Annotated in this window: 50 protein-coding genes (1 of these 50 running past the window's edge); 6 read left to right on the forward strand and 44 right to left on the reverse strand. The window is 46.0% G+C overall.

Going from position 1 to position 57,671, the window contains the following annotated elements; genetic code table 11:
* From ACWP87_RS08505 to ACWP87_RS08560, 12 genes are all read right to left on the reverse strand, one after another.
* Window positions 1–228: sugar phosphate nucleotidyltransferase (locus tag ACWP87_RS08505; RefSeq protein ID WP_014569855.1), on the reverse strand; the 228-nt coding region annotated here is incomplete at its 3' end.
* A gap of 597 nt (window positions 229–825) precedes the next feature.
* Window positions 826–1,506: a sugar transferase gene (locus ACWP87_RS08510; protein ID WP_014569856.1), complete on the reverse strand. Its 681-nt coding sequence runs from the start codon at window positions 1,504–1,506 to the stop codon at window positions 826–828.
* Window positions 1,507–2,042: 536 nt separating this feature from the next.
* Window positions 2,043–3,185 carry a glycosyltransferase family 4 protein gene (locus tag ACWP87_RS08515; protein ID WP_014569857.1) on the reverse strand — a complete coding sequence of 381 codons (1,143 nt, stop codon included), beginning with the start codon at window positions 3,183–3,185 and terminating at the stop codon, window positions 2,043–2,045.
* 182 nt (window positions 3,186–3,367) lie between these two features.
* Entirely contained in the window at window positions 3,368–4,384 is a 1,017-nt protein-coding gene (locus ACWP87_RS08520) for a glycosyl transferase (protein WP_014569858.1), read from the reverse strand.
* 60 nt (window positions 4,385–4,444) lie between these two features.
* Window positions 4,445–5,380 carry a glycosyltransferase family 2 protein gene (locus tag ACWP87_RS08525; protein ID WP_014569859.1) on the reverse strand — a complete coding sequence of 312 codons (936 nt, stop codon included), beginning with the start codon at window positions 5,378–5,380 and terminating at the stop codon, window positions 4,445–4,447.
* Complete coding sequence (locus ACWP87_RS08530; protein WP_014569860.1) at window positions 5,377–6,513, reverse strand: glycosyltransferase; 1,137 nt, start codon at window positions 6,511–6,513, stop codon at window positions 5,377–5,379. Before ACWP87_RS08530 ends, ACWP87_RS08525 begins: the two co-directional genes overlap by 4 nt.
* Window positions 6,514–6,533: 20 nt before the next feature.
* Window positions 6,534–7,331, reverse strand: a complete 798-nt coding sequence (locus tag ACWP87_RS08535; protein WP_014569861.1) for a DUF4422 domain-containing protein — start codon at window positions 7,329–7,331, stop codon at window positions 6,534–6,536.
* Between the two features lie 30 nt (window positions 7,332–7,361).
* The gene (locus ACWP87_RS08540) at window positions 7,362–8,783 is read right to left on the reverse strand and encodes a flippase (protein ID WP_014569862.1); all 1,422 of its coding nucleotides are present in this window, start codon (window positions 8,781–8,783) and stop codon (window positions 7,362–7,364) included.
* A 71-nt stretch (window positions 8,784–8,854) separates the two neighbouring features.
* Complete coding sequence (glf, locus tag ACWP87_RS08545; RefSeq protein WP_014569863.1) at window positions 8,855–9,973, reverse strand: UDP-galactopyranose mutase; 1,119 nt, start codon at window positions 9,971–9,973, stop codon at window positions 8,855–8,857.
* A gap of 48 nt (window positions 9,974–10,021) precedes the next feature.
* A complete protein-coding gene (locus ACWP87_RS08550) occupies window positions 10,022–11,245 on the reverse strand; it encodes an O-antigen ligase family protein (protein WP_014569864.1) in 1,224 nt (407 codons plus the stop codon).
* Window positions 11,246–11,294: 49 nt separating this feature from the next.
* Window positions 11,295–12,050 (reverse strand): CpsD/CapB family tyrosine-protein kinase, encoded by a 756-nt coding sequence (locus ACWP87_RS08555; RefSeq protein WP_015765007.1) that lies wholly within the window; start codon window positions 12,048–12,050, stop codon window positions 11,295–11,297.
* Between the two features lie 13 nt (window positions 12,051–12,063).
* A complete protein-coding gene (locus tag ACWP87_RS08560; RefSeq protein ID WP_014569866.1) occupies window positions 12,064–12,984 on the reverse strand; it encodes a YveK family protein in 921 nt (306 codons plus the stop codon).
* A 352-nt stretch (window positions 12,985–13,336) separates the two neighbouring features.
* Between ACWP87_RS08560 and ACWP87_RS08565 the strand changes: the two genes are divergently transcribed.
* On the forward strand, window positions 13,337–14,062 hold the full coding sequence (locus ACWP87_RS08565; protein WP_014569867.1) for an SGNH/GDSL hydrolase family protein: 726 nt from the start codon (window positions 13,337–13,339) through the stop codon (window positions 14,060–14,062).
* 151 nt (window positions 14,063–14,213) lie between these two features.
* On the opposite strand, the gene ACWP87_RS08570 is transcribed toward ACWP87_RS08565, so the two are convergent.
* The 17 genes from ACWP87_RS08570 to ACWP87_RS08650 form a co-directional block, all read right to left on the reverse strand.
* A complete protein-coding gene (locus tag ACWP87_RS08570) occupies window positions 14,214–15,143 on the reverse strand; it encodes a type II toxin-antitoxin system antitoxin SocA domain-containing protein (protein ID WP_014569868.1) in 930 nt (309 codons plus the stop codon).
* An 11-nt stretch (window positions 15,144–15,154) separates the two neighbouring features.
* Window positions 15,155–15,454 (reverse strand): type II toxin-antitoxin system MqsR family toxin, encoded by a 300-nt coding sequence (locus ACWP87_RS08575; RefSeq protein ID WP_014569869.1) that lies wholly within the window; start codon window positions 15,452–15,454, stop codon window positions 15,155–15,157.
* 320 nt (window positions 15,455–15,774) lie between these two features.
* Complete coding sequence (locus ACWP87_RS08580; RefSeq protein ID WP_005715269.1) at window positions 15,775–16,275, reverse strand: QueT transporter family protein; 501 nt, start codon at window positions 16,273–16,275, stop codon at window positions 15,775–15,777.
* 116 nt (window positions 16,276–16,391) lie between these two features.
* Complete coding sequence (locus ACWP87_RS08585) at window positions 16,392–17,105, reverse strand: 3-oxoacyl-ACP reductase (RefSeq protein WP_014569870.1); 714 nt, start codon at window positions 17,103–17,105, stop codon at window positions 16,392–16,394.
* The gene (locus ACWP87_RS08590; protein WP_005712952.1) at window positions 17,102–17,326 is read right to left on the reverse strand and encodes a DUF2829 domain-containing protein; all 225 of its coding nucleotides are present in this window, start codon (window positions 17,324–17,326) and stop codon (window positions 17,102–17,104) included. The genes ACWP87_RS08585 and ACWP87_RS08590 overlap by 4 nt, the downstream gene beginning before the upstream one ends.
* Before the next feature lie 280 nt (window positions 17,327–17,606).
* On the reverse strand, window positions 17,607–17,918 hold the full coding sequence (locus tag ACWP87_RS08595) for a helix-turn-helix domain-containing protein (protein WP_005686244.1): 312 nt from the start codon (window positions 17,916–17,918) through the stop codon (window positions 17,607–17,609).
* A gap of 247 nt (window positions 17,919–18,165) precedes the next feature.
* Window positions 18,166–18,804: a histidine phosphatase family protein gene (locus tag ACWP87_RS08600; protein WP_014569871.1), complete on the reverse strand. Its 639-nt coding sequence runs from the start codon at window positions 18,802–18,804 to the stop codon at window positions 18,166–18,168.
* Window positions 18,805–19,048: 244 nt separating this feature from the next.
* Window positions 19,049–20,032 carry an ABC transporter ATP-binding protein gene (locus ACWP87_RS08605; RefSeq protein WP_005692769.1) on the reverse strand — a complete coding sequence of 328 codons (984 nt, stop codon included), beginning with the start codon at window positions 20,030–20,032 and terminating at the stop codon, window positions 19,049–19,051.
* 1 nt (window position 20,033) lies between these two features.
* Window positions 20,034–21,086, reverse strand: a complete 1,053-nt coding sequence (locus ACWP87_RS08610; protein ID WP_005692768.1) for an ABC transporter ATP-binding protein — start codon at window positions 21,084–21,086, stop codon at window positions 20,034–20,036.
* Window positions 21,087–21,097: 11 nt separating this feature from the next.
* The gene (locus tag ACWP87_RS08615) at window positions 21,098–22,096 is read right to left on the reverse strand and encodes an ABC transporter permease (protein WP_014569872.1); all 999 of its coding nucleotides are present in this window, start codon (window positions 22,094–22,096) and stop codon (window positions 21,098–21,100) included.
* Complete coding sequence (opp3b, locus tag ACWP87_RS08620; RefSeq protein WP_014569873.1) at window positions 22,096–23,019, reverse strand: oligopeptide ABC transporter permease; 924 nt, start codon at window positions 23,017–23,019, stop codon at window positions 22,096–22,098. Before opp3b ends, ACWP87_RS08615 begins: the two co-directional genes overlap by 1 nt.
* 181 nt (window positions 23,020–23,200) lie before the next feature.
* Entirely contained in the window at window positions 23,201–24,820 is a 1,620-nt protein-coding gene (locus tag ACWP87_RS08625) for a peptide ABC transporter substrate-binding protein (protein WP_005692765.1), read from the reverse strand.
* 397 nt (window positions 24,821–25,217) lie between these two features.
* Entirely contained in the window at window positions 25,218–26,660 is a 1,443-nt protein-coding gene (locus tag ACWP87_RS08630; protein WP_029943730.1) for an MFS transporter, read from the reverse strand.
* A gap of 186 nt (window positions 26,661–26,846) precedes the next feature.
* Complete coding sequence (efp, locus tag ACWP87_RS08635; RefSeq protein ID WP_014569875.1) at window positions 26,847–27,410, reverse strand: elongation factor P; 564 nt, start codon at window positions 27,408–27,410, stop codon at window positions 26,847–26,849.
* A gap of 493 nt (window positions 27,411–27,903) precedes the next feature.
* On the reverse strand, window positions 27,904–28,611 hold the full coding sequence (locus ACWP87_RS08640) for a LutC/YkgG family protein (protein WP_014569876.1): 708 nt from the start codon (window positions 28,609–28,611) through the stop codon (window positions 27,904–27,906).
* Window positions 28,604–30,088 carry a LutB/LldF family L-lactate oxidation iron-sulfur protein gene (locus ACWP87_RS08645; protein WP_014569877.1) on the reverse strand — a complete coding sequence of 495 codons (1,485 nt, stop codon included), beginning with the start codon at window positions 30,086–30,088 and terminating at the stop codon, window positions 28,604–28,606. Before ACWP87_RS08645 ends, ACWP87_RS08640 begins: the two co-directional genes overlap by 8 nt.
* Entirely contained in the window at window positions 30,085–30,867 is a 783-nt protein-coding gene (locus tag ACWP87_RS08650) for a (Fe-S)-binding protein (RefSeq protein WP_014569878.1), read from the reverse strand. The genes ACWP87_RS08645 and ACWP87_RS08650 overlap by 4 nt, the downstream gene beginning before the upstream one ends.
* A gap of 426 nt (window positions 30,868–31,293) precedes the next feature.
* On the opposite strand from ACWP87_RS08650, the gene ACWP87_RS08655 reads away from it, so the two are divergent.
* The gene (locus ACWP87_RS08655; protein ID WP_005686226.1) at window positions 31,294–31,860 is read left to right on the forward strand and encodes a hypothetical protein; all 567 of its coding nucleotides are present in this window, start codon (window positions 31,294–31,296) and stop codon (window positions 31,858–31,860) included.
* Window positions 31,861–32,027: 167 nt separating this feature from the next.
* Here the strand turns inward: ACWP87_RS08655 and ACWP87_RS08660 are convergent, their stop codons facing one another.
* The 5 genes from ACWP87_RS08660 to ACWP87_RS08680 form a co-directional block, all read right to left on the reverse strand.
* The gene (locus tag ACWP87_RS08660) at window positions 32,028–32,369 is read right to left on the reverse strand and encodes a PTS lactose/cellobiose transporter subunit IIA (protein ID WP_005686224.1); all 342 of its coding nucleotides are present in this window, start codon (window positions 32,367–32,369) and stop codon (window positions 32,028–32,030) included.
* A 23-nt stretch (window positions 32,370–32,392) separates the two neighbouring features.
* Complete coding sequence (locus tag ACWP87_RS08665; protein ID WP_014569879.1) at window positions 32,393–33,493, reverse strand: DUF871 domain-containing protein; 1,101 nt, start codon at window positions 33,491–33,493, stop codon at window positions 32,393–32,395.
* 81 nt (window positions 33,494–33,574) lie between these two features.
* A complete protein-coding gene (locus ACWP87_RS08670; RefSeq protein WP_005692749.1) occupies window positions 33,575–33,985 on the reverse strand; it encodes a DUF3284 domain-containing protein in 411 nt (136 codons plus the stop codon).
* 77 nt (window positions 33,986–34,062) lie between these two features.
* Complete coding sequence (locus tag ACWP87_RS08675; RefSeq protein ID WP_015765010.1) at window positions 34,063–34,227, reverse strand: hypothetical protein; 165 nt, start codon at window positions 34,225–34,227, stop codon at window positions 34,063–34,065.
* Entirely contained in the window at window positions 34,224–35,660 is a 1,437-nt protein-coding gene (locus tag ACWP87_RS08680) for a PTS sugar transporter subunit IIC (protein WP_014569880.1), read from the reverse strand. The genes ACWP87_RS08675 and ACWP87_RS08680 overlap by 4 nt, the downstream gene beginning before the upstream one ends.
* A 387-nt stretch (window positions 35,661–36,047) precedes the next feature.
* Between ACWP87_RS08680 and ACWP87_RS08685 the strand changes: the two genes are divergently transcribed.
* From ACWP87_RS08685 to ACWP87_RS08695, 3 genes are all read left to right on the forward strand, one after another.
* Entirely contained in the window at window positions 36,048–38,270 is a 2,223-nt protein-coding gene (locus ACWP87_RS08685) for an alpha-galactosidase (protein ID WP_014569881.1), read from the forward strand.
* Window positions 38,271–38,327: 57 nt separating this feature from the next.
* Window positions 38,328–39,071: a peroxide stress protein YaaA gene (gene yaaA, locus ACWP87_RS08690; protein ID WP_014569882.1), complete on the forward strand. Its 744-nt coding sequence runs from the start codon at window positions 38,328–38,330 to the stop codon at window positions 39,069–39,071.
* A gap of 157 nt (window positions 39,072–39,228) precedes the next feature.
* Window positions 39,229–39,972, forward strand: coding sequence for a DUF2087 domain-containing protein (locus ACWP87_RS08695; protein ID WP_014569883.1), 744 nt, complete (start codon window positions 39,229–39,231; stop codon window positions 39,970–39,972).
* Between the two features lie 76 nt (window positions 39,973–40,048).
* Here the strand turns inward: ACWP87_RS08695 and ACWP87_RS08700 are convergent, their stop codons facing one another.
* Together ACWP87_RS08700 and ACWP87_RS08705 are read right to left on the reverse strand one after the other, a co-directional pair.
* Window positions 40,049–42,628 (reverse strand): ATP-dependent DNA helicase, encoded by a 2,580-nt coding sequence (locus tag ACWP87_RS08700; RefSeq protein ID WP_014569884.1) that lies wholly within the window; start codon window positions 42,626–42,628, stop codon window positions 40,049–40,051.
* 40 nt (window positions 42,629–42,668) lie between these two features.
* On the reverse strand, window positions 42,669–43,271 hold the full coding sequence (locus tag ACWP87_RS08705) for a hypothetical protein (RefSeq protein WP_014569885.1): 603 nt from the start codon (window positions 43,269–43,271) through the stop codon (window positions 42,669–42,671).
* A gap of 726 nt (window positions 43,272–43,997) precedes the next feature.
* Between ACWP87_RS08705 and ACWP87_RS08710 the strand changes: the two genes are divergently transcribed.
* Window positions 43,998–44,615 (forward strand): WxL domain-containing protein, encoded by a 618-nt coding sequence (locus tag ACWP87_RS08710; protein WP_014569887.1) that lies wholly within the window; start codon window positions 43,998–44,000, stop codon window positions 44,613–44,615.
* A 477-nt stretch (window positions 44,616–45,092) separates the two neighbouring features.
* Here ACWP87_RS08710 and ACWP87_RS08715 read toward each other — a convergent pair whose 3' ends face one another.
* From ACWP87_RS08715 to ACWP87_RS08750, 8 genes are all read right to left on the reverse strand, one after another.
* Entirely contained in the window at window positions 45,093–45,905 is an 813-nt protein-coding gene (locus ACWP87_RS08715; protein ID WP_014569888.1) for a PfkB family carbohydrate kinase, read from the reverse strand.
* Between the two features lie 247 nt (window positions 45,906–46,152).
* The gene (locus ACWP87_RS08720; protein ID WP_014569889.1) at window positions 46,153–50,838 is read right to left on the reverse strand and encodes a phosphodiester glycosidase family protein; all 4,686 of its coding nucleotides are present in this window, start codon (window positions 50,836–50,838) and stop codon (window positions 46,153–46,155) included.
* Window positions 50,839–51,148: 310 nt separating this feature from the next.
* Window positions 51,149–51,436: a hypothetical protein gene (locus ACWP87_RS08725; RefSeq protein WP_127817609.1), complete on the reverse strand. Its 288-nt coding sequence runs from the start codon at window positions 51,434–51,436 to the stop codon at window positions 51,149–51,151.
* Between the two features lie 354 nt (window positions 51,437–51,790).
* Window positions 51,791–53,347, reverse strand: coding sequence for a hydantoinase/oxoprolinase family protein (locus ACWP87_RS08730; protein ID WP_014569890.1), 1,557 nt, complete (start codon window positions 53,345–53,347; stop codon window positions 51,791–51,793).
* Window positions 53,348–53,417: 70 nt separating this feature from the next.
* Window positions 53,418–54,506, reverse strand: a complete 1,089-nt coding sequence (locus ACWP87_RS08735) for a DUF917 domain-containing protein (RefSeq protein ID WP_005686202.1) — start codon at window positions 54,504–54,506, stop codon at window positions 53,418–53,420.
* A gap of 117 nt (window positions 54,507–54,623) precedes the next feature.
* Window positions 54,624–55,874 carry a cytosine permease gene (locus ACWP87_RS08740; protein WP_014569891.1) on the reverse strand — a complete coding sequence of 417 codons (1,251 nt, stop codon included), beginning with the start codon at window positions 55,872–55,874 and terminating at the stop codon, window positions 54,624–54,626.
* Between the two features lie 443 nt (window positions 55,875–56,317).
* Window positions 56,318–57,124 (reverse strand): hypothetical protein, encoded by an 807-nt coding sequence (locus ACWP87_RS08745; protein WP_014569892.1) that lies wholly within the window; start codon window positions 57,122–57,124, stop codon window positions 56,318–56,320.
* Between the two features lie 88 nt (window positions 57,125–57,212).
* On the reverse strand, window positions 57,213–57,671 hold the 3' end of the coding sequence (locus ACWP87_RS08750; RefSeq protein WP_014569893.1) for a DUF262 domain-containing protein. It continues 1,626 nt past the right edge of the window; 459 of the gene's 2,085 nt are visible here — the last part of the coding sequence; its start codon lies off the right edge, out of view — the gene reads right to left on this strand; it ends in the stop codon at window positions 57,213–57,215.

Below are 57,671 nucleotides of genomic sequence, written 5' to 3' on the forward strand. Positions count from 1 at the left end.
ACTAATATTGAGTCCCAGTTGTTTACCGTCTTTTAACAGATCCTGAAAACGATCAATATCCCTTGGTGTTGAAATCACCAAGATATCGCGAATCCCGGCCAACATCATGGTTGACAGGGGATAGTAGATCATTGGCTTGTCATAGACCGGTACCAGTTGCTTAGAAACAGCTTCTGTAATTGGATACAATCTTGTACCAGAGCCCCCAGCTAAGATAATTCCTTTCATTGCATTTTCTCCCCTCGCGTAGTTTAGTATGTAGTGTTTCTAAAGTTTAAGCAAACCCTAACACTAAGCATTTTACCAGTAGAACTTTAAATTGTGTTGCTTTTTATAGAATTGTATATTAGTTTGTTAATTTATTAGTTCACGAGATCCACTTTTAACAACTTTTCAAGTTAATACTTAGACGTTGTAAATTCAGGAATTTCAGGCAAGATCAATTAACTGTGAAAGTCTTTTTATTGGTTGAAAGAGCTCCTTCTTTTCCGAAATTCAAATTAGGCAATGCGATCAAGTGTGCATTCAAGCGTGATTATTTTAAGCTTCATGCCTTTACCCTAGATCAACGGACTTAATTTCCGCAAGTATATTCAATACTACTGATCTACTGAATCACCCGCTTTTTCCGCCCACAGCGATGACAAGGCATTACTGGTTTTTTTACTAGGTTCGATGAGGATTCAGGCAAACTAATTGCGAAAAAGCAGCCTCAAAAAACAACGGCTTCGATATTCCTACAGCATAAAGAATATCGAAACCGTTTTAGATGGACCTTACTATGTCAAAAAGGCAGATTAAAACTTCTATGCTACACGATGATAGTTAAAAAGCCCCCTCAGCCTTAAAGATAGAAGCAATATTTTTAAACAAAATAATGAGATCATAGTGGAAAGATCTGTGTCGAATATAATATAGCTCTAAGTCTGCACGTTCTGGATAACCAATGTTACTTCGACCACTAGCTTGCCATAATCCCATCGCACCAGGCTTTGCCTCAAGTAGTTCATTAACATGATCGCCATACTCAGCTAACTCGTCTTCAATGACCGGGCGCGGGCCAACCATACTCATATCACCTTTAAGGATGTTAATAAACTGGGGTAACTCGTCAAGTGAACTCTTTCGAATAAAAGCCCCCAACCTCGTAATACGTGGATCCTCACCAACCGGTAATTTGTAATTATTTGCTACATACTTCTTATAAAGCGCAGAATCCCGATGCAGTACCCCTTCAGCATCGACAACCATACTTCGAAACTTATAAATTTTGAATCTATCCCCGTGTCGTCCAACGCGCGTTTGTTTGAAAAAAAGGGGTCCCTTATTTCGCCCATACGAATAAAACGGAAGTAAGACTAAGCTAACTGCGGCAACTAAAACTAGACCAGCCAATCCACAAAAAATATCGAAGCTTCTTTTTTCAAATAAGTAAATCAGTGAAGCTTGTTTCCGAATATTAGATATTTCGTTTTCATTATGCGTCGTCAACATCTGTTTTTCCAAATTTAAATTCCTCCCCAAACGCTACCCCAAGCGCCAATTTATTTGATTTTATAACATTTTTTGGCATTGTACAAGAAAACGTCAAATCTAAAGTTAAACGTTCAATACCATTCGAGCTAGACCAATACAATGAAATTAGTTTGTCAATCCGGCCTATGCAAGCCACCCGTTAAGATGCCAGGACCCGCATCTAAGCCACCCTATTCATGCTAAAAAGAGACTCTCGGATTGAAGACGAGAATGACTATGTCGCTATTCGCATAGTTAATATTCTAAACTGGTCTAACCTTGGTGAGACCAAGAAACATCGATATTAGCATTAATTTTGCTCCCATGGTCGGCGATTCAGATCTCATCTTGAACTTCTTTGTGTACCAATTTTAATTAAAAGTCAAAGGTAGATGAAAATATATAACCTTTGTATATGATTTATTTTAAAATAATAGCAGCAGGTTAATTTTGTCTCCTTCAATCAAGACCGCCTTTGCAACTCCTACACAAAAGCATGAAAAGAATTAAAACTATTTTAATTGTCGTTACACGATTGTAGAGTAAGCTTTGTAGGTAGAGTTGGCAGCGTTCTTATAGCTAAAAAAAGAACGATAATCTTTGCCAACATGATCTTTTTTATTTTGCATAGCTGATAAAATTGCCTTTTTGACAGAGGAAAGTCTATACGGATTACACTGAAAACCAAATTCATTGAATCTATAAAAATTTATTGGGCAAAAATACTCTGTTGATGTAACAACAGGAATTTCGCAAAAAAGAGCTTCAATGGTCGCCAACCCAGCTGATTCTTGGAAGGAAGGCAGAATATGCACTGCAGCATTTGAATAAACAAATGCCATATCTTGCTGTGAAACTTCACCAATAAAGTATGTGTTTCCGCGTTTTTTTGCGTAAGATTTAACACTTTCGACATACCGGCTATCACCCTTGGTGGATCCAACCAAAACAATTGGAATTTCTGGATGATTGTTTAATGCCTTCAAAATCCGCAATTGATTCTTGAGTTGCTCAACTCTTGCAACACAAAGGACATACTTACCAGAAAGTCTTTCCAGAATTTTTAAATTGTCAGGAAGCTGTTTAGGTTGTTCATTGACTTTAAAAAACTTCTTTGCATCTACTGCATTAGGAATAACTCCCCATTTTTTGTTACTTGTGGTCGCATTTGGAAAGGTCTTCTTGAGAATGGATTCTTCTTCGGGTGAATTGGGCAAAACAATATCTGAATACTGTAACAACTTATCAGCCTTTAGAAATAACTCTCGCGAAAAGAAATTCTTCTTTTTTAAAATATCCCTAAACAATAGTTTTGACACAAACGTTGCCAACTTAACTACTACTTTTGGCGCATCAATTATACCTTTCCTTGCTAAAGCACCATTAATAAATGATTCATCCAGCCTCCAGTATATTGGTGATAATGCAATCTTCATGCCGAGAGCTTTGGCCATTTCAGCATATGCAAGACTTGAATCTATAGTCTGCGGTTGCATGTTAAATATATGCACAACATCTAAACGTTTCTCTTTCAGCTTCTCAGGAGATGTAACAATAGTACAACGCGCCCCAAAGTCTGACTCAAGATATTTCATAGTGTTCAACAGTTGAACACTATCACCGCCTTTTCGTGTGAGAAAATCCGATCGAACCGCAAATCCGATATCCATAAATTGCTGTCTCCTTAAAATTGATTTAGTTACTCGACAATTATATTTTTTCGAATTTAGATCATCATTTCAGGTGGGCCTTAGGCGCAAGCATTAATTCTGATGACATTCTTGATCTCTAAAGCACGTCTGGAATAGTTGTTGAATATTTCTTACAAGATGATCGAACCATTTTGAAATTTCTATGCGTCAAAACCAACCGGTAGACTTTCCAACGCATCCTTCAACATACCACCATTACGAATTTTTTGGGAGATGATTTGAACATTCGTTTGAATTTTTTCTATCTGTGTATGTGAAAGTGACTTAATGACAGGTTCAATTTCCATCAGATTATCAACTGCGATTCCTAACCCTAGTTGCAGAACAACATTGGCTAAAGCTGATTCTCGCCAAACAATCAAGGGTAATCCAGAAGCTAAGTACAGTGATGCCTTGTGCGGCGAGTTTAAGCGGAGATAATCTCCCGAAACCCCACTGATACGATCAGTCGAGATTCCATCCCAGACCAACCCCCAGCCATCAACAAGCTTGGATGGTAATACGCCAGAGTCAATAGCACCGTGAAAAACGACCGATTCTGGGAATTGCTCCGCCGTCATACCCGAACCATAAACATGCCACTTAAAAATTTCCAACTGGGGAAGCTTCTTTAAAAACTTTGACTTTACTAAATTGCCAGCAAAAACTATATTTGCGACTTCGCTTCTAATAGGCGGTTCAACATCAACTCGATAATCAAAAAAATTAATAGTAGCCATCTTCTGAGAAAGGCCTTGATCTTCAAGAAAATTTTGCATTGCTTGATTATGGACAATCAAAAAGTCAGCCCTTTTTAATTCTTCGATTTCCTGTTTAATTGATACATTTTTAGCCTGTCCTTGAACAGAAATGAGGTCATGAACAAGAAAAATACACTTTGCATTATGCTTTAAGAGTGTTTTATGTAACAGGCTATAATCAAAAGAATTAAAAGGTAACGGATATTGGATAAGAACTGATTGGTCTGCCGACAATTTCTTTGAAAGACTACGAACTGCTCGTAGTCGTTGAAGTTCCCTGTTTATCTTTAAATTTACTCTTGTTGCAGGTATCTCTGCAGTTTTAATTCCCATCCTATTGGAGAAGTATTTGACATCGGCTCGTGCTTTAAAGCCTGCATCGAAACTTTTGCTATTGTACCCGTCAAATTCAATCATGATTTTCCCACTTTCAAAAAACGTCGAAATACTCTCTGATAACAACATTTATAATATCAATTATTCAACATTTGTTGTTAAAAATAAATAATAAAACGATAGAGTTCCAACCAATGAGGTCTTTTTTGCCCGATGTCTTAATAACCAACTAAACTTTGACAAAAATCTCTTGGATCGTTGAATAGAAATCAAAGAATCCAATTCTACTTTACGGCTCACAGACAAATTTTTACCAAATCTTGTATCAAGTAATTTTATTTGTGCCATTTGCTTTGAAAAAAGCTTCCTCTGATTACTATAGTTTAAAGCTTTATTAATTCTTGACCTGAATGAATGATTTACCCCAACAGCGTTATCCCCATGCTGACGGTATCCAATCGTGGCTGTTGGAAGATACACTACATTACCTAAAAATGCTGCTATCATAGCCATCCACCAGTCATGCATCACAATTGAGCGAGTATCAGACAACCTTATTCTATCAGCTAAACTTTTGTTGATTAGAACTGTACAACCGGTCACAATATTTGTAACTAAGATGGTGTTGACAGAAACCCTTGCATTTTCAGGAACAATATTCGATTGAATCAAAGTACCAGATGCGTCAATTGTATCCATATTAGTAAATACGAGCGTTGGTACTGAAGCACTCGATGTTTGCTGCATATATGAGCCAACCGTTAGACCTACCTTATTGGGGTACCAAATATCGTCTTGATCAGCAAACATAAACAATGGGGCGCTGATGGAGGTCAACATCATTAAGAAAGAATTGGCAGGGCCACGATTACCTGCTGAATCGGGAAAAGAATGAATTCGGTTATCTTTTAGAACATAATCATCTATAATCTGCTGTGTGCTATCCGTAGAACCATCATCCCGAATTATAAGATCCCAGTTCTCATAATCCTGCTGAACAATTGAGTCCAGTTGTTGTTTTAGAAACCTCTCACCATTATATGTTGACATCAAAATCACAAGATGGTCAAAAGTCATTCTGTATTCCCTCCCTGTAAGGCTTCCAACAGGTGAAGAACATGTTCGCGCATATCTAATTGATCATATCCGATTTTTTTCATTCGCTTCGATTCATCAACTCGCACATGTTTTTCAGTTGCAGTAATCCTTTTGCTCCAGGAATCCGATGATTCGCTGAGTTTTACAACATGAACCAAATTCGGTAAATAGTTACCTAGCGGGACTCTATCCGAAACATAAACTGGTAAACTATTTGCCTGAGCTTCTATGAGCGTAAAGCTCAACCCTTCATTCAACGAAGGAAAGAGTAAAACATCAATTGCATTATACAGCTGTGCGAGGTCTTTTCTTCTCCCCAAAAATCGAACACTATCACCCAATTCAAGACGTCTAGCTTTTTGTTTCAACATTTCCCTCTGTGTTCCATCGCCAATCACTAACAATACTGAGTTTGGATTACGCCGAATTATCGCTGCAAATATGTCTAGAGCAAAGCTAATATTTTTTCTCATTTCCAGAACACCGATTGTAGCATAAACAATTTTATTTTGAACATCTAATGCTTCTCGAACTTTTACTCTAGTGGCGCGCTTAAAAGTATAGTCTGATAAGTCAATGCCATTCGGTATAACTTCGACTCGATTTTTTCTGAGAATTCGACTAGGAAACATCCACTTAGCTGCTTCATTAGAAACAGCTACAAAAGAGTCGATTAGAAATGTAGCGGCTATCTGTTTGCCAATAAGGTGAAATACTGTCAACGCAAACTTCTTCACCCCATGTATTTCTGTACCAAAATACGTATTATGACCATGGACAACAATTTTCGCATGCATTATAAATTTACAGAAAAAAATCGGCAGTATATTCCAACTTGCAGAATAATTAAAATAAACAATATCAAAAGCATGCTTATTTCTTCTTGCAAATTTTAACCAGTCTTTTATATGTCGAATATAGTTCTTGTTAGCCGGAGAAATATCGGTAAAAGTCCATCCTGCTTTTTCAAAATGTAATTTGTTACTTTCATCCCCAGCAATTGCAAGTGCTGAAAAACTGAACCCTTGGCGCTGTTTTAAAAAGGCATTTTCAACGAAAGTCGTAACCCCACTAGCCGGCAAGAAGTCTGCAACAACTAAAGTTCTTATCATAGTTTCCAGACCCTCCTTATTTATTTCCTATTATTGGAAATATGCGTAGTTACGAACTTACGTCTGTTAAACTTATTGAAAAGAAAACCATAGATTTTTCTGATCCAATGTTGGTTTTCTGTAAACTTGTAATCGCACTCTGTATAAGGAACTTCATTTGCCTTTAGCCAGACATCCAACAAAAATTCTGCAAGGAACCCATCAACTCTAGTTTCATTGCCTTCTAGACTATTGAAATCTAAAAGTTCATCAACTTGATCAAGAATTGAAAATAACCAATTCGTATAATCTTGGAAGACTTTTTTCTTCATAATAAACATGTTAAACATATGGGCTGATCTGGCATTTAAAACCTTTCTAAACGCGAATCTATAGGCCTCAGGTTGTTCTTCCATCACCTTCTTTAAACAGTCAAGTCCTTGACGATCGTGGGAGTGATAAAAGTGTGATTCTATAGTCTCAATGTAATAGTGCCGTTTTTTTGGAACCACAACATCTGTATGAGCCATTAATTTTTTTATGTCAGACTGCTTAATTAAGTCATAAGAGCGACTTCCGAACTTCTTTTTATTCACAAAAAATCTGCGATAATGCACAAGCCCAAGGATATCAAAATCAAGATTGTACTTAGCCCAATAAATCGCAGTTAATTCATTATAATGCGGGTTTTTCCATGAAATATTTTTCCCTGAATCATCTCTTAGAAAACCCTTGGGCGTCGATTCATGAAATTTGCTCCCAACATAAACAGGGAAATAAGTTTGGTCATTTGGTACCTGAACAGGTTTATGAGCAGCTATAATAATTTTAATCAGCAAGTTCCCCACCCCTCTCTGAGCCAAAAAAGATTATCTTTGTCTAATACTAGACACCATTTCAATCAAGTGACGCGGCTTTAAAAGTAATAAGATCAAAATATAAATGATCGTCCCTAGCAAAATGGTTGTTACTAGTTTAACCATATTTCCAAACGGCATAAAATGCATATACCAAAAAATATATGCACCCATCAAACTAGCAGAAAGTAAGTACTTCCAGGTTTCCGTAAAAAGTAGAGAAATATCCATCTGTTTTCTTACATAAACAAGTTGATATGCAGTAACAGCAGCTTCTGAAATAACGGTTGCCGTCATGGCACCGACCGTTCCCCAAAGTAAAATCATAGGAATATTCAAAAAAATGTTTACAATTGCACCTAATGCAACGGAAACCGTAAAAGGCCTAGTTTGATTTGTCGGCAGTAGATATTGTATACCGATGGCATTACTAATTCCAACCAAAATAATAACAAGTGACTCTATTGCTAGTAGTACAGCAACTGCACTGAACTTGATTCCGAAAAAAACATTTGTGAAAACAGGAGATATCGAAGCGAGTCCAGCTGACATAGGAAAAGCTAACAACAATATAAAATGCATGGACTTACTAAGGGAGGAAAAAACAGCCTTACGATCCCCCCTAGCAAAACTATGCGCCACATGTGGCAACAAAACCGTTCCTGTAGCTGTGACGATGGCTAACAATATTTTTATAATTTTATCTGAGTTGTCATAATAACCTGCAGCTTCGACCCCGATGTATGCTCCCAGCATAGTCTTATTCACTTGCAAATATATCTGTGAAGCAATTTGTGGAATAAACATCCCAATTGTAGGCTTCAAGTGTCGGCCAAGTCTCATTTTTCTCAAGACTGGCCACTTTACATATCTAGTAAGATAAGGAATCAGCGTTAAATTACCAATTAACTGTGATCCGCCCAAAATCAAAACATAAATCCATAAGTCATTCTTTGTTCTAACTAATGTAAAAATCAAAACAAGTGAAATAATTTTTACAAATGTATTTCGTACCACTGTAATTCTAAATTCTTCCAAACCCTGAAAAAACCACGAAACGTCAATCGCTGAAGCTAACAACAGTGAACCCTGAATCAGGTAGAAAACACGGTACTGTTTAGACAAAAATATAAAGGTAAGATACGCGATAACGGCGACGCCCGTTGTCAAAAATTTTAAAAAAGTTAACTCCCAAAAAACGTTCGATAATTTTTGAGGGTCATCTCTTTCATATGCAACTTCACGATTACCATAAACGGTGATACCCAAAGTGCCAAATAGAATGAAATACTGCACAACAGAATTAGTATACGCGTTGATACCAATTCCAGTTGGTCCAAGCACACGTGAAACATAGGGAATTGTAATGATCGGTAATAGCAAGACAAAAACCTGATACCCCATATTCCATAAAAAGTTCTTTACTACTGTCATATAACTCTCCGATCATTGGCCTGTTACCTAAGAGTTTGCTTTAATAGAAACATGAGAATCAAATTTCCGTCTTAATTCGTTGCAAAGAACTTTCCTTTTACAAATTGTAGAGCAGCAGTAATAACTTGATCCATATTATAATATCGATAAAGTCCTAAACGGCCACCAAACGCGACCTGTGGATATTTTTTAGTGGCAAGATCTCTGTATTCTGTAAATAAATGGTTGTTCTTTGTGTCATTTACAGGATAGTAGGGCTCATCACCCTTAGACCATTCAGCCGGAAATTCACGCGTTATGACCGTCTTACCTTGATTTCCTTTTCCAAATTCAAAATGTTTATGTTCAATGATTCGAGTAAAAGGTGTATCGGAATCAGTGTAATTAACTACAGCATTTCCTTGATAATTATCAACGTCTAGTACTTCAGTTTCAAAACGAAGACTTCGATATTCCAGCGCGCCTAACTGATAATCAAAGAATTGATCGATCATACCCGTGTATACTACCTGATCATAACGAGTTAAATACTCTTCCTTATGGGTAAGAAAATCCGTGTTTAGGTGAACCTTAATGTTTGCATGATCCAACATTTTTTCAACAATCTGAGTGTACCCACCTTCGGGAATTCCTTGGTAAAGGTCATTAAAATAATTATTGTCATACGTAAACCGAACAGGAAGTCGGCGGATAATAAATGAAGGTAGTTCTTTAGGTTCCCTACCCCACTGTTTAGCCGTGTAGTCTCTAATTAGCTTTTCATAAATATCCTTACCAACAAGAGATATTGCTTGTTCTTCAAGATTCTGTGGAACCTTTCCCGCCATGGAAGCCCGTTGTTTATCTATCTCTGCTTTGGCTTGAGCGGGAGTGATAACTCCCCACATCTTATTAAAGGTATTCATATTAAAAGGTAAATTATATATTTCACCTTTGTAGTTGGCAATAACTTCGTTTGTATATCTATTAAATGATGAAAACTGGTTAATATACTCCCAGATTTTTTTATTACTCGTGTGAAAAATATGTGCTCCGTATCGATGAACCTGAATACCTTCAACTTCTTCAGTAAAAATATTTCCGGCTAAATGACTACGTTTTTCAATGACATCGACTTGATCCCCTTTTAGTGCACGCTCATGAGCTACTGTCGCTCCAAATAAGCCAGCCCCAACAACTAATAATTTCATTTTAATACCCCCATATCAAATTATGCTCCAGATTAACAAAATGTATTACTAATTAGCTTTGGCCTGTAGGTGACCTTGTTCAGCAGACAAAACCTTTTTGTCTTTGGTGACACCTTCTGTCAAGCTTCCTAAGCACATAAAAGGAAGTGCCATATCAAGGGTGACTAACTTTGTTTCAACTAACCCAAAAAGAGCTATTGCAGTGAGCCAAAACAAAAGATAGGAATCGCCAAAAATCTTTGCGCGAATGCCACAGTAAGTCGAATAAAGAACTTCTAGAACTGCACCAAACCAGCCAAATATCATAACCGAATACATATACTGATTATCAACGTATAGATATCTAACATTAATAGACCATGAATAAAATGCGTTAGCCAACTCTGCAATATCGCCGCCGAAGAAACTTTTTTGCGCGTAATAATCATAAACAAGCTTAAGCAGTTCTGGACGCCCAGACATCCATTCATTTAAAGTTTGAAAGACCTTTGAACTAGATGGAAGAAATATGGAAATTGTTAATGAACCCAGAAAACAGATTAACGGGACAAGTATGCAAAAACTATATAACAGTTTTCGAAAACTTATGCTTTTAAAAGTATTAAAAACCGTAACCAATACCACAAAACTCATCACTGAAATTAGCGAACCACGCGAGCGAGTAAGGACAAAAATAAGAATTCCGCTCAGAATCAGCAAAACAATAGGCTTAACGCTTTTCCTTGCGTACAAATAAAACATTTCAAGAGAGATCATCATTAAGTACATCCCTAAAGCATTAGGGTGATGAAATCCAAAAGAGAATCTACTGTATACTCCGAGTTGAATAATCGGACTAACCGGGAGTAATTGTAGATTATTCACAACGAAGAGTGAAATTGTAACAATAATCCTAGCAAAAAGATCTATCCTCACCAGACTTCTAAAGGAAACTGTTTGAGAACTCCAAACCAGAAATATAAACGCAACAACTGCAACTTGTTGATTAACAAACAGATAACCATAAACGATAACCAGAAAGAGAGGCCCAGTTATAAGCCAATTTAAGAGAGAACGTCTTTTAAGAAAACCTAACACTAGGAGTAATGACGCAAGGAAATACGCTGTTTTGTTGCCAAAAGAAACAAAACTCGGATAAGCAGATGGTTGATCAACTGGACTGATCATCGACTCGGCTGTGAAGCCAAAGATGATGACGAGCCAAAAATAAATAAACAAATACGTTTTAACCAAGAACGGTTGAAACGAATCTTCTAAATTGTTTGTTTCCATGTGTATCCCCTAAGACAAGTATGTTATTGTCTAAACTTGATATGATGGGTTACTTCTTTCCAGTATTCGTACCATACCCATAACCGTAGCCGTAGCCATACCCTCGATCGCCGTGTTTAGCTTTAACTCGTTCAACTGAGCCAAGAATTTTAGCATTAGCAAGCTTTAAAACTTCAACCGTTCGTCGAAGATCACCTTTTAGAGTCTTGCCCATATTAGCCACAACAACTACACCGTCAGTTTTTGGAACCAAGACTTGTACATCAGATACGGCTAAAACAGGTGGGGTATCAAGAACGATAATGTCATAGTTTTCCCTGGCCCAATTCAGTAAATTTGCCATTCTTTTAGAATTTAACAATTCAGAGGGATTTGGCGGAATAGGTCCTGACGTAATGACACTCAAATTATCAACAAATGTTTCTTCTACAACAGCTCCAGCTTCATCTTTTCCAATTAGAATTGTTGTTACCCCGTCTATATTCAATGTCCTAAACGTGGCGTGAATAGTCGGTCTCCTGAGATCCGCATCAATCAGCAAAACTTTTTTCCCAGCTTGGGCCCAAGTAACCGCGACATTAGCCGAGACCGTTGATTTACCTTCAGACATGGCCGAAGACGTAAACATGACTACTTGGCAACGATCTAAAGCAGCCCCAGCAAATTCAATATTAGTGCGCACCGTTCGAAACTGTTCAGACACTACATGTTTGGGCTCAGCAAAAGCGACTAGCATAACGCCATTCTTTTGGGTTTCTTGATCCTCCTGATGACGATGAAAAAGTTTAGAAAATGATAACTGCATCATTTATTCCCCCTCAAATTCGACGACGACTACGTTGTGGAAAATCTATTCCATCAAGATCGTCTTGCACATCATTTCCTGAATCCGTTGCTCGACTTTGTTGTATTGCCTGATCCATATCTTTCATGCGCACAACATAATTAACAATTCCTAGGTTAACCAGCCCTAAGTCATCAGTAATAAAATCAATATCTTTAATGGTTTGGTCAGTCAATTCACGTACAAGCCCCCAGCTTAACGCGATTAAGATGCCTAAAGCCAGCCCAACAATACTCAACAATTTTAATTTAGGAGATACCGGAATTGTATTAGCCGTTGCTCTAGAAACAACAGAGACATTTGAGATACTCATGATTTTAGCAATTTTTTTCTCAAACACCTTAGCGATTTCGTTTGCAATATCTCTTGCGCGAACTGGACTGGTATCTTTAACATTTACAGTAAAAACCTGCGAATTCTGTTGTGTCGAGACCGAAACCATCTTCGTCAAATCCTCTTCCGAAATATTGGAATATTTGGCGGGTTTGAGTTTATATTTTGCAGGTTGTGCTTCCTCTGTGACGTACCTTTCGCGTGTTCCTGTAACGGCATTGTATCGTGTTCCATAAACAGCAGGTTTTGCTTTCTTGACCATCACTCGCTGCGGACTGGTAAGATCTTCCGCCACCGCTTGCAAAACAACGGGACGTGTGATGATATCCTTATATGTATTAATAATCTGAATATCAGCTTGTTGTGCATTCAACTGCATGTTCGGATCGTTGTCTTGCTTTCGATTAACCAACAATGATGTATCTGATTCATACTTAGGTGCAATAAAAGCCTTCGCACCAAAATAAGCAGCTGCCATTCCTATGATTCCAAAAACAATCATAGCTAAGAAGCTGCGTTTGAACACATTCCACAACTGTGAAAGGTCGATCTGTTTGTTCATGAACTCTTCCCCACCTAATTCAAAAATTAGTAACAATAAATTAAAAAACGAGCTGCAAGCTACACAGCCGCATAAAAATAGAGACTTTTAAAATCCCACTCCAAAGCATAATACCCTAGCATAAGGGTTTAAGTCTACCCATCTTTTACCGGAATTTCCTTTTTACTGTTTATCGTTAATCTTTTACGTTAGTCTAATCTCCGGTTTAGTGCTTATTGTTAACCAAAATGGACTGGTTTATTACAGTCTCTTTACAATTTTCAAAAATGCGACCACAATGTCCCGAATTTGTAACCAGTATACAAACAGTTTTAGTTTAAAATAAACACAAGTAACATTGGAGGGTTAAAACTTGAAGAAAAAAAGCGGCTTACGCTTGCGTGACATCATACTATGCATCGCCCTGGGCCTCGTCATTGCCGGTGTTGGAGGTTATTTCTACTTCCGCCATTTCCAGTCCGAGCAGGCGATCGCAGTTAATCAGCAAACGCGTCAGAAGATTAAGAAGGATTCGAAGGCTAAGGTTAAGAAAGAAAAGGTTTTGAATCAGTATCGCCTGTATGGCCTGACCGACAGCGAAATCAGTGCCGCCAAGACGTTACCGGTGACTGCCATTGGTGATTCGGTGATGTTGGGAAGTTCGGCTTATTTGAAGGTGCTTTTCCCGCAGATGTCGATTGACGCTGAGGTTGGCCGGCAAGTGCAGGCGGCTCCTGCTATTATTGATCAGTTGAAGTCAAGCGGTAAATTGAAGGATACTGTCGTCATCAGTCTGGGAACGAATGGACCGATGACGGAAGCAGACATTAATGGCATTTTGGAGCAGCTGGGGAGTAATCGTCAGGTTTTCTGGGTGACAGCTTATGCTCCTGGGAAGGCTTGGATTGATCCGGTTAACAAGTTGATTCACGCCGCTGCTAAGACGCATGCGAATCTGCATGTGGTGGATTGGTATTATCTGGCTGGCGGTAACGATGATTGGTTTGCCGATGATGGTGTGCACCCTAATGACGCAGGACGCGTGCATTATTACACGCTGATTGCTAAGGATGTCATGAAGACAGTGAATAAGAAGTAGCCGTTTATGCGCGTTAGTAATGCTCGAAATTAACAAATATATCAAAAGTTTCGCATCTTCTATACCACAAAAAAACACCGATTCACTGGCCATTTTGAAAGGGCACTGAATCGGTGTTTATTTATGCAAGTTAGCCAAGTTTCGATCGCAATCACATTTCTTGATGCTGGTCAAATGTTTTCTTGATCAGCTGAGGTGCAATGACGCCACTGCGAGTCACATCCCAAGGTGAGCCTTTTCGATGGGTTAAGTGGACTAGCCCAGCAGCCGTATAGCCGCGGAAATCATTATCAACTTTCCGCAAAAGGTCGGCAATCTTCCTATCAGATTGAACCAGATTGAAATCTTCGAAAGCCGATTTTTCTAGTGTTTGCGGAACAATTCCGCGTCTACCATTGTATTTCTTGTGAACATCTTCAACGACCGGTCCGTATGGCATGGCGATAATTTTCGATGTGAATAACTCACCGCCTGTCTTAGCAATCCATCTGCCGAATGCAAAGTAAAGCAACTTAACCACTTTCATTTGAGTTAGTTCTTCAGCATTCGGATCTGTTTTTAAGCTGAAGTAGTTTCTAACACGGAACCAATTCGTTAATTGTAATGCAGTAAATTCCGTGTTGTGTTTTAGTGAGGTATCCCCAGCTTTACGATCGCTTAGATAGGACGTCATTTTTTTAACGATCTTCTTAGATAAATTCTGTTGATTTGGAGAAATGAATGATGCGAGAAAATCGTCGTCATTAATGAGTGCCTTTAATATCCGATTATTGGATTCAGATGGAAAAGCACCGGTTTCATATAAAGCGATGGTTGTCGGACTCCATCCCATTAGATCTGCCAATTCTCGTTGAGACAAATTCATACGCGCCCGGTATTTTTTTATTTCTTCGGGAGAAACAATATCCATCTCTTGTCGATACTTTGCATTGGCCAATGCTACCGCAGCATCATCAAGGCGTTGATCAGGAATCAACTCGCCAGTTCTCCGATCAAATTTAGCTGGTGCGGTTACCTTGTATTCTTTTCCGCGAATTAGAAATGTATTCGTGTGGTCTTTGATGATATACGGTTGATTCATACTCGTCGCCCCTATTCATTATAACTTTCGTGGAAAGAAATAAACTTAACCCAATTTGTATCCTGGTTAATTTTAAATTTCAGATAATAGAAAACGCCATATTCCGTTTTAAAAACCCAAACGTACTCATGACTCCCATTACGATCCAGCTCATGTTTCTTATAATCGTTGAGGGACAGTTGTTGAACAATTACTTTGGCTAAGTCCGCTTCGACTGCCTGTGCGCGAGGATTTCTCCGGTTAACAAGGCTGAACCTATTTTCGCTGACAAGATATTTTAGCTTAGCGAGTGTTTCTTCCAGTAGATTCATAACCATACCGTCCTCGTATTTGTACATTGAGCATAACATCTAAGTTTAATAATTGCTACAATTTTGTAGCATCAATGGCTCTATTAAAATCGCAGTATAAATATCTGGATGCGTACAACTCAAGACCTTATTAGCAGCCACAACGCCTATAAACGAACTCAAGTCAAGTTGGTGTAACTATTCCACTCGCCTTTTTCTGCCAACACGTTGCCACAAAATGCCAGCAACCAAGCGTATTAAAAAAGCGCCCCCAAACCATCGAGGAGACGCTCACAGATCCGAAAGTCTAAAAACTAGACCTTCGCAACTTAACTTAAAAATCACTTATCCAAATCCACAAACCGCGTCAGCACCATCATCACAGCGCCGCCGACTGCCATCGAAAGCGCTTCGCCTAGCGCAATGGTGCCGTATGTCGGCCAAAATGGTACCTTGCTGAGCACGACCAGCTCACCGGCGACGGTAAACATTGAGAGGGCAAATAAGACGCCCATGATGGCAAATTTGGCCCATTTTTGGTGGACGAACTTAGCGAGCCAGCGACTGAGCAGGATGAAGGCCAAGGTGCCGATTGTGCCGATGGGAACGTCGAGAATGGCGGTTGGTGATGCTAAGTTGGCCAAAAAAACACCCAACGTAACCGCCCAGACGTACCGACGATTGAAAAGCGCCGTGTAGTTGAGCATCTCGGAGAACCGAACTTGAACGATCCCAAAGCTTAATGGACTAAGCATGAGGGTCATCACCACATAGATGGCGGCGACAATGGCGGTTTTGGCGAGACTGACGATTGAACGATGGGTCATAGATGTTGTTTGCATATTGTTTCTCCTTTGTGGCTTTGCCAGTAATAACGACGATCAAAGGAAATAAGTATCGTCGTGGAAGCGCGCGGGGCGGTTCCGATTCAGTTAATAGTTCTTACAATGTTTCCAGTTTACTTTTCCAACCAACCGCCGTCAATAGGAATCACGGTGCCGTGGATGTAATCGGCCGCGTCACTGGCTAGGAAAAGTGTGAGTTGGGCGACTTCTTCCGGCTTGGCCCAACGTTTGGCTGGGGTTTCTTTTGCGACCCAGGTGGCCATTTTCCCATCACCGGCGAAATCTGCCGCGTTCATGGGCGTGTTGATGGCGCCGGGTGCAAGAGCGTTGGCGCGGATACCTTGGGCAGCGTAGTCTAGATCCAGTTGCTTGGTTAGGCCGATGACCGCGTGCTTGGCGGCAGTATATGCCACGCCACCGCCACCGCCAACGATACCGGCAATGGAACTCATGTTGACGAAAACGCCGTGACCACGCGCCAGCATTCCAGGCAGCAGTGCCTTAATCATCAGGAATTGGCTGGTGAGGTCGACATTGAGAATATGCTGCCACGTGGCCAAATCGGTTTCGGCAACGGTTTTATAGCCATCCAAAATACCTGCTGTGTTGCATACAATGTCCGGCGTATAATCAGCGGCAAGCTTCTTTCCTGTCTCTGGATCGCTCACATCGGCCTGAATTGCGACGGTCACGCCAGTCATTGGTTGCAAGTCGACACCAATCACCTGGGCGCCGGCCGCTTTAAAAGCCGCCGCCTGCGCAGCCCCGATCCCTGATGCCGCCCCGGTTACGACCACAGTCTGGCCGCTAAAATCAAACCGGTTCATGCGTCCACGAGCTGCCAATCTTCGGCCAGAATGTCACAGTCGGTCGGGGACCACAAGCTGAAGGCCTCATCAGCGGTTTTGATCAGAAAATAAGGATTCAGGGTGTCGCCTTCGAACTTACCTTCCGGAACCAGTTGAACATACAACTCGGTACCTTCCCAGCCAGTACGAACGGCCTTTTTTCCTTCTTTTAATGCTGGCAAAACGGCTTCAAATGTCATTGTCACTTTTCCTCCTTTATAAGATGACCCAGCCTGTTCACAGTGTTACTCGCCAAGGCCCGTGTCATCGTTGCGGTTAATTCAGTGCACTTAGTATACGCGATTTTTCTGCCTGCGAACAGTCTTAACCACATGCAGCTTTTCAAAACGTGCGCAGAATTCCGCTAATTGGTAGCAAACATAACTTTTCCGAAAACATTAAAACGGCTCTAAAGACAAAGTGTCTCTAGAACCGTTTTTGCACTTATTGGCAACCGCCGCAAGTTCGCCTACGACACGCTCAGAGGTTAATCACCTGCATGAGTACCTCGGAGACGTGTGCGCGTTCGTTTTCCGGCAACCGCGTTAAATACTTAACCAACGCCAACGTATTGATATCGCTCATTTCCGGGGCGATAAAGAAATCACCCACCTGCATGTCGAGTGCCCGCGCAATGTCAGTCAGCTTCTTGACGCTAATATTGTTGACATCACCACGTTCCATGCGGGATATGAGACTGACAGAAACCCCAGAGCGTTCGGCCAGTTTTTCAATGGTTAAGTTCATACTGCGGCGTTGTTGGTGCACTAATTTGCCGATATTATCTAACATCATGTTCCCCACCTCTAATGTGCGGCGTTATGCTTTAACATTAAATGAAACGTCCGACCATCAAAAGATTTTATAATATTATTTAATAATCCAAAGACGGCCTATTGTCACACAACGCCGGTGCAAGACCCCACATTAACTAACCATTTCACTTCTCAGTATCATTGTAAGCGCTCGCCTTGCGAAAGTGCCAAATATTGGCTTGATAATTTTTTTAATAAAAAACAATGCCGGGTGGGTGGCATTGTTACTTGGTTTGATATTCACTTGGTACAAATGCCCACAGCGTGCCGCGGGTAAATTGTTCCCCGTCACCTGTATCCAATTCACTGATGCTGTTGTTAGGCGGCATGGTCATCTCATCACGCGCATCGTCCAACTCGGCGCCTAGATAAGTGCTCATTAGCAGCATGCCCAACAACCCATGGGCCACCACGAGCACCTTACCATCCGGATGTTGCTGATAAATGCCGGCAATAGCGCGGCGCCCACGATTTAAAGCCTCAGCGAAGGATTCAGCGCCAATCCGCTTATAATCAAACTCAGCGAGATGGTGATAGTAATTATCAATTTGCGGATCGTCTTGCACGGAAGCAAGTAGCTGCCCGTCCCAATCGCCTAAATCGACTTCCCGCAGATCCCGTACCGTCACGATCGCCGGCTGCGAAACCTTGCTTTGCGCCACGATCAATTCAGCGGTGGTTTGCGCCCGCGGCATCGGACTGGCGTAAATACCGGCAAAACCGGTCGTAGCAAAATACCGTCCAACTGCCTCCGCGCCTGCCCGGCCAGCCGGAGTCAGCGGCGTATCCGTCCGCCCGCCATTGAACCGCCGCGCCAAATTGGTCTCCGTCTGCCCATGGCGCACAAAATAAAACTTGGTCATCCTTCCACACACTCCTTTAAAACCAGTGTAGCAGAAGATTCGCTGAAAACGTTACCTCACCATAAAAACGCGGCCTAGTTTAAACAAGCTTAAAGATCAGAATTAGCTATTCGAACCGTTTTCTTGCGCCAATACTGCGGATATGACAAAAAGCCGAGGACACATTTTCAGTGTTTTCGGCTTTTTGTTGTAAGAATCATTTTTAAAGATTCGCCCTAGCAGAATGTTATCATGTTTGACCGCGTTATTCTGCTGCCGTGCCTGCTGGGGCCTTATGATCCTCTTGTGCTTCAGCTTTATACGCTGCCACTTCATCGTCAGCTGCAAAGATAAAGTGGTCAGGATAGACTTCGACCATTTTACGTTGCTTATTATCGCCTTCGACCTTGCTTGCATCATAAGGTATCGGTACACGCTGGCGTTCGATGTCTGGATCGGGAACTGGGATTGCAGACAAGAGACTCTTGGTGTATGGATGGAGGGGATGTGTGTATACTTCTTCCGCACTGGCCAATTCGACAAGCCGCCCGTAATGCATAACGGCAATCCGATCAGAAATATACTTGACCATAGATAAGTCATGGGCGATGAACAGATACGTCAGACCTTGCCGATCCTGAATGTCTTTTAGCAAGTTGACGACCTGTGCCTGAATCGAAACATCCAGCGCACTGATCGGTTCATCGGCAATAATGAACTTCGGCTGAACTGCCAGTGCCCGGGCAATCCCGATTCTTTGACGCTGGCCACCGGAGAATTCATGCGGGTAACGCGTGGCATGATCCGCATTTAAACCAACCTCATCCAATAAAGCTTCGACTTGATGATCACGGTCGGCGCGATCTTTAGCCAAATGATGAATATCAATACCTTCTGCAATAATGTCTTTGACTTTCATCCGTGGATTTAATGAGGCATACGGATCCTGAAAAATCATCTGCGTATTACGCCGGAAATCCAACATTTGTTTGGAGCCATTTTTCAATTTGGCAATGTCTTGACCGTTATAGAGAATTTCGCCACTGGTTGGATCATACAAGCGAATGATAGCCCGGCCGGTGGTGGTTTTCCCGGAACCGGATTCACCAACCAGACCTAGCGTTTCGCCCTCATAGATATCAAACGAAATATCTTGAATGGCCTTTACTTCGTCTTTCTTTCCGGCATTAAAGGTTTGAACCAGATGTTTGACCGAAACCAACACTTTTTTCTTTTGACTGTCCGCCACGTTAGTTCACCGCCTTTTCGTCTGGATGTTTACTTGCCCATAATGCATGCCGCCGCGCGATTTCTGGCGGTAACTCGACTTTGGGTGCGCCTGGTGCTAACAACCAAGTAGCCGCAGCGTGGGTTGGTGAAATCTTGAAGAATGGTGGTTCTTCTTCAAGATCAATTGCCATGGCATACGGATTGCGCGGGGCAAATGCGTCACCCTTTGGCGGATCCAGCAAATCCGGCGGTGTCCCCGGAATGGCATACAGACGATCCGTTTTGGTCTCTAAGGTCGGCATTGCCTCCAGCAGTCCCCAAGTATATGGATGCTGCGCGTTGTAAAAGATTTCGTCAACGGTGCCGTATTCGACAATCTTACCCGCGTACATGACTGCCACCCGATCGGCAATCCCGGCAACGACGCCGAGATCGTGGGTGATAAAGATAATGGAAGTATCAATCTTAGACTGGATTTCCTTCAGCATGTGAATAATTTGCGCTTGAATAGTCACATCCAGCGCCGTGGTCGGTTCATCTGCGAGCAGAATCTGCGGATGGTTAATAATCGCAATCGCAATGACAATCCGTTGACGTTGGCCGCCAGAGAACTGATGCGGATAATCTTTCAATCGTGAACCGGCGCCTTTGATACCCACTAGTTCAAGCACCCGTTCAGCTTCCTTCAATGCATCGGCCTTGCTCATTTTGTTATGCAGCAACAGCGGTTCAGCAACTTGCTTACCAATCGTCATCGTTGGATCCAGTGACGTCATCGGATCCTGAAAAATCATGGCAACATCATTACCGCGCATGGCATTCAATTGCTTTTCCGACTTTTTAAGAATGTCACCGCCATCAAACAAAACTTCACCATTGGTAATCTTGGCGTTGGGTGCCAATAAGCCCATGACTGTGCGCACGGTTACCGATTTACCAGAGCCAGATTCGCCAACAATCGCCAACGTCTCGCCTTTGTTCAAGTCAAAGCTGACATTGCGAATCGCGTGGACCGGTCCGGCATAGGTGGCAAAGTCGATTTGTAAATCTTTTACTTCGAGAATCTTACTCATTTTGCCACCTCCTAATGTTCACTGCGCGGATCAAAGGCATCGCGCAAACCATCAGCCAGCAAGTTAAAGGCCAGCATCAGAATAACGATGACAATCGCTGGGTATAACAACTGATACGGCAGCACTTGCAGGTTCTTTTGCCCATCTGACAACAGCGTCCCTAAACTAGCAGTCGGTGCTGGCAAACCAATCCCGATATAACTCAGGAAGGCTTCAAAGAAGATCGCTGTTGGAATCGTGAACATGGTTTGAATAATGATGATCGAGCTTAGGTTCGGAATCAAATGTTTAAAAGCGATCTTAATACTCGACTCGCCTAACGTTCTGGCGGCCAGCACAAACTCCTGATCTTTTAACTGCAGGGTCTGCGCACGAATGAGTCGTGCCATCGTGACCCAGCCAGTCAAAGCAATCGCTAAGATAATGGAAGTCATCCCTGGTTTGAATACCAGCAGCATCAGAATAACAACAACCAAGTTTGGCACACTAGAGATGATTTCAATGACACGTTGCATTAACGTATCGGTCAAACCACCGCGCCAACCGGAGATGATGCCGTAGAAAACGCCAATGGTTAAATCAAAGAATGTTGCAACAATCCCGATGAAAAGGGAAACGCGCGTGCCGACCATAATCCGAGACAGCAAATCACGCCCAAGGTAGTCCGTCCCAAGCAGGAAATAGACGTTTTTACCCATACCGGCATATTTGTTTTGGCCATTCATATAGCCGTTTAGTCCCGGCAAATCAATGCCTGGCCACTTTGGCGGTAAATTAGAATAATTAAGACTCTGTTTATTCGGATTGGCTGGTGATAGCCAAATTGACACGATAGAGATCACACCAATGATGATCAGTACCCAAAGTGAAATGACCGCGGCCTTATTTTTCTTTAAGCGGCGAATCGCATCTTGCGTGAATGTCAACGCAGGCGTGGCAATACGCTCTTGTTCAGCCGCATTCACTTTGACACGCTTGAATGCCTCTGGACTTAATTTTGTTGTTGCCATTAGTTTGCCTCCCCGCTCAGTCGAATTCGTGGATCAATGAAGCCGTATAGAATATCGACAACAAGGATCACAACCGTTAACATCGCACTGTAAAGAATCGTTAAGCCCATGATGACCGGATAATCGTTCGTTGTGATGGACTTGACAAATTGTTCCCCGATTCCGGGAATGGCAAAAATGTTTTCGACAACCAGTGATCCAACCATCAAGTCAACTGCCATTGGCCCAATAATCGTTACAATCGGAATCATGGAATTACGCAAAGCATGTTTTGCCACAACCTGCCAGCGCGATTCACCTTTAGACCGAGCTAGCTCGATATAATCCGAGCTCAGCACGTCCACCATCTCGGTTCGCATAAACCGCGCTGTCTGTGCCAACGGGGCGATCGCCAAGGCAATGGTCGGCAAAATACTATATGAAAACCCACCCCATAACGCTACCGGGAATGTCCCTGTCTTGTAAGCAAACAACTGCAACAGCGCAGCAAACACGAAGTTAGGAATTGAGCGTCCCAGAATAGCGAAAATTGTAGCTTCGGCATCAACGGCAGTGTTCTTTCGAATTGCCGCAATGGCACCAAGCACAATCCCGATAAGTGTTCCAAGCACCATTGCCTGCGCACCGATCTGTAGCGAAGGACCGAGCCGGGAAACAATCAGATTGGAAACCGTTTGGCCCGGAAATTGATAAGACATCCCGAAGTCACCGTGCGTGATACCAACCATATACGTGAGATATTGGATCCAAACCGGCTTATCCAGTCCATACTGTCTCTTCAGAATTTCCAGCTGATCAGCCGGAATCTTGGGGTTATTAAATGGCGTCCCTGGCAATGCCTTCATTAAAAAGAAGGTGATTGACGCAACAAGAAACAGTGTCAGGAGCAGGAAGCCGATCCGTTTTAAAATATATTTGACCATGATTCACTCCTGTTTTTTGGGCATTGGCCCTAATAAGCAAACGGCGTTGTCCGCCGCAAAACACGTGACAACGCCGCTTGTGAGAACTACTTATTGGAAACAAGTTCCGATTTAGGAAACCCTGTAAGATTCCTAAACGCGTTGATCTGTCTAACAGTTGCTAAGACAGGTCACGCTTTTATTACTTAACCTTGGCATTTACAAAATCGTAAGAGTTAGTCGGGTTATATTTCAAACCGGTAATGGTCTTACGTTGCAAGGTTGTTTGAACCCGTTGATACAAAGGTACAACGCCTTGTTCTTTAGTGAGCAGTTCTTGTGCTTTCAACAAGGTGTTCCAACGAGCGGTGGCATTGGTTGCATCGGTCGTCTTGGACTGTTTGATCAAAGCATCGTATTCGCTGTTTGCCCATTTACCATCGTTATAACTATTATCGGACGTAAACAGATCAAGGAAGGTAATGGCATCCGGGAAGTCAGCACTCCAAGCGGAGATAACCATGTCAAACTGACCATTTTGAGAACGGGAAAGACGGGTCTTGAATGGCACTGTTGCAATTGTTACCTTCAAGCCTGGCAGATTCTGTTGTAAGGTGCTTTGAATGTATTCAGCCGAGCGCTTGGCATTCGTGGTATCATCGGTCAACAGTTCCAAGGTTGGGTTCGTCTGACCGGTCTCTTTCAAGCCTTCTGTCCAGAGTTGTTTAGCCTTAGCAGGATCATACTTAACTGTAGAAGATTCTGCTTTAGTCGCTGCCTTTGAGAAGTCCTGTCCATTCTTAGCAAATAAACCTTGAGGCGTCACATTGTTCGCAGCAATTGATGAATCATTCAAAACTTTCTTGATGTATTCTTGACGATTGATTGCCATCGAGACTGCCTGACGAATCTTGGTATTCTTGAAGATAGGATCTTTCTTCTCATTCAACTCAAGATAAAATGTTGCACTTTGCTTAAGCGGTGTGTATCCAGACATTGTCTTAGCTTGTGCTGCCTGTTCACCTGACAACTGAGCAATATCCAACTTATTCGATTGATACAGGTTCAAAGCAGTTTGCGGATCCTTAACCACTTGCCCATTGATCGTATCGATGTGGACATTCTTAGCATTCCAGTAGGTTTTGTTCTTCTTTTCCTTCCATGAATTACCAGTCCCATTCCAATCTTTTAATTCATAAGGGCCATTCGAGAGAAGGTACTTAGAAGTCGTGCCATACTTCTTACCAACCTTTTCAACAAACTTCTCATTCTGCGGGAAGAATGCCGGATTGACTAACATGGTCTTAAAGTAAGGAATGGCGTGATCCAAGGTCACTTTCAGCGTGGTCTTGTTAACCGCTGTAACGCCTAAGGTACTAGCTGCCTTCTTACCGGCTGTGATATCGTCCGCGTTCTTCACGCCGGAATACAGATAAGCATACTGAGACTTGGTCTTAGGATCAACCGTTCGCCGCCAAGCAAAAACAAAATCCTGTGCAGTAACGGCATCGCCATTGCTCCATTTAGCGTTCCGTAGCTTAAAGGTATAAGTCTTGCCGCCGTCCGTCACTTTTGGCTCGCTTTTTGCGATCGCTGGCTTCAAGTCACTGCCGGAATACCGATACAAACCATCCATGGTATCAATCAATGCTTGCCCCGCAATCGCGTCCGTATTTGTTGACGGATCCATTGTGGAGATAACATCACTTTCCATCCGAGTGATTGATGTACCTTTGCTGCTGGAAGCATTAGAACCACAGGCTGCCAGCACCCCAGCGAGCGCAATTGCTGTGCCCGCAACCATTGTTTTTCTAAATTTCATCCTGTTCCCTCCTAAAATGATTGAACTTACCTTACATTAGAATCTCATTAATGTAAATAAGCGAATCCTCAATTTTGAATAAAAAAACTTGTATGTCATAAAACATCACAGGAAAAGAAGCGGAAGTTATTGGGACAACATCTTGTGCATCAACTATGCATATTTTTAAATCTCCCGTTAAAACGGGGATTTACAAGGTACTAAACTGTTTACTTTAGATGATCCTTTGGGGAAACCGCTAAACTTTTACAGAAATCCGCGAATATTAAATAACATCAATTTATGTCCCTAAAATTGGCTTGTTTTTCCCTGACCGCCATTCTTTCAGACATAATTTTCACTTCTGTCAAACCAGAAATGAAAAACATTGTCGCCGCTCAGTTAATGCTAATCGTTTTCAAAGTACATGCTTATTTTTTGTCAGTACCGCGTTCGCTTGTCGTTTTCGCAGACTGCGGATAATGACAATGATTAAGCCCACCACCGATACTAAAGTGGCTAACCAAAAAACTGTTGCCAGTGCGTGTAGAAAAGGGGCGCCCGATTGAGCTGAGATGCGGGTCACACCGGGCAATTGGGCAAATAGTAACGTGGCGCCGAAGCTAATACCGATCGTTAAGCCAACGGTGCGTGCCAGTGAATTCAACGAACCGGCTACTCCTGAGAGTTTGTCATCGACGGCTCCCATCGTTAGCGCATTGTTCGGCGAAAGGAACAGTGCCATCCCTGCTCCGTTAGCCACAATCGACCAGATAATCGGTGCCATAGTGATTCTGACTGGATAATTGGCATACCCGATTTGCGAGATGATTAACACTAATAAGCCTAAAATCGTTAAATAGTACCGATTCCAATGATCGGCCAACCAGCCGGCAAATGGCGTGATCACCAACATCGTGACACTTTGTAGCATCATCAGTAACCCGCTTGAAAATGCTGAGATTCCCCCATAGCTTTGAAGATAAAATGGCAAAAGAATGTTTGATACTGAATTAACCAGCATCACGATAAGCAAGACGCTAACAGAAATCAGATAGTCGGCGTTATGCATAATCACCGGTGCAATCCAAGGAGACCGGGCCTGCTGATCTTGCACAAACGCCAGGACCGTCAAGAAAATGCCGCCTGCCAACACCCCTGTACCGAGCCAAAATTGCATTGGCTGCTGTAACCAGTATCCACTGGCAAACATCAGGATCATGCCCCCGGTAAACAGATTCTGACCGGTCCAGTTTGCCTGCTGCCACACGCGCCTAATTTCACCGGGTTCGGGGCGACGTAACGGCAACACGCGCATACCTGCAAGGACAATGAAGATCCCGACTGGCACATTAAATAAGTAAATCCACCGCCAACTCGCCCAGGTAATCAGGATGCCGCCAAATGCCGGACCGGAAATCGAGCCGATTGATATAAACATCGAAATGACCGCCAATGCCTCAGCACGGGTCGCATCGGGAAAATATTCACTGATAATCCCCATCGAATTAGCCATAATCATCGCCGAGCCAACTGCCTGGACCACGCGCCCGGCCATGATGGTGAAATAAGTTGGCGCAATGCCGGTCAGTAGCGAGCCCACGATGAAAATGACCTCGCCCAGCAGAAACACGAGATTTTTGGAGACTAAATCACCGATATGGCCAAACATCACGAGCAAGACTGCCGTTGTAATGAGGCCAATTGAAACAATCCATGTTGCTGCACTGCTTGAGATCATCAAGTCTTCGGAGATCTTCGGCATTGCCAGGTTCGTGCTAGAACCAGACAAAGCGGTTAATAATGACATCAGCCCTAAAATGATCAAGATTTTTATGCGTTGCACCCGCGCCATCGCCAATGCTCCCACACCCTTTCGCATGTATTCTATGCTCGTTAGCCACCAGCTACAATTATTCCGCCCTGTAGCAAATAAGGTGTGCGTCATTTTAATTCTGGCCTTTGATACGCATAGACTCTGGCAATGACGCGCTCACCAAAAAAGGCGACGCATCATTGCGTCACCTTTCGATAATCTAATTAATCACTATTTTTGCGCGCGTCCCTTATAAGCACCCGTATCCGTGGTCACCAAAATGTTTTCGCCTGCTTTGACAAAATCAGGCACAGTCACCACCAGCCCGGTTTCAAGTGTGGCTGGTTTGCCGCCGCCCGCAACCGTTCCGCCTTTGACAGACGGCTGGGTGTCGGTCACCTTGAGTTCAACGGTTCCGGGAAGTTCAAGCCCGATCACTTCATCACCGTAAAACTCAATTTCGACCGGAATATTTGGCAGCATGAACTTCAACTCGTGCTCAATACTTGAAGTCGGTAATTCATACTGTTCATAGCTATCACTGTCCATGAAATAAGCAGTATCATCTTGCGTATACAGATACGTTGCTTTTTTCCGATCCATGATGGCGATTTCGATTTTTTCACTCGGCCGCATGGTCGTCATGACATTGGCGCCGGAACGAACGTCATACAGTTTCATCTGCATCACGGTGTTTCCTTTGCCTGGCTTATGATGATTTGATTCCAAAACCTTGATCAGTTTGCCATCCTTAACAAAAACCATTCCGGCCTTCAAATCGATTGCTTCCGTCATGTCGTTATCCCCTTTATTTCCATTGTGCTGTTATTGCACGTCTCAGAATTTAGTATACCATAATACCTTGTGCGGGAGCCGGCACTAACTAGGGATGAAGTGTAAGTGTCAGCCCTTTCCTTGGTTCTACTCTAATTAAGTGATTTCCGATACTCCGAGCTGGCTCCGCGGTGGCTGGGGCTGGCGACCGCGCAGCTAGAGTGGTGGGCGCGACTTCGAACCCGCAAAGACCGCGGTTTCGAAGCTCGGCCTTGGTCTAAAGCGGAGAAGCCCACTCCGCTTAAGACCAATTTCACCACTGAGCCCGCCACCGCTCCGCCAGCTCTTGCTTTCTATCCCTGCACTCAAACAACGAGACTCAACGTATCCTTCGTTGAAGAGTACGTTCCAATTAATCCGATAAGTATAATCTGTCCAACCAAAAAAGCCGACCCTAGCGCAGATACGCTCGCTAGGCCCGACTTTTCCCGCAACTCATCAGCTAAAACAGTCGCTACATATCCTCAACGACCAAATACGTCATGTCTAGCGGTCCATGGACACCGACGACCAAGGTCATTTCGATGTCGCCGGAGTTGGAAGGTCCGGTGATGAAGTTGATGTTGCTGGTTTCTAGCTGTCCGGCCTTCATTGCGGCATCGTAGCGATCCATGGCTTGGCGTGAACGTGGCAGGATGTTGCTTTTCTTGACGATTGCTAAATAATGCGTCGACAGAAAATGGAAGCCTCGGCCTTGTCCGGGCGTGGTCGCAACGGTGATGGTCCCGGATTCTGCTAATAGATAATCCGCAAAGCCAATGGCCACATCCGCAGCCGCAGCTTGCTTCAAGTTGAAGTCACGGCCTTTTCCGGGGGTCCAGTACATTGGCTTGGGAGTAACGGTTTGCGTCCACTCGTCTAGGCCATAGTCGTGGTATTGGTCCGTGGTTGGCAAAATGAGTGTCTTGGGCGCATCGTGTTCGATGTAAGCGTTGAGCGCGGTTGCCAACTCTGCTTTGGTGGTGGTTTCAAACGTGACATGCACCGCTTCACTGTTTTGCTTGGCGATGGCTTCCAACTCATCTTGGGAATGGCCGGACAGAGTTGTTTCCGGCAAGTCGTTTAAAGGCACAAACGGATGATCCTTGAGCTGGTGCCGCGGGCGGCCGGCTTTTTCGGCAATAGCATTTAAAAAGTCCTCGCGATTACTGTGATCAATCATGCTTTTCCGCCTCCAATGCTGCTTTGTGTTGTTTGAACCAATGGCGGAAATTCTCGTTTTTCTTCGGTGGTCGCGGCAAGTCACGCACATCGGTCCAACCGCGGGCCAGCTTGGGCATCATGCCGGTTTGTTTAATTCGGCCGCTGTTGTATTCATTTTCAACACTGCCTTGATCTTTGGTTGCCAAAACACCCATCATTGCGTGGTCCATATCAAGCGCCATGTTGAACAGAACCGGCGCACTGGTGCCGACGCCGACCATTTTCATGATTTTATCGCTAAAACTGTGATCGGTTTTCAGCTTGTCCATCATTACTTCCCGGTGCTTGATTAACAGATGGTGCAGCGGGATGCGGACAGGGCAGGTTTCGGTGCAGGCCGCGCATAGACTGGAAGCAAATGGTAGGTCGCCGAATTTTTCATAGCCATCCAGCACTGGTGACAGCACCGCACCAATCGGTCCCGGATAAATCGAACCGTAACCGTGACCGCCAATGTGCCGGTATACCGGGCAAACATTCAGGCAGGCCCCGCAACGAATACACTGCAAGACCGGCTCAAATGGCGTTCCTAAAGCATTGCTGCGGCCGTTGTCGACAATGACCACGTGGAAGTCTTCCGGGCCGTCTGCTTCACCGGCAACTTGTTTACCGGAGAAGGAACAGTAACTGGTCAGCTTCTGTCCCACCGCCGAGCGCGAAAGCATGTTGTCTAGCGTCTCGGCTTCCTTGAGACTCGGCACAATCCGTTCCATCCCCATCACAACTACCTGCGTCTTAGGAATGGCCATGGTCAGATCCGCATTGCCTTCATTGGTGACCAAGTTAATCAAGCCGGAATCGGCAATGGCAAAATTACACCCGGTAATCCCGAAGTCGGCTTGCAAGAAATAGCGGCGCAAATATTCCCGCGCAAACCGCGCCAAATGTTCCGGATCGTTATCCCCTTTGTAGCCGAGCTTATCAAAAATCGTCTTAACTTGATCCCGATTCTTGGCCAACGCCGGGAACACAATATGCGTCGGTTCAGCCCAGTCGTCTTCTTGCAAAATAAATTCCGCCAAATCGGTTTCCATCAGCTGGGTGCCCGGAAGTTTCAGTAGCTCCTTGTCCAGATTGATTTCTGTTGTCACCATGGATTTGGATTTAACGATTTTATGCGCCTGCTTTTGCTTGGCAAGGTTGGTAATGTAGGCTGCGGCTTCTTTGTCTGTCTTGGCAAAATAAACATGACCGCCGCGTTTTTCGATATTATCGCTGAATTCTTCTAAATAATCCGGTAAGTATTTAATGACATGTTGACGAATCTGCTCGCCTAAGTCCCGCCATTGCGGCCAATTACCCAGCTCTTTACGCGAAGCCTCGCGCTTGTCCCACTGCGCATCCTGCGACTTGGCAACACTGGCTTGCATGAACTTATCCTGTTCCGATTCTTTAACCCGCTCCAAGAACGGCTTGTCACTGGTTGAAATGCTCATGGGCGCACCTCCTGTTCAACCCCGAGCGGTTCATGAAACTTGATCCGCTCCGGATTCACATTGTGGTTCAATACTTCGGCAATGTGCATAATCTTAATCTTTTCGTTACGGCGGGAAAAACGGCCGGCGATGTTCATCAGGCACGCGGGATCGGCTGAAATCAGCACATGTGCGCCGGTACTGAGCACATCGTTGACTTTTTCATCAACCATTTGCTTGGAAATTTCCGGCTCTTTGGCTGAAAACATCCCGCCAAAACCGCAACAATTTTCAATATGTGGCAAAGGTTCCATCTGTAAGTCCTTAACGTGATCCAGCAAGACAAACGGTGCCGTGCGTTCGCCTAGCAACCGGGTCATGTGGCAGGAGCGATGGTAAGTGGCTTTGGCATCTAACTCAGCGCCGGCATCAATGACATTCAAGACGCGATACAGAAACTGGGAAAATTCATACGTCTTGTCTGCCACTTCTTTAGCCTTTTGGGCGTATTCCAGATCGTCTTTCAATAGCACCCGATATTCGCGCAACATGTTCACGCAAGAACCGGCTGGCCCGACAATATAATCGGCATCAACCGAAAGCAGCGCGTCAATTTCGTTGCGAAACACCTTTTGACTTTCCTTCACATACCCGGAGTTGTAAGTCGGTTGGCCGCAACAAATCTGTTTGATCGGCATGAAGGTTTCACACCCAAACCGTTCCAACACCTCGACCATCGCCGCTCCGACATTGGGGAAGAAAAGATCCACGATGCAGGTGGAGAAAATAACTACTTTCATAATGCACCTCCCATATTACAATCATTCCAATTTAACTATACACCTGTGACAACGGATTAGACACCGAAAACGGTTTCAAAATGTTAAATGTTATTTTTATTGGCGCCTCTTTTTCCGCCATGCTAACCGTGCCATTTTCTTCGCACTTTTGTTGGCAGATGGGTAACCCTGTTTTAGGAGCATAACCGGTCTGGATAGCTACAATGTATACCATTTATAGAACCATAATCAATATCAATTTATTTATATTGGCCACTACCCGACACGCCGAGAGCTCGTTCTTTTCACAAGCGTAAAACAGTGTCTTTTCATTGATATACCGCTGTTCCTCACGGTTTCACAGCCTTGATTTTTTTCTTAAAAGGACTATCGTTGAAGGTGAGTTAGGGTTACCTAAATAACTCAAATCAAACAGGAGGCGGGTTTATGCGGAAGCAATATAGGGCAACATTGCGGGCGCTTAACTCAGATTGCATTGGTCGGCAGGCACATGGCTTTGCAAATTTTGAAGTTACCGATGATGATGCTCTGCAGATTCGCATTGAAATGTTCAATACGCCAGCGGACATGAATCACATGGCAGTCTTGGAAAGCTCCGGTTCCGATGCGCCGGTCACGCCAGCCACAAGTGCTCAGGATCAGAATCATGATGGGGTCGTCGATGAAGAAGAAGCCGAACAAGTTTCCGGTAAAGTCTTTGTCCCTCTCGATAATGCACCGGATAAGTTGAAGTTGGTGGGTGGCAAATACCCTGAAGCCGACGACAACGGGTTCTATATTTACCAGCAGCGGGTTGTCGTATCCCAACTTCGCCAACAACTGGCGAAACATTATGGTCATGATGTTTTCACCCTAGACAATACCGTGGTTTACGTCAACGGGGTTCAAAATGACGTCTTGTTACCAAAAACCGTGGCGAGTGATTTAGATGAAAAAAAGCCTTATCTCACTTTGCCAATTGCAGTGGGTAAGTTGTACAAGGTCATGGGCTGATAGTTGCGACACTGCTAATCTAATAAAAAGACTGGAACAAAGCATCTCATCTTTCCAGAGATGCTCCGTCCCAGCCTTTTGGTTATCTTCGCAATAACCGCGTGTTTTACATATAAAATTCATTCATTGTGCAACTGGCATTGTGCAACTGGCTATCACGCAATGGCTTAAAGCGTTTCATTTGCAACGGTCGTATTTGCAGCCAAGCGTTGATAAATCGCGACCACTTCGCCAGCCAAGTCGCGAAAAGTAATGGCGTTCATCAGATGATCCTGGGCGTGGACTAGTAGTAATGAAACATCTGCGTGCGCTCCGTTGGCTTCGGCGGTCAATAAATCGGTTTGGACATTGTGCGCCGTGACCAGAGCCTCATCCGCTGCTTTTAAATGGCTGGTTGCAGCATCAAAGTCACTGTTCTTGGCTGCTTGAATGGCTTCAAAGGCTTCACTTTTAGCGTTGCCCCCTGCCATAATCAAGCCCATAATCGTTTGTTCGTTGACGTTGCTCATGGGGTCACTCCTATCTGTCATTATTAGTGGGACACCTGTTTTAACATAAATGTTCGCCATGGCTTAAGCAGTGGCAACAAGGTCAGATCTTCATCTGTCAGGCGGCCGATTTTGTTGCGGCGGCCGTCATTAGGCAATTCCCGCAAGACAATTTGTAGTTCACCGGCGTACCGCGTATACGTTTCGTTCACGACGACTACATCCCCGCGCTGCAAGTGACCGCTCGCATCATGCACTGGCAAAGGCTGCCCGGCATAACGCACGCGTGGTTGGGTATCGCGAATCAGATAATCAGACGCATCACCGCGATAAAGATGGGCTTCGCTAAAGGCAATTTTGGCTTCTAACGCTGATGGTGCCTGGTCCGTGATTACCCGCAATGCCGGATACGGGCAAAAGAATGCCAAGGCCGCGGCTTTTAAATCTGCTTCGCTTGCAAGTGCATTGCCGATGAGAACATCATCAATCACCTCAGTTAGGCGCAAATGGTGAACCTGACTGGCAATGCTGCGATGGCGATCGCTTTCCAAAGTCGGTAAACCTTCACTTACCGGCCACGGTCCATGATCCGCACTTGGCGCCGTCACAAAAGCCGCCGTCCGGACGCCATGCCGCCGAAACTTTTGCGAATAGGCCAAAAAGCGGTCATCGCCTAAGCCGGTATATTGCTGCGGATAAAAATTATGGCAACCCAGCAAGTTATCCAGTCGCGGCCCAAACGCCATGATTGCATCAATGGCATTCGTACCGGCACTCATATTCAGCTCAATTTTCAAGCCATATTGATTATGAGTCATCAAGGCTTCCTCTTGACCGGTGAAGCCCTCATCAAGCCGCAACCCCCATACGCCTAATTCATGGAAGAAACTAAGGTCTTGATAATCAATGCCTAGTTCCTTGAACAGCGGCGGCGCAATGTCGACAATCGTTTGAAAGCCCAACTGATTCGCCTTGGCAACCACCGCCTTGAAAATAGCGAGTTGATCGCGGCCTTGATGACCGGATAGTTGCAGTAATGAGGTGAAAAGACGCCGATAACCAAACTGACGGGCCATGGTTAAATAATCAGTTGCCTGATCAACCGTTATTTGTTCGGGATAAAGACTGATTCCGATTTTTCCCATGTCAATCTCCTATATTTTTTACTGATGGTGTGGCTGGGTCACTCAAGCCACGTTCATCCAAGCTGTTTTACAACCGGTTCTTTAAATCGCACACATTTGCCGCGCCATTTTCTTGAAGCGCCGTTTACGCAACCAACCTAAAAGGAATCCGCTAGTCCGGTTGTTCGCTGCACCGCGAGCGGTACGGGCGACTAGTGCTTCTTCATAAACCAGTCGACTTTTTCCGGCAGACAACGGCGACAAGTGGTACCGCACGGTGAAGTCATCACTCGGGGTCGCCAGTTCATATGCGTAGACTGAATTTGGTGCAAACTCGGTAATCGTCAGCCGCGCTTTTCGCCCATTCGGCCAATTTTTCTCGTAGCTAAAGCCCTGCAAACTCTTGGCTAGCGGCTCACGACCGGTGTGCTGGCGAATATCGGCCATGGCGGATTGTTGCAGTTGGTTGAAGAAGACACTGGCTTCAACGGGTAGATTCATGACAATTTTCATATTGACCTCCTTTTGGACAAGCTGCGAACTGAACGCATAGTTGCAGCAACATGCTTCAGCAAACGTTGCGCTGCGATCTACTCTTCTCTTGCCAGACCGAGATACCAGCGTGTGCAAATGGCAGTTGCGACCACCCCGAATAGACAGCTAATGATTCGCCAAGGTGCCGGTAAAATGGCACTGAAGACAATCACGGTCATGCTGAGGTTAAGCAAGATCAATGGTGTCGTGCTAGGCTTCAAATCGCATCACCTTCTAAATTGCGATCACCATTGCGATCATCGGCAACGGTTTTGGCTTTTTTCATTGGTGGTTCAGGGACAGTTAATTCAGGATCGAGTTTGTTGGCCGCTTTGACAAACGGTACGTAAATCAGGAAGCCAATGACCATGTTGACGGCTTGCAGAATCGGGGCGCGCCAATCCATTGTCGCAATGATCGAGTTCACAAATGGCGGCATGGACCAGACAATTTGGTTCTTAACCGGTGACACCCAGCCGAGCATGTGGGCGCCGTACGCGATGGATACCATGACAACCGGCGCGAGAATAAATGGAATGAAGTAGATTGGGTCAAGGACAATCGGCAGTCCGAACATCACCGGCTCGTTCACGTTAAAACAGCCCGGTGCGATCGACAATTTGGCCACGGTGCGTTGATCGTCACGTTTGGAGAACATCAGGATCGCAATCAAAAGTAATAAGGTACTGCCGGCGCCACCGATCCACGCATACAAGTCAAAGGCGTTTCGGGTCCAGACAAACGGCAGTGCTTCACCTTTCATGAACGCATTCATATTGGCAATTTGGGCGGTGAGCCAGATGGAATCCAGAACCGGTCCCAAAACGTTGGTGCCGTGAAGCCCGAAGAACCAGAAAATTTGTACCAGCAACGTCATGAGTAACACGGCCCAGAAGCCTTGCGACATATTCAACAACGGTTCTTGCACGATGGTCGCGATGAATTCGATGACCGTGGTCTTGTTTAAACTGAACAGATAATTCACAACGCCAGCCAGATATAAGGCGGCAGTTGCTGGAATGATACCGGTAAATGCTTTAGCAATCGCTGGTGGCACTGCTTCTGGCATCCGGATCGTCACGTTCTTTTTCATTAACCAGATGTAAAGCGTCATCGCCAAGGCGCCCATGATCATGACGGTGAAGAAGCCATAGGAACCGAAGAACTTACCAAAGTTGAAAAAGCCCCACATGCTCACGTTCTTGCCATCGACTACCCCACCGGCATCGGTGATTAACTTGGCAGCACCTTTACTCAGCGTGCCTTTTAGCGGCAGCATGAAGTTTTGCGGCAGGCTCATAATAAACGTGCCTAATACCACAATGCCCCCGGTCACCGGCTCAACTTGGTATTGAACTGCCAGCTGGTAACCAAACGTAAAGGCAAATAGCAGACCTAAAATTGCCAGTGTGCCGGTCCAAACCATGGCGTTGATACCGATCAGCCACTGCATGGAATCGACTATCCCCATCCACTTAAATTGGGTCGGAATATCGCGAATCAAAACGTTCAAGACAGTGGAAACCGCCCCGGCCATCATCGCCGGCATGATCGCAATAAACGCGTCACGCAACGCCACTAACCAACGAATGGAGCCTATCTTGGCTGCAACCGGCACAACATGTCGATTCAACCATCCTATAAATGCATTCATATCACTGTACTCCCTTCAGAATTTTAAATAATGTCGCATTAATACTTAACTACAATTAAAATTCTACGGGAGTGCAGATCGGCGAGTCAAAGATTATAGTAGTTATTATTTATAATTTTTATAAGCAAAAAGTTTGACTTTTTCAGCTTGTTTAAGCGTTTTCACAAGGGCGCGTATCGGTATCGTGTTTGAACGAATGCATCTTATACTTTGCCGAGTTTAAAGATTGCTTCTCTGCAGGGCGTTGATACTTACATAAATCTCGCTTACGAGCAAATATAACCTCTATTGCTTATAATAGATTAAAGTTAGAAATTTTCAGCGCAACCACACGCCACAACGCGCTCCCCACCGCAGAAGCCGGCTCGCGCTCACAGGAGGATTACCATGGCAAACATAGAATACGACCCGCAAAAACAGCTTTTCCACCTGCATAACGATACGTTTAGCTATATCATTCAGGTGATTCGCGGCTATTTGGTCAAGCGGTATTGCGGACCGGCGCTTGAACGTTTTTCCGGTACTGCCAAGCTGGAAGATTTCAGTCATGCGTTTAACATTCAAAATGATGCGGCACCGTTTTCGCTCACGACCTTGCCGCTTGAATATAGTACGCTGATGGGCGGGGATTATCGGACGCCTGGCTATGCCGTTCGCAATGGGCATGGACAATTGATCGGGAATCTGAAGTTTCATGATTTTCAGATTCTGGCGGGAAATAAAAACTTCAATGGTACTTTGCCGACCGCGCGCACCCCGCATGGGCAGACGCTGGTGATCACGATGCATGACGAAACCGATACGCTGGCGGTGAATCTCAAGTACACCATCGTTGGCGATCTGCCTGTCCTGCTTAAGCAAGTGGCTTACCATAATCTAAGTGACGACACCCTCACGATTACCCATGCAGCCAGCTTGCAACTGGATTTTGATGATCACGCTTACGATCTCATTACTTTGACGGGCGCCCATCTCAGCGAAGCCAGCGTCACCCGGCAACCGCTCACACCGGGTAAAAAGTCAATCGCCAGCAATTATGGTGCCAGTGGTCCACAAGGGGTTCCGGCAACGATTCTGGCGGCACCGGCAACTGATGACTTTGCAGGCGAGGCGCTTGGTATGGCGCTGTTGTGGAGTGGTAATTTTAGCTACACCGCGCAAGTCGATCAGTTTGGCAACAGTCGGCTGGTGATGGGCCTGAATCCGGAGCTCTTTTCCTGGCAGCTGAAGCCTGGTGAACCGTTTGTGACCCCGGAAGCAGCGGTGGCGTACACGACCAATGGCTTGAATGATCTCAGTCATATTTTCCACCGCTTTTTTGCCGATCACGTCATGCCATTGCCGCGGAAAAATCTGATCGAATATAACACTTGGGAGTCCACGTACTTTGATGTCAGTGAAGCCAAGGTGCGCGCGGAAATCCCTAAGGCCGAGGCGCTCGGAGTCGAATTGATTGTGATTGATGATGGCTGGTTCAAAAATCGGCCGAATGATGCCGGTCAGCTCGGCGATTGGGTGCCTGATCCGGTCAAGTTTCCGCGCGGGTTGCGGCCCATTGCCGATGCCTTGCACGAGCGCGGACTAGCATTCGGTTTATGGGTCGAACCGGAAATGATAACTGAAAATAGTGAGTTATATGCCAAACATCCAGACTGGGCGATGCAATATGTTGGCCAAAAGCCGTTACGTTCGCGCAATCAGTTAATTCTGGATCTTAGCCAGCGAATTGTTCAGGATCATCTGATTAAGGTGCTAACCGATTTGGTCCGGACCAATCATATTGATTATTTAAAATGGGATTACAACCGTCATTTCAGCCAGCCCGGCAGTCCGGTACTGCCACCTGATCAACAAGGCGAAGTCGCCTATCGTTACACCCGCGGCTTGTATCGGGTTTTGAAAACATTGCGCGACACTTTTCCCGATTTGCTTATCGAAAATTGTTCGTCAGGCGGTGGCCGGTTGGATGGCGGGATGCTGGCCTATACGGATCAAACCTGGACCAGCGATTTCACCGATCCCGTTTACCGGATGAAAATTATGAACGGCTTCTCCTTATTCTTCCCGCTTAAAACCTTCGTCTCGCATTTCACGATGTCACCAAATTTGCAGGACTCGCGGGTGACGCCTTTGCAAACGCGGGCGCTGCTTAGTCTGGTGGGCGTTACTGGGATTGAGTGTCCGCCAAGCCAGTTGAGTGACGCTGAAGCCGCGGCGGTTAAAGCCAGCTTTGTCTTTTACAAAGCTAATCGCACAGAATTGCAAAATGGCAGTCTTTATCGGCTGCATCCCAGTCATCCGAATCAGGATCAGGTATGCTGGCTGATCACCAACGAAGCCAAAACCAAGGCGCTCGTCTTAACGTCAGCTGGCGTGGTTTCCCCGATTCCGCACTACCAACATGTGCTGTTGCATTATCTCAACCCGGAAGTATCCTACCAGATTAATGACAAGGCCACGGCCACCGGTGCTGAACTCAATTATGCCGGGATCACTTTACCGCTGGCGCATGGTGATTTTTCCGCTACCTTAATGACGTTGCGCGTGGTGAGTCACCTGCCACAAACCACGGCACTGCCTGGTGGCGACATCGGTGAATTGCGATTTTAGCGAAGTCAGCAAAAGTTTCTTAAGTAGTTTATCTTATATAGAAAGTTTGGTTTCCACATGAAGTTTATCATCGCACCGGCTAAGAAAATGGTGGTCGCTCAGGACGATTTCCCCGTTCAAAGTCAGCCGCAGTTTCGCGATCAGGCGGCGTGGCTGTTGCGTCACATGCAGCAGCTCACCCGCGCAGAAGCCCAAACACTGTGGCATACCAGCGAAAAACTCACCGACGCGGCCTACGCACAGCTGCAAACCAGTGACGTGACGGCGCACCAATCCCCTGCGATTTTCAGCTATGTCGGGATTCAGTATCAGTACATGGCGCCTGATCTGTTGGATGACGCCGGCTTAGCCTATATTCAGCAACATTTACGGATTTTGTCTGGTCTATACGGTATTTTGCGACCGTTTGACGGCATTGTTCCATATCGGTTGGAAATGCAAACCCGTCTGGCTGCGGTACCGAATCATAGCTTATATAATTTTTGGGGCGATCGGCTGTATCAGGCACTGGCGACCATCCCCGGCCCGATCATCAACCTCGCCTCTGATGAATATGCCAAAACTATCCGTCCTTACCTGCAGCCGGCTGATCAGTTTATTAACGTCCTCTTTGCCCATGACATCAACGGCAAACTCAAAACGCGTGCGACTTATGCTAAAATGGCACGCGGGGAAATGGTGCGGTTTGCCGCCACGCATCGCATTACAACAGTGGAGGAACTGACGCACTTTGACTCGCCGACTTATCGGTTTGATGCGCCACTTTCGACCACGGATGAGCTTGTTTTTATTGCAAAATAGGACAAGTTGACTTCCGAGAATGGCCTACAACCAAGTCCAGCTTTACTTTTGGGCTTGGTTGTAGGTCACTTTTTTAGTTGTTAGGACTTTTTTAAGTGACAAAATGACTGTCTGCGAGTTAATATATAAACAATATAAAGAAAGGTTTGTTTATAAAATGACAAATAGCATTTCCGTTTATAAAATATCCGAATTGCAGCAGGGTTACTACCTAGAATCCGGCTACCTTCACTGCCACTATTGCGACACTAGTTTCGCCGAAGATGAAGTTTACCCACAAGACGGCCGTTACTTCACTGCTGAAGCGATGATCAAACGCCACATTCAACAGGTCCACAACGGTGCATTGGCCGCCTTACTGCAACAGCCAGCTAGTCAACTCGGTGTATCTGCCAGTCAGCAACAGGTTCTGCGCCTGTTTGCCCAAGGATTAAGCGACACGGTGATTGCCCAGCGCTTAAAAGTCTCGGCTTCCACCATTCGCAACTATCGCTTCAAGTTTCGGGAAAAACAGCAGCAGGCACAGCATTTTCTCGCCGCCATGGCCTTGCTCGCCTTGCCGGATGCCCTGATCATGCCGCATGATGGCGCCACCATGATTGATGACCGGTACGCGATTACCCCACAAGAACGGGAAAAGACCTTAAAAGCCTTCCTCACTCCTGATGGCCGGGTGACAAATTGGCCCGCCAAGGAAAAACGTAAACTGATCATTTTGTCCGAGATTTTCAAAGACTTCAACCCGCAGAAAAACTATTCCGAAACCGCGGTCAACGAAATTCTGCAGCGACACGTATCGGATTACGTCACCGTTCGCCGCAATCTGATCGAATACGGCTTCCTCGATCGCACCGCAGACGGCCGCACTTACTGGGTAAACGCTAACGGACTGGCACGTTAAGCACGTAGAAAGTTTTAACTGGCATTATCGGATGCAAAAAAGTCACGCCAACAATGAGCGTGACTTTTTACATATATCAATGTTCCTCAGACGATTTACGAACCGGCAACTTGGCCACCGTCTCAACAACTTGATTCAAAATATCCAGCTGCTCAGCATAACGCACCGAAAATGGTTGGCTGGTGGCATCAGGCTTTTCTGCCTCCAGTGCCGCGCGCGGTTGGTTACCTTGGCGTTGCTGATGATCCAACCACGCCAGTATCTGTTCAAATGTGAAGCGGCTGAAGTTATCCACCGTCAATTGTCCCGATAGCAGGCTGCCGAGTAAGTCGTGGCGGGTGTCCATGGGATAAATCTGCGTCCGCGCCAGCAACACCCGAAAGTCGCCAAAAAAGATAAAGCGTGCTTGCGTTCGCGTCAACGCGGTATAAAAGCTCTGGGCATTTAACATATGATCGGCCCCATTAACAATGGCGATCACCGTATCCGCCTGACCGCCTTGCGCTTTGTGGACCGTGATCGCATACGCCAACGTCAACGCCCGCGGCACGCTGCCAAAGCTGTAATAACAATATTGCTGGCCAACTTGGACAACCAGAAATCGCCGCTTGGTATCAATATGGGCAATCACCCCAGTATCACCGTTGGCCATAATCGTCTCCCGCCAACGCTTTGTCCCGAATTCGTCGGTTTGCTGCAACCCATTTTCGCCTAAAACTGCACGCCGCTCCCAAGTCTTAGGATCAACCAGCGCCACATGCTTGTCATTTTTTAAAATCATGACGCGATCACGCATTCGCAAATGGTGCTTTTGCTTGGTCACCGGATCGACATAACTGCTGACGTATTCTTCCTCACCAGGCCTGGTCGGATTGACCAAGGCCTGCAGTTCGGCATTAAATCGCAGTCGACCAGTGGCGCCCACATTTTTATTCACAATTAAAAGTTGCGAGTCCAGCTCGTGGCCGCTTTTGGCTAGCGCGTCTTGATACGCCTTGATTCCGGCATCGAAAACGCGGCCGGCATCGCGCTGATTGTAAAGCGCCACATTACCGCTGACATAGCGATCATCATCCGGTCCGAATGGTAATGGCAGCCGATCCCGAATTCGATTGGCCAGCGCCAGCACCCCTGATTGCGCATCCTGACGATAAACCCGCGTCAAAGTTGTGGCCGCCACCTGCGAATCGGCTAAACAATCCTTCAAAAAGTTACCCGGACCAATTGGCGGCAGCTGAAAGACATCGCCGACAAACAACATGTGTGCCTTTTTGAAATTCACGTGTTTCAACACGGTATAGGCCAAGGGCGTGGTTAACATCGAGCTTTCATCGACAATGATCAACCGCGCATCACCAAATGTCTCCCAATCCGACTCCGCATTGAACCGCTCAAGCTCCTCGCCTGGCAGCAAGTGCAAGTACGCGTGAATCGTGGCGGCAGGTTCGTGCGTATACTTCGCCAACACCTTCGCGGCCCGCCCGGTTGGTGCCAGCAACACACTTTTCCCCTTCGCCTGGGCATTGAAAAAGTGAACCAGCAAATTGGTCAACCAAGTCTTACCGGTGCCCGCACTGCCATTCAGCACACTTAGCCCATGCTGATTCACATTCTGAAAAGCAGCGCGCTGTTGGTCGTTGATGACGAGCTGATGGCGATCCAAAAATTGATCCAGTTTGTCATCCAGTTCTTCCGGCTTAATCAGTGGCTCTGCGGTTTTCTGTGCCACCGTCATTATTTTGGCCACTGAGCCTTCCGTGGCAAACATATCGCAGCTGGTCACCAAGTCATACTGTTCATTTAACAAAAAGCCATACGCCAACGCCTGTTTAGGATCGGCAAACATCGTCAGGTCTTCGGCGCGCACCCCTAATAACGTGGCTGCCTGTTGCTTAAACCACGTGATCGTAATGTAGGTCAACCCTTGCGTCAAAACCGCCGTCCGGAAAATATACTGCAATCCCGCAGCAAGGCGATGCGGATCATTGGCCGCAACCCCAAGACTTTTAGCAAACGCATCCGCCTTCTTGAAATCAAACTGCGCCACTTGCATCAGCAAATACGGATTGGCATCAATATGGTGCATGGCCAACTCAGCATCTTTATACGCCAGCCAGATTTTCTCATACGTCATCGAACTAAGCGCTTTACGCCAGTGATTGGCCAGCACCGCGACCTCAAGTTTACCGCGAATGGCCGTGGCAATTTTTTGGATCGTCGCCGGCCCGATCCCCGGAATCCGCGCATCCTTAATCGTGGTCTTTGAAAAAGTCGCCAAAATCGGCTCGTCGTCGGCAAACGCTTCATGTAAGCGGCGTAAAACCGTGGGCTGGTGCACGAGCAAGGTTTCAAGCAACTGCCACTGACGGCGGGGTTCTTTCGGTAAGCCAAAATGCAGCCGCGCCACTTTATAAGACGGTTTCCGATAGCGCAGTGAATCGGCATCATCATAAACCAAATCAGCAGTGATAATGGCGCGCCGATTGTAATAACCCATGTCGCCGGTCACTGTGGCTTCTTGTGTGAGCGTCATCTTGAGCGCCGGATTCGGGTTCAAAATCCGCACCGCGTAAACTTTATAATCGCTGCTATCACTGTTGAACAACAACTTAATAATCTGTAGGTCAACATTTTCATAAACCTGAGTCTGTGGCACCGTGCACCAACCTCCTCTCTAATATATTTCGCGTTATCGGTCACAATTGCATCCGTAATTTAGTCGTCTCATGGGTGGCAGCCCGATTAAGCTTGGTGGCAATACGAAACCGAAAATCCGATGGCAAGCTCTGGAGTTGCTGCTGCGCCCATTGTTGGATAAACGTTGGCTGATGCCGCGGCTGATAAAACGTCAAGTCGCGACGGTGCGTACTGTACACAACCACATCTCCCCGCTTGTGACGTGCGGTCCATTGCAAACCCGCCACCAGCGCGATGAGGCCCGCAGATGGTACATAGAATTTTTGCGCCGGTTTGTAATCATCAGGCGTGAGTTCCGCGTTTGCCGGGGCATCTGCATACGCCAGTTCCTTGATCGCGTCATCCAAAAACTCGGTCTGCCGCAACAACAACTGATCGTTTGCATCCGTAATCTTAAGGCCGAACCGGTTGCCATTTAAATCATTCATCCACGCCAAATAGACCTTCGTTTGCGGCTCAAAATCAGCATGGTCAGCATCGTGCTGTAAGTTAGCCATGCCGCGGTGGAGCAAGACGCCTTTCGTGGTAGTGCCATTTGGTAAACGAATCTCCGGTTGGTGCTCAGCAGCAGCCGGCTGTGAATTTGTATGATTGGTTTCCATTATATGCCTCACTTCTAATCGTAAGCTTACCCGGTGCAGGCAGTGACTGCAAACCGCCCTCAAAACGGTTGTGCCTATTGCCAAAAAGGTTGCAGCTCACGGTTTGTGAAAAATTTGTCACTTTTCAATTTGAATCGCTATCTAAAACCAATTAATCGCAGTAAATCTGCTGTATACCAGTTTTCAAGGGCTTGAGACAACGCGTCAAAGGTAAGCCGCTCGTCTTATCATCAGGCAGCCTAAAAATTTGAGCATGTCAACCAGAACTGATTAGTATTTTCATATAATCGCGTCATTGCCTAGTCTAACAGTGAAAGTCTCAAAATTTGGCAGTTTTTTTCCTAAAAATGAGACAAAAAGCTCTTTTTGGAGGAGCCGGAAAATTGCTCGTAAAGATTAATTTACCGAAAAGGTTCATAAATTAACCTTTTCTGCTCGTTTGTGAATTCTCCAAATCAATTTTCTTTGTTTCCCGGAATATCCGGCTACAATTAAAAGTGTTCCAAAATTGTTTCATACTTGGCATAAAGCGCTTGCCGACATAAAGGCTTGTAACTGCAAGTTTTGCCGGCTCACGCTCACCATAACGCGTTCGCCAGCCCAGATACCTGCGTGTAAGGACCTTGGTCGCAATGGCCAAAGCCCGGCCATCACGCCCAAGGCCACTTACACTCCGGCTTCTGATCGGGCTGGCTCACGCTCACTTTAAGTCTGGGGGGACTTTTTATGTCAAAGAAATACTGGATCGGCAGTGTGGCTTTTGCCGGACTGCTTGTTGGGAGTTTTTCAGCTGGTTCACTGGTTTTGGCAGCTGATGCGGATAGTGGGTCAACCAATACATCTGTGACCGTCACGCCGGGTTCCATTGGACTTTCGGCGCCGAATAGTTTGACGTTTCCAAGTCTCAGTGTTGAATCCATTGTGAAAGGCGATCTGAACGAAAACGTCAATACTTCGGATAGTTCCATTTTGACCGTCAGCGATTTTCGTGGTACCGGCAGCGGTTATAGCGTCACTGCCAAGGCTTCACCGATTGCGACCAGTAGTGGTGCGGAGTTGAAGGGTGCAGTCATCAAACTCGTCCCTGACGCAACAACCACCACGAATAGCGTGTCACCGGAGTGGACGAAACCAGTCGCATTGACCACCACCGACCAACAACTCTTTGCAACTACAACCACTTTGGATGGCGCTGGTATTAGCAGCTATGATCTCAACAAGACCACATTAGCGGTACCGCAAGATAATACCGTTAAAGCCGGAAGTTACAGCGGCGTCATTACCTTCACGCTCACACCGGGTCAGCCGGCTCAAGCTGCGACCGCCAACCCAAATCCGTCTTAGCACGGGAAATAATTAACCTTAGATTGCGACACCACATCACCCCCGATGATCAAACCGGGACAGAAAGGAGGTGATCGCCGGCAATCGCAGTGAACACAACAAACTGTCTCAAGCGTTGGCGGATTCTGATCACATCCGACCAGCTGCTTGCAAGACCAAAACCAGCCGATCTGATAGTACAAGTATCGGGTAAATTTCCACCACGTTCCTAGTCAACCATATCAGCTTTGGGGAGCTGCATGTTGGCTAAGAATAAAGTTAATGATGTAGCTTAAAGGCGACCTATCGCCATCATCCGTGACAGCCAAGTTGCGACATGTCTGATCGTACTGTCGTCAACAGAGCTTGGTTTGCGCACGCCTGAGACGCACATAGTCGATTAACGATCAAATCGGAAACGATCATAGGCTAGTCGCGTCAAGTATCAAAGAAACCGCCGATAACAAGTCGGCGGTTTTTTTCTAACCTTTTTGACGCTCACGCAATTAACGCTGCACCATGGCCAAACGACCCCGGCAGTTGAACTTGTGCCGAGGCAAATTTGGCGGCGTGGCTTAACGACTCGGAAACTTTCGCGTCTAGCGTTGGCTTTTGCGACGAATAAAGTGTGGCAGCAAAGCACGTGATATACGCATCCCCTGCGCCCAAAGCATCCACTGCCTTAACGCCTAGCGCCTGCTGCCAAGACATCATGTCCGCCACCAACGCTGCCGACCCGCGAAGCCCGCGCGAGCAAACGACCCGCTGACAACCAGCCGCGGCCAAACGCCGACACAACGCCTCCACATCATCATCCGACTTGGCCTTCCCCGACAAATACGCCAAATCAATCTGTGGGGCAATCTTTTTGAAAATACGATCATCGTCAATCGTTGAAAAATCGTAAATCGTCGGTGCCGTGATTGCAGATAAAAAGGCATCCGCGCCACTTTCATTATTAAGGTAAACGAGATCAAACGTATTAATGTAAGCAATATCGTCGCGACTCAGTTGAAGTTCCTGAACCGGCTCGCCAACGATTTGATGCCGCTTGCCTGTGGTGATCTTCATCGTGGTAAAAGCGTTGGGACCGTCATACTGTAACGAATGGCTAAGGTCAACGCCAAGCTCAATCAATGTCCGCCGCGCAAAATCACCGCGCGCGTCATTGCCAAACGTCCCAAGATAAGCTGAATCCAAGCCCATCATGGTCGCAAAAGCCGCGGTATTCGCAGCATGGCCGCCAAGAAACATTTTCTTGTCAGCCGGATAAAGGTCAACAACATTGTCTCCGATCGCGATGATTTTCAAGTGCCGTTCCTTCTTTCCATCATGAAGCTTCGCCAAGGTGTTAGTGGTAACCAAACAGACTACAATCACCAATTCAAGTTTACCACAGGTGTGCAAGCGAGAACCTGGTACGCTGTCCGTCCCAAGTCTCGCCCGCATCATGACAGACTTGTATAAAAAAGGAACGATATCCCTTCGTTTGCTTGGAAATACCGTTCCTTTTTAACTTGCAACGATCACGATTTGTCTAGGCTTTAACTAGCATCCTTTACCGTGTCCGCCGGTAACCACTCAAAAGATAGGTGGCGGCGCTGGCGACAACTAGGAGTAGTCCTAAGATGCCAGTTGCCCAGTTATTTTCACCGGTTGCAGGGAGTTGTTGCGCCTTCTTCTTACTTTCGGATGCCGAAGTACGACTGCTGGTTGTGGCATCTGCAGCTGATTGATTATTGCTGTCAACTGAGACGCTAGAGCTTGAGGCGACTGAAGATTGACTTGGCTCAATAACTTTACTGGAAGGCTGGCTGCTGGCGGTACTGCTGCTTGAAATGTGGCTGCTCGTGCTTGTGCTGCTAGTGGTGGCGTGGCTGCTGCTCGTGGCACTGCTTGAGCTGCCAGCAGATGGTTGACTGCCACTTTCCGAGCCGCCTGAAGTGGTTTTATGCTTGTGCGCAGTAAAAGTAGCTTGATCAACCACACTGCCATCCGGGTGCCGCACTAACAAAGACATCTTATCGCCGGTCACATGCAGTGTCAGGTAAACTTTTTCATCCTTGTCTTTTTGAACGACTTGCCACACAGCGGGCTGGGTTGGTTGAATCTCATAAGTCTTATCGCCGGTGTGGCCGGTGGCGATGTAGACCGTGCCGTTTTTGGCTTGCTTGTGATTAATCAGCGGATAGGTGCGGCCGTATGAGTGATCGTGGCCGTTTAAGACGAGATCAATTCCGAGTTCGTCACAAACTGGTGCCAGCATATCATGGAACATCAATGATTGAGCATCGGCTGGGTTCTTGTTGTAGACCGGCTGATGGGTGAGCACGATTTTCCACGTCTTCTCGGTCGCCTGCATGTCTTGTTTCAGCCAGGTCATTTCGGCTTTCATTGTCTGCTCGTTATCTGTCCAGCCAATCACTGCGATATGCATATTGCCATAATCCACCGAATACGTCCCTAACTTGTTAGCAGCCGGGCCATTGGTATTTGGCACGCCAAGCATCTCCGCTGACTTGGAACCATCATCACCCATGTACTCGTGGTTACCAAGCACATGAATCATGTCCAGCGAATCAAACGCGGGATGCTGATTAAACATTTCCGCAGTCTTATCAGCTTCGGAAAAGACACTCTGGTCATCGTTAAAATCACCGACATGAATCGCAAAGTTGCTGGTTGGCTTGGCCTTTTCAATACTGCTCAACACCGTACTGAAATCGTCTAAGCCAGTATCATCGGAAACTTGAGTATCGCCGAAAACATTGAATGTGTAATCACTGCCGCCGTGAAGTGTGGTGAACGTGCGCGGCGCTGACCAATTGGTGCCATCTCCGACTCGATAAACGTAAGTCGTGGCCGGCTGAAGCCCTGTCGCGGTGGCCGTACTGAGGCGGACCGCGCTGCTATCGGCAGAATAAGTGGCAACATTAGCGCGCCCTGTTGCCATTTTAAACGCTGCAGCTCCTTGGTCTTTGTACGCGGATTGCGTTGCGACTTGCAACAATGCCTTGCCCGTTCCTGCCACCGGACTGCTCATCCAAGTGATCGTCTTGGCATGTTCCGGATCCTGGGTGGCACCAGCTAAAAGATTCGTCGGCACGGCAGTTTTCTGGGCAGTGTAATTCTGCGTAGCGACTGGAAAGCTGTAACCGTCCTTTTCCGCTTGCAAGGCAAACTTGCCAACCTGTTGCGTCAGCGCTTGGGTCGTCAGCTGCCCCGCATGATCGGTGGTCCCAAGCTCAGTTGTTTTGCCATCCGCGTTCGTAACCGTAATCGTGGCTGAGGAAATGGCTTTATGCTGAGCATCCGTAACTTTAAGTGTGGCGGGTTGGCCGATAATCAAATTTGGTGCCGTGAGTTGATAGGCTGCGGTAACGCCAACTTTAGCTTGCGGCGTACTGAAGGTACCAGTGACGTCACTGGCAGATCGAGACGTCACTTCTCCTTGCGTTAGCGCATAGGTCAAGGCTTTGTCCGCGGTAGTACTGGCTGGAACCGTCACCGTAATCCGCGCTAGATCGTTTTGCTCGATGTTGGTCAGTTTCAACGTCAACATGCCAGTGTTTGCGTCGTACTGGTAGCTCCCTGTGTTCTCACCAAAATCAACTGTCTTCACGGGAAAACCGGTTGGCAGAGCAATGGGGCTTGTCAATGACTGTGCCTGCGTTGACTTATCCGCTTTAAACACCAACTGATACGTCCCGCCTAATTTCGCCGTTTTCGTCAAACCGGTCAACGAAAAGCCATTCTGAGTACCGGTTGCTACCTTGAAGTCCGTTTCACGATCGGTTTCATTCCCGAACTTGTCTTGCACACTGACTTTGACGTGATGCGTGCCATCGCGCCACTTGTAACCAGCCAGCGTGAACGTTCCGTCTTTGTCGATCGAGTAGTGGCCTTCAGCGTTCGTGTACTCGGTGCCATCCACCCAAATACGGGCTTTGGTCCAATCAACTCCGGTAGCATGCGGATCGCTGGTATCATCATGCACCGCGGTGGTAATGCTGACTTGCGCATTTTTATAAGTCTGGTTGGCAACGTTGATGCTGCTGATAATCGGCGCCTTCAAATCGTCTATATTCGTGCCATATACCGCCCGGACATTATCAATATATAAGCTGCCTTTAGTCATCGGCCCGCCATCTGTCTGACCGGACTTCAGCGACATCATCCGAATCATTTGTTTTGGAAAAGTCGTGAACGGCCCTTGATAACCGGCAGGAATCGGCGCTTCGACATACTTCCAGCCGGTCCAATCAATCCCCGTATCCTGTGGGGTTAAATCAATCGGCTTGGCCGTCCCGGTGGCATCCGTCACAAACATCCGCAACCAGTATCCTTTTGCTTCCGGTGTCGCATAAATCCACATCCCAATTCCTGTGGGCATCCCCGGAATCGGTTTACTTGTCGCTGGGCCGGCATAAACGCCAAGGGTCGCACTCTTGGTCCCATTTGTGAAATCGTAATCCAGTTTTAGCGCGTGCTGCCCAAAGCGAACCTCACCATCCGTGGCTGAACTCAAGCCAATGTTGGAGACCTCGCCACGTCCGGCAGTTGATGGCGCCCAGTCGCCTAAGCCGGATTCGAAATCGTAGAGAACTTTCGGCAATTGGCCAACCTGAACTGTCATCTGGGCATTGATATTGGTACCTGTTACAGTGGCTTTTACAGTTCCGCTGGCCATGGTTTTGCTTGTCTGCAATTGATTATCCGCCGTCATAGTGCCGAGTTGACTCGGTACTGACCATTGAATATCACCGGATTTCAAATTAACAGGTCGTCCCTGATAGGTCGCCGTCAGTCCTAAGTCTTGCTTTGCCCCTAGTCTGAGGCTCAACTCATTTTGCGAAAAAGCCAGTTTATCAGGTTGGAAAATGGTAACGGTTGCAGCACCTAATACTTTGCCATCGAGAGATAGCTGAGCAGTCACGTCACCTAATTTGCCATTCGACTGGAAAACACCAGTTGCTGAATCAATAGTGCCCATACTTGGATCCTTAAGCTGCCAGATTGGTCCGCTACTTGGCAGAGGTGCTGCATTGCCAGATGCATCAACACCTTTAGCTGAGAATTTGACGCTACTCTTTGGCGTATACACCTGATCATCCGGTGCCACCGTTGCACTAGCTAATTTATGATCAGCAGTTGCCTTAGACACAATCAACCATGAATTCGCCACTAGACGTTCATTGCCATCTGAAGGACTATTTTGAACCGTCAAGCTCGTGTCCCCAGGTTGCCGTGCCACAAAAGTTGCTGACCCGCCACCGTCAAGAAAAAGTGCGTTAACTGCCCCGCGTTCTATCATCAACTTTGCAAAATCACCGACAGAAATACCGGTTGAAAGCGGTGCCTGTCTTCCATCAATAACGACAAAGAAAACGGTACCGTCCGCTTTAATACCCACCGCCGTGCATGGCTCATTGCCTTCACTTCCTGCCACTTGGGTCGCATTAACCTTACCATCTTTAACAAAGATACTCGGCCCACCAACGGCCTGCTGCAAATCTCCTTTTCTTTGCTGATAAGTGGCAGCAGTGCCAATCATGGGTGTGCCATCCTTTTTAATTCCGAAAAAAGCCTCATTCGTGTCAGGTGCCGAGTAAATTTCAGTCCCATTTTTCACCACATTGCCTAAGGGAGCGCCCGTTGCCATATTGTAATAATCGGCATTCACCGCTGCCACAACCTGTTGACCATGGCTAATAGCCGCATTTGCTTGGTTCCGAACCGTCTGCATTCCCGGCTTCGTGCCATCGTTTGGCATCCCTGCTAGCAACGTTGTATTCGGATTCTTGGGATCAAGCGCAACCGAGTAATACTTATTCTGCACGCCATTTTGATTCAGATATGTAAGCTTTTGTTCGGTAATCCCAGGCGCTAAAGTTGCTTGCTGCTGCCCAATAATCGACTTGATCACCGGATTTGTTGCAGCAGCCTGTGTGTTGTTAATCGCGGAAGTCTTCCCGCTGGCAGTAGTGGCGCTACTAGCCTTCTTTGCTGTGTCAGCGGCTTCTTGACTAGTGCTGGTTTGCACTTTGGCATCAGTTGAATTCGCCGCACTCGATGCCGCCGATGCAGTGGTAGAACTCGATTTTTGGGAGGCCGTCGCAGCAGCGCTCGAAACCACCGGCGTATCCGTCGCCGTCACCGCAACCACCGGCGCCGCAACCTCGCCACCCATCAAAGCCGCCATCAACAGCAGGCTGCCAACCACCGTCCATCTTTTCCTAACCATCCGTCATCCTCCTACATGTAAAATATGATTGTTATCGTTGTATATCAGTTTATTTATACCTAAAGGATGTAAAGAGGTTGTGGTGGTTTTGAAAAGGTTGGGTATTGGTTGTGTAAAGTGCTGCGACTCATACTATGCCGACCTGATATCAGCGAAAAAGCGACAAATAATTCCAGCAGGCTTTGTCAACCGCCGAAATTTTTTGCCGCTTTTTGAACTAACCCAAGTCTGATAACGATTATAGAGTTTGATGATGGTTCTCGTCTGATCGAAAGATTACTCAATATATGACTTCCTTGATCTCAGGTTCTTATAACTCAAACTTTGTAAGAAACTTTTCAGAATCAATTTTTTCGAAATCTTTTTTCCTAAGAGCGATTATCTTGCTTAACTTGCCTGTGGGTGCGTCAATAGGCAAACACTTCGCAACTTCAGAGATAATGACTTTTCTATCATCAATATCAACGAACTTCACCAAATACCCAGCATCAGTCAACGATAAAAGTTTGTAAATGGCACCATCATAGCGGATAAATGTAAAGTATGGATTATATGCCTTAATTGCTCTATATGCATTAATAACTCCCAAAATTGCCACAAGAAAAGTTACCAGAGCTCCCTCGTGCATTTCTTCACTTGAGTCGTTTGAGGTCACAATATTTACAATAGCTATGATGAATGATAAACTCGCAAAAAAATGCAAACGTAATCATTACAAAAACAATGATTATTGTACCTGTGCTTCCTAACTGGTATTTTCCTTTATTTAAAACGGAAAAACGATCATCTCCGCTAAAATGATTTAAACTAAACCCAATAAGAAGCGAGACAATTGAAGTTAATATATTTTCAAACATTTTTTCACCTTTCAACATTTAGAAAAGTCTTGAAAGTACAGGACATATGCCAACATACCCGCCTGATTCTCGAAGAATTTTTACTGATGCTATCTTTATTTAGCCAAATTACCCACAACCTTGATCTTCACTCGATTAGCATTCTCCGGATGATATGCCAACGGGACCTCATCAACTTCGACAACTTCAATTGTATTTTCATCAGCACCGGATTCAATCGCCGCTTCAATCGCTTTTTTCTTGGCGTCAGCCATTGCCTGATCACGCGGAATTTGGTTGTAGGGGTAGATGCGGCCATATTCACCGGAAACTTGACTAATGGAGGCACCGATCGCATTGGCCACGCCGCCGAGGGGATCACGTACTAGTTTGCCAACGCCTTCCAAATGATGTGGGGCAATGATCGCACCGCCACCGACTAGTACAACGGTCGCTGGCTCAGGGCTGGTTTTCATTTTGTCAATGGCAACCGTGATCATCTGGCCAATGGTGGTCATCGCGGCCTGGGCAAATTTTAGCGGAATTTGCTTGACCAGTTCGGGATTGCCGACATCGGACAGACCGAGCCGCACAGCCACATCTGTCGCGGTCACGATATTACCGCCGAAAGTCAGCGCTTTTTCGGTAATCTGATAGCCGACTGAATCCGGACCGACTGTGACACTGCCATCGCGCTGCTGCCGGACGATCGAACCGCCGCCTAGCCCAATCGACATAATGTCAGGCATCCGGAAGTTCGTCGCCACACCACCCACGGTCACGGCAATCGAAGACTCACGCGGAAAGCCTGCTTGCAACACCCCGAGATCCGTTGTTGTTCCGCCGATATCTACCACGATCGCGTTTTTAAGATGCGAGAGATAGGCAGCACCGCGAATACTGTTGGTTGGACCCGAGCCAATGGTTAGAATTGGAAAATGCCGCGCATAGCTTGCTGTCATCAAGGTCCCGTCATTTTGGGTTAAGTACAGTGATGCATGTTTAATGCCGGATTCAGCCAGCGCCCGCTCGAAGCCATCAACGGTATTTTCAATCACGCGAAACAAGCCGGCATTTAAAATTGCGGCATTTTCGCGTTCGATTAAACCGAGGGAGCCGACCTCATGCGACATCGTAACCGGAAAAGTATCGCCATAAGCCGCATGCACCAAATCCGCCGCTTGTTGTTCCTGGTCAACCCGCAACGCCGCAAAGACACCGATAATTGCAATAGCGTCAACCTCACCGCGCCATTTTGCCAATACAGCATTGATTTCATCAGGGTCAAGTGCGTTTAAGACCTGCCCATCATATTCATAGCCACCTTTGACAATGGCATATTTTCCGGACAACTTGGCAACCAAGTCTTCCGGCCATGCAGTGTACGGTGGAATAGCTTCCGTTGCGGGATACGCCAACCGCAACACTCCAACGCGCGCAATGTGCTTGCGTTCCACGATGGCGTTGGTGATTTGAGTCGTCCCCAACATGGCTTTATTAATTTGATCCAAGTCTAGCTGCTGATCCGCCAAAACCGCTTGGATCGCGTTCGTAATGCCGGTTTGAATATCCCTAGTTGTGTGCCGTTTAACTGAATTGATGACATGTTGCTGATCATCCAAAATGATGGCATCGGTATTGGTGCCGCCAACGTCAATTCCTAATCGATACATGGAAATCCCCCTATTTGTGAGTGTTCAAGTCAGTGCGGAAGAAGGTACTTATCCGCCGCTCATCAAAACCTCAGTCCGCCTTTGCCACCAAGTCTTCTACTGGCTGATAGTCATAATCAAAGCCAAAATACCGCGGCCCTGCTGTTTGAATACCGGCTTTGGTCCGCCAACGCGCATCGGCAGGGGTAGCTAGGACTTTGACCCGCTTGCCATACTTAATCACTTCAGTCGTCACCGGCAAAAGCGTATCGGCATCCACAATTTCAATCAGATCCGGTGTCATCACAATCGGCTGATCATTACGCAACGCCAGCAGGTTTTCATTTTGAATTAAAACGCTGAGATGTTGATCCTGAAAGTCATTGAAGCCATCAATCTTAATATCACCAACGTTAAAGCCGCGCTCAGTCCGGCGAACCACATCAATGACCTTACCTTCAAAAATCAAATGACCACTCGTCACTTCAAGAATTTCCGCCAAGGCCTTCGCAGGATTCAGGTGGGCATCGCGAATTCGCAAGCCTACTTGTTCGCACAAGGTGACAATGCCGCGAATACCATTTTGCTTAATCTGCTTGCCGTTCGAAGGATACAACGCTACTGTTGCGCTACCACCCATTTCCACAGTTTGTACACGGGCCAATCGCTCAGCCCACTTGGCACTGATCGTTTTAATCACGCCGGCATTACCTTTTTCATCCGTAATGACCATCGGCGTTGCTGCCACGCCGCCTAAGTAAAACGTCACCATCTGCAACTCCGGAAACGCGCGGCCCATCCCATCGCAATCCACTAGTGGAATTCCTAGCGATGCGGCCAGCGCAATCGGCACCATCGAATTCACCCCGCCGGCCTCCATGGGAAAAGTTCCTACAAACTCATGACCGGTATACTGGCTTAACATTTTAAAAACCCGTTCAAACTCATCACCCTTAGGAATCTTCTCCATCATGACCGCGGGCGCACCCATAATCGCTGCTGGGCAAAAATAATCATCATCGTTAATTTCTGAAACATCAAGCAACTTCACCGGTCCGTGCTTTTTAATCGCATCAAGGGCCATCAATTTACCCAAGAACGGATTACCGCCACCGCCAGCACCGAAAAAAGCCGCGCCGGTCGCTATATTTTCAATGGATTCCTGATCTAAAAGTCGCATATTGTTCTCCTTTTAAACTTATCTTCAGTCCGCTAAGTCATACGAGTCGCGCACCAACACTGGGCTAAACAACCGAAAGTGGATTCTTTTGGGATCACCTTGGTCAATGTTTGCCTGCTAGTTCAACTCTGATGCTTTGTCCCATTCTGGATGAATCTTTGCGCCTGCATAATACAGGACAAACGCAAGAATAATCCCGAGCACCGGAATGTTTGGGATCGCCGGCCACAGCACGGGCAGCACGCCGATCACCGCACCCAGCGCCCACGCGGTCAAGCCAAGCCAGTTCACTCCGGCGACCGGCTGCCAGCTATGCATCTCACCACGATGAATCACCCAATAAGACGCAGCCATCGCTCCGGCAACCGGTGGAATCATCGCTGAAAAGATCGTCATGACCGGCTCAAAATAATTTAAAATCCCCAGAATCGACAAAATCGTGCCGCCGACGCCCACCAAGAACAGCGTCAACTTGCGATATTTCTCCGGGATGTTGAAAATGTTTGCCACTGCAATCCCGCCAGAATAGGCATTCACAACGTTCACTTTCCACGTGCCGAGAATAAGCGCCAGACCACCGATAACCGGCGAACCGATTTTCATAAACAAACTACTAATATCCGTCGACTTAAACGCAATCGTCAAAATCGCGCCAATCGCAATCATCAGGACACCAGCAGGAATAACGCCAAAAATAGCAGCTTTAACCACATCATCGCGCTTTTTGGAAAACTGCGCATAATCACCGACAATGACGCCGGCCATCGCAAACGACCCGACTGTAGAAGAAAAGCCATTCACAAACGACAAGCTGCCACTGGGATGATAAGCCGCAATCGTTGCCGCCGCGTCCTGCTTGGCAAATGCGAACCACAAACCATATAAAATGACAATCACCAGATACGGAACAGCAACATACGCCAATAGCCGAATCAACTTCACGCCATACATCGCAGTCACCACCATCAGCAACCCCGTCAGCAATGAAGCCAACCACGCCGGAATCGGCAATCCCACATACTTCAGCAAATTCGCCACGGCCAAACCGCCAACGTTCGCCTGAATCCCAAACCAGCCCAACGCCGCAATCGCGATGATAATCGAAATCACCTTCGATGACCCAACCTTACCAAATACCTGCTGGGCAACCACCACCGCTGGCTTTCCTTGATCCACACTCTGCATCCCTTGAGAAATCATCATCAAGACAATAAAGCCGTATCCCGCCAATCCCGTCAAAATTGCAACTGGAAGCGACATCCCGGAAACCAAACTCCCGCCTAAAATCAAGCTAGGAATAGACACCAAGGCACCACATAAAATCATTGCTAAGCCGAACCATGTTTGATCGCGTTTGTTTTCTTCCATACTGGGCACCTCACATATTTTTTTAATAATTGCAGTCATTTTGGCCGAATTCGATGGTTAAGGATCTAACTCGACCGGAATGTAATGGTTTGATTATAAAATTATGAGATTGAAAGTCAACAGTTTCATTTAATTTTTATGAAATTCCAGTTTGGGAATATTCGCGCATCATTTATGACAAGTAGTTAACTGGCAACGCTACTATTAAGTCTCGTGTTTTCGGCTTATGCTCGCCAAATCGCTATTAACTCGTCCCAAAAAGTTTCAGATTTTATATGGCTCCATCAAAAAAGAACCATCCACTCGGCACACTTGCACCAGCAGACAGTTCTACCCCAACTACAACAATTATTCGCTAATTTCAAAACTTTGAACGGTCCAGTCTCTGAACCCAGACAACTAAACTATTTTACCCATGCAAATGACTGCACACATCTGAGGTCTCACCCCACTATTTGCCGAATCGCCAAAAGCACCAACCCCGCCGCCGTGACGGTCATGACAACATTAAGCACCTTAGACGTTATACGCCGCTCGCGCTCATCCATATCCTCAATCATGCTCAAACTATAGTCATTGTAAGGCCCGGCATCCCAATAACCCACATAATAACTCAACAGCCGCTTCTCACGATTAGTCAGCGGCTCACCATCATCACGAAGCAACAACTGATCGTCAAACAACGCGTACATGTCATCGCTCAACATCGCCGCCTTCCGATCCCGCCGCGCCTGCTCCTTGACCCACGCGTACAACCGTCGAAACCGCGCCAATTCCCGCTCATCCTCATCATTCACCGGCACCCACGCCACCAGTTTCCGGCGAAAAATCGCCATCACATCGTCAAAATGCTTACGCTGATACCGATTGCCAAGGCTTAAATAACGATTCTGTTCGTTCAGATATTTTGTCTGCCACGTCTGGTAAATGAAAAAGGCAAACAACCACAGCGTCATCAACGCATTAATAAAATTGCCAAGATTCCAAGCCGTCAACAACTTCTCAAAACTGCCAATCACCCAAAAAGTAAGAATCATCAAGCTGACAAACAATGATAACAACTGTTTCTGCCGCAGTTGGGGATTCCGCTGCATTTCGGCATAAATTGTCTGCCGATGCTTCAGATACATGACAAAATAGTCCAGAAAGTCTAATGAACGGACTTGGCGATAGACTTTGACAATGTAGATAAGCAGGATGACAAGCGAAACCATGTTGATCACGCGATTGATGGTGTCGATTGCGGACATTGAAAGCTCCTTTCAGGTTATTGGCGTAGCGTTGCATTTTAAGGTGCTTCAATTTTACCTGAAATTGGGTTAGGCAAACATCTTTATTTTAGTCATGATTAACAGTTCTAATTTTCACATTAACATCAGATAAATCGTAATGATTGCCTACCAAAATCCGTTTAATGTGCTGAACCCGACTCCAGGCACTATCCCCGCCTGCATAAACGGCCACATCAGCGTCTCCCAACTGCCGATACTTCTGGTCAGCCTCCACTTCATTCATATGCTTAACTAAGCTATCATCACTATTCGCCAAGACAAAAAAGTTCGATGGGTCCGCGTCCCACAAGAGATCAATTAATTGATTGTAAAGATCCGTCCAACTTTTGACTGCCACAACTTGATAATCACCAAAGCTAAAGGCGACCGGCTTTGTTCCGGTGGGATTGGCTGCAAAGATCGCATCCAACGAATCCCACGTACTCGGATCATCGCTCGTCACTTCCACATCAACTTCCGGCCGCGGCCAAACCTTAAGCGCCCGCGCCAGCAAGTCCGCCTGGCG

It is taken from the genome of Lacticaseibacillus sp. 22, assembly GCF_055413445.1.

Bases quoted from the DNA above. Each gene is read 5' to 3' on its own strand.
- ACWP87_RS08645 (WP_014569877.1), bottom strand. From the start codon at position 30,088: ATGAGCATTTCAACCAGTGACAAGCCGTTCTTGGAGCGGGTTAAAGAA.
- ACWP87_RS08530 (WP_014569860.1), bottom strand. From the start codon at position 6,513: ATGATAAGAACTTTAGTTGTTGCAGACTTCTTGCCGGCTAGTGGGGTT.
- ACWP87_RS08680 (WP_014569880.1), bottom strand. From the start codon at position 35,660: ATGAATGCATTTATAGGATGGTTGAATCGACATGTTGTGCCGGTTGCA.
- ACWP87_RS08615 (WP_014569872.1), bottom strand. From the start codon at position 22,096: ATGGCAACAACAAAATTAAGTCCAGAGGCATTCAAGCGTGTCAAAGTG.
- ACWP87_RS08660 (WP_005686224.1), bottom strand. From the start codon at position 32,369: ATGAGCAACGTCAACGAACAAACGATTATGGGCTTGATTATGGCAGGG.
- ACWP87_RS08575 (WP_014569869.1), bottom strand. From the start codon at position 15,454: ATGAATCTACTGGAAGAAACACTCGCTAAGCTAAAATATCTTGTCAGC.
- ACWP87_RS08745 (WP_014569892.1), bottom strand. From the start codon at position 57,124: ATGTCCGCAATCGACACCATCAATCGCGTGATCAACATGGTTTCGCTT.
- ACWP87_RS08550 (WP_014569864.1), bottom strand. From the start codon at position 11,245: ATGGAAACAAACAATTTAGAAGATTCGTTTCAACCGTTCTTGGTTAAA.
- ACWP87_RS08555 (WP_015765007.1), bottom strand. From the start codon at position 12,050: ATGCAGTTATCATTTTCTAAACTTTTTCATCGTCATCAGGAGGATCAA.
- ACWP87_RS08600 (WP_014569871.1), bottom strand. From the start codon at position 18,804: ATGACCAAGTTTTATTTTGTGCGCCATGGGCAGACGGAGACCAATTTG.
- ACWP87_RS08520 (WP_014569858.1), bottom strand. From the start codon at position 4,384: ATGATTGAATTTGACGGGTACAATAGCAAAAGTTTCGATGCAGGCTTT.
- ACWP87_RS08590 (WP_005712952.1), bottom strand. From the start codon at position 17,326: ATGACATTTGAAGCCGTTTTGCCAGCATTAAAAGAAGGAAAAAAGGCC.
- ACWP87_RS08640 (WP_014569876.1), bottom strand. From the start codon at position 28,611: ATGATTGATCACAGTAATCGCGAGGACTTTTTAAATGCTATTGCCGAA.
- ACWP87_RS08740 (WP_014569891.1), bottom strand. From the start codon at position 55,874: ATGGAAGAAAACAAACGCGATCAAACATGGTTCGGCTTAGCAATGATT.
- ACWP87_RS08515 (WP_014569857.1), bottom strand. From the start codon at position 3,185: ATGGATATCGGATTTGCGGTTCGATCGGATTTTCTCACACGAAAAGGC.
- glf (WP_014569863.1), bottom strand. From the start codon at position 9,973: ATGAAATTATTAGTTGTTGGGGCTGGCTTATTTGGAGCGACAGTAGCT.
- efp (WP_014569875.1), bottom strand. From the start codon at position 27,410: ATGACGGAAGCAATCGATTTGAAGGCCGGAATGGTTTTTGTTAAGGAT.
- ACWP87_RS08665 (WP_014569879.1), bottom strand. From the start codon at position 33,493: ATGGGAAAAATCGGAATCAGTCTTTATCCCGAACAAATAACGGTTGAT.
- ACWP87_RS08610 (WP_005692768.1), bottom strand. From the start codon at position 21,086: ATGAGTAAGATTCTCGAAGTAAAAGATTTACAAATCGACTTTGCCACC.
- ACWP87_RS08580 (WP_005715269.1), bottom strand. From the start codon at position 16,275: ATGCAAACAACATCTATGACCCATCGTTCAATCGTCAGTCTCGCCAAA.
- opp3b (WP_014569873.1), bottom strand. From the start codon at position 23,019: ATGGTCAAATATATTTTAAAACGGATCGGCTTCCTGCTCCTGACACTG.
- ACWP87_RS08735 (WP_005686202.1), bottom strand. From the start codon at position 54,506: ATGCGACTTTTAGATCAGGAATCCATTGAAAATATAGCGACCGGCGCG.
- ACWP87_RS08585 (WP_014569870.1), bottom strand. From the start codon at position 17,105: ATGAACCGGTTTGATTTTAGCGGCCAGACTGTGGTCGTAACCGGGGCG.
- ACWP87_RS08595 (WP_005686244.1), bottom strand. From the start codon at position 17,918: ATGTTAGATAATATCGGCAAATTAGTGCACCAACAACGCCGCAGTATG.
- yaaA (WP_014569882.1), top strand. From the start codon at position 38,328: ATGAAGTTTATCATCGCACCGGCTAAGAAAATGGTGGTCGCTCAGGAC.
- ACWP87_RS08730 (WP_014569890.1), bottom strand. From the start codon at position 53,347: ATGTATCGATTAGGAATTGACGTTGGCGGCACCAATACCGATGCCATC.
- ACWP87_RS08685 (WP_014569881.1), top strand. From the start codon at position 36,048: ATGGCAAACATAGAATACGACCCGCAAAAACAGCTTTTCCACCTGCAT.
- ACWP87_RS08720 (WP_014569889.1), bottom strand. From the start codon at position 50,838: ATGGTTAGGAAAAGATGGACGGTGGTTGGCAGCCTGCTGTTGATGGCG.
- ACWP87_RS08570 (WP_014569868.1), bottom strand. From the start codon at position 15,143: ATGAATCAACCGTATATCATCAAAGACCACACGAATACATTTCTAATT.
- ACWP87_RS08625 (WP_005692765.1), bottom strand. From the start codon at position 24,820: ATGAAATTTAGAAAAACAATGGTTGCGGGCACAGCAATTGCGCTCGCT.
- ACWP87_RS08650 (WP_014569878.1), bottom strand. From the start codon at position 30,867: ATGAAAGTAGTTATTTTCTCCACCTGCATCGTGGATCTTTTCTTCCCC.
- ACWP87_RS08525 (WP_014569859.1), bottom strand. From the start codon at position 5,380: ATGACTTTTGACCATCTTGTGATTTTGATGTCAACATATAATGGTGAG.
- ACWP87_RS08560 (WP_014569866.1), bottom strand. From the start codon at position 12,984: ATGAACAAACAGATCGACCTTTCACAGTTGTGGAATGTGTTCAAACGC.
- ACWP87_RS08540 (WP_014569862.1), bottom strand. From the start codon at position 8,783: ATGACAGTAGTAAAGAACTTTTTATGGAATATGGGGTATCAGGTTTTT.
- ACWP87_RS08655 (WP_005686226.1), top strand. From the start codon at position 31,294: ATGCGGAAGCAATATAGGGCAACATTGCGGGCGCTTAACTCAGATTGC.
- ACWP87_RS08705 (WP_014569885.1), bottom strand. From the start codon at position 43,271: ATGGAAACCAATCATACAAATTCACAGCCGGCTGCTGCTGAGCACCAA.
- ACWP87_RS08695 (WP_014569883.1), top strand. From the start codon at position 39,229: ATGACAAATAGCATTTCCGTTTATAAAATATCCGAATTGCAGCAGGGT.
- ACWP87_RS08710 (WP_014569887.1), top strand. From the start codon at position 43,998: ATGTCAAAGAAATACTGGATCGGCAGTGTGGCTTTTGCCGGACTGCTT.
- ACWP87_RS08670 (WP_005692749.1), bottom strand. From the start codon at position 33,985: ATGAAAATTGTCATGAATCTACCCGTTGAAGCCAGTGTCTTCTTCAAC.